Annotated in this window: 53 protein-coding genes and 3 tRNA genes (1 of these 56 running past the window's edge); 33 read left to right on the top strand and 23 right to left on the bottom strand. The window is 39.7% G+C overall.

Going from position 1 to position 57,671, the window contains the following annotated elements:
- Positions 1 to 2 precede the first annotated feature (2 nt).
- Positions 3 to 76: transfer RNA gene (locus AAEY55_RS10290), tRNA-Asn, on the bottom strand.
- A gap of 1,049 nt (positions 77 to 1,125) precedes the next feature.
- On the opposite strand from AAEY55_RS10290, the gene AAEY55_RS10295 reads away from it, so the two are divergent.
- From AAEY55_RS10295 to AAEY55_RS10310, 4 genes are all read left to right on the top strand, one after another.
- Positions 1,126 to 2,502, top strand: coding sequence for an MATE family efflux transporter (locus tag AAEY55_RS10295; RefSeq protein ID WP_350551184.1), 1,377 nt, complete (start codon positions 1,126 to 1,128; stop codon positions 2,500 to 2,502).
- Positions 2,499 to 4,493, top strand: a complete 1,995-nt coding sequence (gene uvrB, locus AAEY55_RS10300) for an excinuclease ABC subunit UvrB (protein ID WP_011327796.1) — start codon at positions 2,499 to 2,501, stop codon at positions 4,491 to 4,493. The genes AAEY55_RS10295 and uvrB overlap by 4 nt, the downstream gene beginning before the upstream one ends.
- 2 nt (positions 4,494 to 4,495) lie before the next feature.
- Positions 4,496 to 5,434: a class I SAM-dependent methyltransferase gene (locus tag AAEY55_RS10305; protein WP_086998148.1), complete on the top strand. Its 939-nt coding sequence runs from the start codon at positions 4,496 to 4,498 to the stop codon at positions 5,432 to 5,434.
- A gap of 308 nt (positions 5,435 to 5,742) precedes the next feature.
- Positions 5,743 to 6,789, top strand: coding sequence for a hypothetical protein (locus tag AAEY55_RS10310; protein WP_350551187.1), 1,047 nt, complete (start codon positions 5,743 to 5,745; stop codon positions 6,787 to 6,789).
- On the opposite strand, the gene AAEY55_RS10315 is transcribed toward AAEY55_RS10310, so the two are convergent.
- Complete coding sequence (locus tag AAEY55_RS10315; RefSeq protein ID WP_089368003.1) at positions 6,784 to 7,026, bottom strand: hypothetical protein; 243 nt, start codon at positions 7,024 to 7,026, stop codon at positions 6,784 to 6,786. The genes AAEY55_RS10310 and AAEY55_RS10315 overlap by 6 nt on opposite strands.
- A gap of 185 nt (positions 7,027 to 7,211) precedes the next feature.
- Here AAEY55_RS10315 and AAEY55_RS10320 point away from each other — a divergent pair, with 185 nt between their 5' ends.
- On the top strand, positions 7,212 to 7,661 hold the full coding sequence (locus tag AAEY55_RS10320; RefSeq protein ID WP_089368004.1) for an isoprenylcysteine carboxylmethyltransferase family protein: 450 nt from the start codon (positions 7,212 to 7,214) through the stop codon (positions 7,659 to 7,661).
- Positions 7,662 to 7,708: 47 nt separating this feature from the next.
- On the opposite strand, the gene queC is transcribed toward AAEY55_RS10320, so the two are convergent.
- A complete protein-coding gene (gene queC, locus AAEY55_RS10325) occupies positions 7,709 to 8,365 on the bottom strand; it encodes a 7-cyano-7-deazaguanine synthase QueC (RefSeq protein ID WP_011327802.1) in 657 nt (218 codons plus the stop codon).
- A 146-nt stretch (positions 8,366 to 8,511) separates the two neighbouring features.
- On the opposite strand from queC, the gene queE reads away from it, so the two are divergent.
- From queE to AAEY55_RS10345, 4 genes are all read left to right on the top strand, one after another.
- Entirely contained in the window at positions 8,512 to 9,177 is a 666-nt protein-coding gene (gene queE / locus AAEY55_RS10330; RefSeq protein ID WP_350551191.1) for a 7-carboxy-7-deazaguanine synthase QueE, read from the top strand.
- A gap of 194 nt (positions 9,178 to 9,371) precedes the next feature.
- Complete coding sequence (locus AAEY55_RS10335) at positions 9,372 to 10,115, top strand: class I SAM-dependent methyltransferase (RefSeq protein ID WP_089368006.1); 744 nt, start codon at positions 9,372 to 9,374, stop codon at positions 10,113 to 10,115.
- Positions 10,116 to 10,528: 413 nt separating this feature from the next.
- Complete coding sequence (locus AAEY55_RS10340) at positions 10,529 to 10,990, top strand: flavodoxin family protein (protein ID WP_089368007.1); 462 nt, start codon at positions 10,529 to 10,531, stop codon at positions 10,988 to 10,990.
- 103 nt (positions 10,991 to 11,093) lie between these two features.
- Complete coding sequence (locus AAEY55_RS10345) at positions 11,094 to 11,336, top strand: DUF2789 domain-containing protein (RefSeq protein WP_011327807.1); 243 nt, start codon at positions 11,094 to 11,096, stop codon at positions 11,334 to 11,336.
- Between the two features lie 251 nt (positions 11,337 to 11,587).
- Here the strand turns inward: AAEY55_RS10345 and bcp are convergent, their stop codons facing one another.
- Both bcp and AAEY55_RS10355 read right to left on the bottom strand, forming a co-directional pair.
- Positions 11,588 to 12,067: a thioredoxin-dependent thiol peroxidase gene (gene bcp / locus AAEY55_RS10350; protein WP_011327808.1), complete on the bottom strand. Its 480-nt coding sequence runs from the start codon at positions 12,065 to 12,067 to the stop codon at positions 11,588 to 11,590.
- 14 nt (positions 12,068 to 12,081) lie between these two features.
- Positions 12,082 to 12,618: a glycine cleavage system protein R gene (locus tag AAEY55_RS10355; RefSeq protein ID WP_011327809.1), complete on the bottom strand. Its 537-nt coding sequence runs from the start codon at positions 12,616 to 12,618 to the stop codon at positions 12,082 to 12,084.
- Between the two features lie 353 nt (positions 12,619 to 12,971).
- On the opposite strand from AAEY55_RS10355, the gene bamC reads away from it, so the two are divergent.
- Both bamC and AAEY55_RS10365 read left to right on the top strand, forming a co-directional pair.
- Positions 12,972 to 14,030 (top strand): outer membrane protein assembly factor BamC, encoded by a 1,059-nt coding sequence (gene bamC / locus AAEY55_RS10360; RefSeq protein ID WP_350551195.1) that lies wholly within the window; start codon positions 12,972 to 12,974, stop codon positions 14,028 to 14,030.
- A 65-nt stretch (positions 14,031 to 14,095) separates the two neighbouring features.
- Positions 14,096 to 15,511, top strand: coding sequence for a YjiH family protein (locus tag AAEY55_RS10365; RefSeq protein WP_350551198.1), 1,416 nt, complete (start codon positions 14,096 to 14,098; stop codon positions 15,509 to 15,511).
- 37 nt (positions 15,512 to 15,548) lie between these two features.
- Here the strand turns inward: AAEY55_RS10365 and AAEY55_RS10370 are convergent, their stop codons facing one another.
- Both AAEY55_RS10370 and AAEY55_RS10375 read right to left on the bottom strand, forming a co-directional pair.
- Positions 15,549 to 15,695 (bottom strand): DUF2897 family protein, encoded by a 147-nt coding sequence (locus AAEY55_RS10370; RefSeq protein WP_011327813.1) that lies wholly within the window; start codon positions 15,693 to 15,695, stop codon positions 15,549 to 15,551.
- A gap of 94 nt (positions 15,696 to 15,789) precedes the next feature.
- Positions 15,790 to 16,317 carry an acyloxyacyl hydrolase gene (locus AAEY55_RS10375; RefSeq protein WP_011327814.1) on the bottom strand — a complete coding sequence of 176 codons (528 nt, stop codon included), beginning with the start codon at positions 16,315 to 16,317 and terminating at the stop codon, positions 15,790 to 15,792.
- A 245-nt stretch (positions 16,318 to 16,562) separates the two neighbouring features.
- On the opposite strand from AAEY55_RS10375, the gene AAEY55_RS10380 reads away from it, so the two are divergent.
- Both AAEY55_RS10380 and AAEY55_RS10385 read left to right on the top strand, forming a co-directional pair.
- Positions 16,563 to 17,156, top strand: coding sequence for a phospholipid-binding protein MlaC (locus AAEY55_RS10380; RefSeq protein WP_011327815.1), 594 nt, complete (start codon positions 16,563 to 16,565; stop codon positions 17,154 to 17,156).
- 221 nt (positions 17,157 to 17,377) lie between these two features.
- A complete protein-coding gene (locus tag AAEY55_RS10385) occupies positions 17,378 to 18,715 on the top strand; it encodes an ankyrin repeat domain-containing protein (protein ID WP_089368009.1) in 1,338 nt (445 codons plus the stop codon).
- Between the two features lie 161 nt (positions 18,716 to 18,876).
- Here AAEY55_RS10385 and AAEY55_RS10390 read toward each other — a convergent pair whose 3' ends face one another.
- From AAEY55_RS10390 to AAEY55_RS10410, 5 genes are read right to left on the bottom strand one after another with little or no spacing between them, the layout of a single operon-like run.
- Positions 18,877 to 19,326: a DUF2069 domain-containing protein gene (locus tag AAEY55_RS10390; protein WP_182683231.1), complete on the bottom strand. Its 450-nt coding sequence runs from the start codon at positions 19,324 to 19,326 to the stop codon at positions 18,877 to 18,879.
- Complete coding sequence (gene wrbA, locus AAEY55_RS10395; protein ID WP_011327818.1) at positions 19,323 to 19,877, bottom strand: NAD(P)H:quinone oxidoreductase; 555 nt, start codon at positions 19,875 to 19,877, stop codon at positions 19,323 to 19,325. Before wrbA ends, AAEY55_RS10390 begins: the two co-directional genes overlap by 4 nt.
- Positions 19,877 to 20,224 (bottom strand): arsenate reductase (glutaredoxin), encoded by a 348-nt coding sequence (gene arsC / locus AAEY55_RS10400; protein ID WP_011327819.1) that lies wholly within the window; start codon positions 20,222 to 20,224, stop codon positions 19,877 to 19,879. The genes wrbA and arsC overlap by 1 nt, the downstream gene beginning before the upstream one ends.
- Before the next feature lie 53 nt (positions 20,225 to 20,277).
- The gene (locus AAEY55_RS10405; RefSeq protein ID WP_011327820.1) at positions 20,278 to 21,735 is read right to left on the bottom strand and encodes a M48 family metalloprotease; all 1,458 of its coding nucleotides are present in this window, start codon (positions 21,733 to 21,735) and stop codon (positions 20,278 to 20,280) included.
- Between the two features lies 1 nt (position 21,736).
- Positions 21,737 to 22,402 carry a hypothetical protein gene (locus AAEY55_RS10410; RefSeq protein ID WP_089368010.1) on the bottom strand — a complete coding sequence of 222 codons (666 nt, stop codon included), beginning with the start codon at positions 22,400 to 22,402 and terminating at the stop codon, positions 21,737 to 21,739.
- 146 nt (positions 22,403 to 22,548) lie between these two features.
- Between AAEY55_RS10410 and AAEY55_RS10415 the strand changes: the two genes are divergently transcribed.
- From AAEY55_RS10415 to AAEY55_RS10465, 11 genes are all read left to right on the top strand, one after another.
- Positions 22,549 to 22,767: a hypothetical protein gene (locus AAEY55_RS10415; protein ID WP_011327822.1), complete on the top strand. Its 219-nt coding sequence runs from the start codon at positions 22,549 to 22,551 to the stop codon at positions 22,765 to 22,767.
- Positions 22,760 to 23,833: an AI-2E family transporter gene (locus AAEY55_RS10420; protein WP_011327823.1), complete on the top strand. Its 1,074-nt coding sequence runs from the start codon at positions 22,760 to 22,762 to the stop codon at positions 23,831 to 23,833. Before AAEY55_RS10415 ends, AAEY55_RS10420 begins: the two co-directional genes overlap by 8 nt.
- A gap of 133 nt (positions 23,834 to 23,966) precedes the next feature.
- Entirely contained in the window at positions 23,967 to 26,225 is a 2,259-nt protein-coding gene (locus AAEY55_RS10425) for an aminotransferase class V-fold PLP-dependent enzyme (RefSeq protein WP_197182860.1), read from the top strand.
- A gap of 272 nt (positions 26,226 to 26,497) precedes the next feature.
- Positions 26,498 to 28,144 (top strand): glucose-6-phosphate isomerase, encoded by a 1,647-nt coding sequence (pgi, locus tag AAEY55_RS10430; RefSeq protein WP_011327825.1) that lies wholly within the window; start codon positions 26,498 to 26,500, stop codon positions 28,142 to 28,144.
- A gap of 299 nt (positions 28,145 to 28,443) precedes the next feature.
- Positions 28,444 to 29,919, top strand: a complete 1,476-nt coding sequence (gene zwf, locus AAEY55_RS10435; RefSeq protein WP_011327826.1) for a glucose-6-phosphate dehydrogenase — start codon at positions 28,444 to 28,446, stop codon at positions 29,917 to 29,919.
- Complete coding sequence (gene pgl / locus AAEY55_RS10440; protein ID WP_350551204.1) at positions 29,919 to 30,629, top strand: 6-phosphogluconolactonase; 711 nt, start codon at positions 29,919 to 29,921, stop codon at positions 30,627 to 30,629. Before zwf ends, pgl begins: the two co-directional genes overlap by 1 nt.
- 341 nt (positions 30,630 to 30,970) lie before the next feature.
- Complete coding sequence (locus tag AAEY55_RS10445) at positions 30,971 to 31,675, top strand: SapC family protein (protein WP_011327828.1); 705 nt, start codon at positions 30,971 to 30,973, stop codon at positions 31,673 to 31,675.
- Between the two features lie 122 nt (positions 31,676 to 31,797).
- The gene (locus AAEY55_RS10450; RefSeq protein WP_089368012.1) at positions 31,798 to 32,832 is read left to right on the top strand and encodes an isoaspartyl peptidase/L-asparaginase family protein; all 1,035 of its coding nucleotides are present in this window, start codon (positions 31,798 to 31,800) and stop codon (positions 32,830 to 32,832) included.
- Between the two features lie 127 nt (positions 32,833 to 32,959).
- Positions 32,960 to 36,847 (top strand): ATP-dependent RNA helicase HrpA, encoded by a 3,888-nt coding sequence (gene hrpA / locus AAEY55_RS10455; RefSeq protein ID WP_350551207.1) that lies wholly within the window; start codon positions 32,960 to 32,962, stop codon positions 36,845 to 36,847.
- 76 nt (positions 36,848 to 36,923) lie between these two features.
- Positions 36,924 to 37,304, top strand: coding sequence for a two-component system response regulator (locus AAEY55_RS10460; RefSeq protein WP_058373030.1), 381 nt, complete (start codon positions 36,924 to 36,926; stop codon positions 37,302 to 37,304).
- Between the two features lie 8 nt (positions 37,305 to 37,312).
- Positions 37,313 to 37,609: a PilZ domain-containing protein gene (locus AAEY55_RS10465; RefSeq protein ID WP_086998101.1), complete on the top strand. Its 297-nt coding sequence runs from the start codon at positions 37,313 to 37,315 to the stop codon at positions 37,607 to 37,609.
- Positions 37,610 to 37,679: 70 nt separating this feature from the next.
- Here the strand turns inward: AAEY55_RS10465 and AAEY55_RS10470 are convergent, their stop codons facing one another.
- Entirely contained in the window at positions 37,680 to 38,870 is a 1,191-nt protein-coding gene (locus tag AAEY55_RS10470; RefSeq protein ID WP_011327833.1) for a class I SAM-dependent methyltransferase, read from the bottom strand.
- A gap of 152 nt (positions 38,871 to 39,022) precedes the next feature.
- Between AAEY55_RS10470 and AAEY55_RS10475 the strand changes: the two genes are divergently transcribed.
- Entirely contained in the window at positions 39,023 to 39,682 is a 660-nt protein-coding gene (locus tag AAEY55_RS10475; protein ID WP_011327834.1) for an HD domain-containing protein, read from the top strand.
- Complete coding sequence (locus AAEY55_RS10480) at positions 39,669 to 40,100, top strand: VOC family protein (protein ID WP_350551211.1); 432 nt, start codon at positions 39,669 to 39,671, stop codon at positions 40,098 to 40,100. Before AAEY55_RS10475 ends, AAEY55_RS10480 begins: the two co-directional genes overlap by 14 nt.
- Before the next feature lies 1 nt (position 40,101).
- Here AAEY55_RS10480 and AAEY55_RS10485 read toward each other — a convergent pair whose 3' ends face one another.
- Positions 40,102 to 41,097, bottom strand: a complete 996-nt coding sequence (locus tag AAEY55_RS10485) for a two-component system response regulator (protein WP_179806739.1) — start codon at positions 41,095 to 41,097, stop codon at positions 40,102 to 40,104.
- A 3-nt stretch (positions 41,098 to 41,100) separates the two neighbouring features.
- Entirely contained in the window at positions 41,101 to 44,424 is a 3,324-nt protein-coding gene (locus AAEY55_RS10490) for an MHYT domain-containing protein (RefSeq protein ID WP_350551214.1), read from the bottom strand.
- A 162-nt stretch (positions 44,425 to 44,586) separates the two neighbouring features.
- Between AAEY55_RS10490 and AAEY55_RS10495 the strand changes: the two genes are divergently transcribed.
- Positions 44,587 to 45,273, top strand: coding sequence for a SprT family zinc-dependent metalloprotease (locus AAEY55_RS10495; RefSeq protein ID WP_350551217.1), 687 nt, complete (start codon positions 44,587 to 44,589; stop codon positions 45,271 to 45,273).
- 76 nt (positions 45,274 to 45,349) lie between these two features.
- On the opposite strand, the gene AAEY55_RS10500 is transcribed toward AAEY55_RS10495, so the two are convergent.
- Positions 45,350 to 45,434, bottom strand: a tRNA-Tyr gene (locus tag AAEY55_RS10500).
- Between the two features lie 49 nt (positions 45,435 to 45,483).
- Positions 45,484 to 45,568 (bottom strand) — tRNA-Tyr (locus AAEY55_RS10505).
- A gap of 112 nt (positions 45,569 to 45,680) precedes the next feature.
- Between AAEY55_RS10505 and AAEY55_RS10510 the strand changes: the two genes are divergently transcribed.
- From AAEY55_RS10510 to AAEY55_RS10520, 3 genes are all read left to right on the top strand, one after another.
- Positions 45,681 to 46,208 (top strand): VC2046/SO_2500 family protein, encoded by a 528-nt coding sequence (locus AAEY55_RS10510; RefSeq protein ID WP_011327839.1) that lies wholly within the window; start codon positions 45,681 to 45,683, stop codon positions 46,206 to 46,208.
- Between the two features lie 288 nt (positions 46,209 to 46,496).
- Positions 46,497 to 46,799 carry a DUF6172 family protein gene (locus AAEY55_RS10515; protein ID WP_011327840.1) on the top strand — a complete coding sequence of 101 codons (303 nt, stop codon included), beginning with the start codon at positions 46,497 to 46,499 and terminating at the stop codon, positions 46,797 to 46,799.
- Between the two features lie 306 nt (positions 46,800 to 47,105).
- A complete protein-coding gene (locus tag AAEY55_RS10520) occupies positions 47,106 to 48,026 on the top strand; it encodes a diguanylate cyclase (protein WP_350551220.1) in 921 nt (306 codons plus the stop codon).
- A 222-nt stretch (positions 48,027 to 48,248) separates the two neighbouring features.
- Here the strand turns inward: AAEY55_RS10520 and AAEY55_RS10525 are convergent, their stop codons facing one another.
- Positions 48,249 to 48,728: a YchJ family protein gene (locus AAEY55_RS10525; RefSeq protein ID WP_350551223.1), complete on the bottom strand. Its 480-nt coding sequence runs from the start codon at positions 48,726 to 48,728 to the stop codon at positions 48,249 to 48,251.
- 40 nt (positions 48,729 to 48,768) lie between these two features.
- Positions 48,769 to 49,203 carry a SulA-like leucine-rich domain-containing protein gene (locus tag AAEY55_RS10530; protein ID WP_011327844.1) on the bottom strand — a complete coding sequence of 145 codons (435 nt, stop codon included), beginning with the start codon at positions 49,201 to 49,203 and terminating at the stop codon, positions 48,769 to 48,771.
- Positions 49,204 to 49,640: 437 nt separating this feature from the next.
- Here AAEY55_RS10530 and AAEY55_RS10535 point away from each other — a divergent pair, with 437 nt between their 5' ends.
- Entirely contained in the window at positions 49,641 to 50,933 is a 1,293-nt protein-coding gene (locus AAEY55_RS10535) for an NCS2 family permease (protein WP_050754470.1), read from the top strand.
- Between the two features lie 75 nt (positions 50,934 to 51,008).
- On the opposite strand, the gene AAEY55_RS10540 is transcribed toward AAEY55_RS10535, so the two are convergent.
- The gene (locus AAEY55_RS10540; RefSeq protein WP_011327846.1) at positions 51,009 to 51,767 is read right to left on the bottom strand and encodes a hypothetical protein; all 759 of its coding nucleotides are present in this window, start codon (positions 51,765 to 51,767) and stop codon (positions 51,009 to 51,011) included.
- Positions 51,768 to 52,053: 286 nt separating this feature from the next.
- Here AAEY55_RS10540 and cysB point away from each other — a divergent pair, with 286 nt between their 5' ends.
- Positions 52,054 to 53,031 (top strand): HTH-type transcriptional regulator CysB, encoded by a 978-nt coding sequence (gene cysB, locus AAEY55_RS10545; RefSeq protein ID WP_011327847.1) that lies wholly within the window; start codon positions 52,054 to 52,056, stop codon positions 53,029 to 53,031.
- Positions 53,032 to 53,125: 94 nt separating this feature from the next.
- Here the strand turns inward: cysB and AAEY55_RS10550 are convergent, their stop codons facing one another.
- The 3 genes from AAEY55_RS10550 to pabB all read right to left on the bottom strand — a co-directional run bounded on the left by AAEY55_RS10550 (position 53,126) and on the right by pabB (position 56,535).
- Positions 53,126 to 54,502 carry an L-serine ammonia-lyase gene (locus AAEY55_RS10550; protein WP_011327848.1) on the bottom strand — a complete coding sequence of 459 codons (1,377 nt, stop codon included), beginning with the start codon at positions 54,500 to 54,502 and terminating at the stop codon, positions 53,126 to 53,128.
- Between the two features lie 100 nt (positions 54,503 to 54,602).
- A complete protein-coding gene (locus AAEY55_RS10555) occupies positions 54,603 to 55,178 on the bottom strand; it encodes a CoA pyrophosphatase (protein WP_011327849.1) in 576 nt (191 codons plus the stop codon).
- Between the two features lie 16 nt (positions 55,179 to 55,194).
- Positions 55,195 to 56,535: an aminodeoxychorismate synthase component I gene (gene pabB / locus AAEY55_RS10560; protein WP_089368018.1), complete on the bottom strand. Its 1,341-nt coding sequence runs from the start codon at positions 56,533 to 56,535 to the stop codon at positions 55,195 to 55,197.
- A 165-nt stretch (positions 56,536 to 56,700) separates the two neighbouring features.
- Here pabB and AAEY55_RS10565 point away from each other — a divergent pair, with 165 nt between their 5' ends.
- Positions 56,701 to 57,671, top strand: the 5' portion of a protein-coding gene (locus AAEY55_RS10565) for a fumarate hydratase (RefSeq protein WP_011327851.1). Its footprint extends 556 nt past the window's final position; 971 of the gene's 1,527 nt are visible here — the first part of the coding sequence; it begins with the start codon at positions 56,701 to 56,703; its stop codon lies beyond the right edge, outside the window.

The following is a 57,671-nucleotide window of genomic DNA, read 5'->3' on the forward strand; positions in this document are numbered from 1 at the left end:
GGCTCCCCCTCCCCGACTCGAACGGGGGACCTGCGGATTAACAGTCCGTCGCTCTAACCAACTGAGCTAAGGGGGAAGCGTCTTGCCTTTCAACGGGGCGAAATATTAATGATCCAGCCGCAAAGTGTCAACACATAAAAGATCATAAATACAAAAAAGAACTCTATTCGTTGTTTTTGTGTTCGATCTGCACGTTTTATAGCACAAATGCCAAAATTAAAGCGCGTCATTTTTATGAAAAAGTACTTTTGTTTTTAAAAATTATTAAATTAAAGGGCGTATTTACTTAATTTAAAATATAAAAAACAGCCATTACACCTAAAAATAGCGCTCAATATTACAAAAACATTACCGTAAAGAGCTTACACAGGCAGAGTGGTTTTTAAAATTTAACGCTTAAAATCGATTTAATACTTAAATTCCATAAAAAACGAATACGGCAAAAACTAAAAATATCTTTATTTAATTACTTATTAGTTAATAATTAGCCAATCGCAAAGGTTTGTACAAAAACAACACAATCAATAGCTTAAATAATTTTATTTACACCTTTAGGTTGCTCAATAAGGTGGTGATTGCAGCTAACAGCAAGCTTTACATTAAAGCCCAAGAAAGTTTTCATATTGGTAACGTGGATAAGTTTAATACGGCATTTTATTTGATCCGCTGTAACCCCTTTATAAATGCGGCTTTGAATGAGTTATCCACGGTTTCTGTGGATAACTCTGTTTATTAAACTTTATGAACTTCAGTACCCCCAGTATTTTAGGGGGCTGCAACGATTTCAAGTCTTTAAGAATGTTTTTTTAAATCATTAAAAAACAGTGTGTTACGAATTGATGCTGAAAGCGACTCTAACGATAAGTAAAACTTTTCGTGACGATAAAGTAAAAAAATATGTTGTGTGATAATGCACCATTTATGAAGCGTTAAATGTTATAAAAGTAATTTAAATGATCTATATTTGTTTTTTGGCGCTCTCAAGGTGAATTTATACGCTAAGGCTTGAAAACAAAGCTTTACTCCTTAGTTAGGTATTTAGCCCTCTATACTCAATAAAGCATGGCTTGAATTGCCCAGATGCTTTAAAATGTTTAGCTCAGTAAAAAGAGGCCAACTTATTCTATGCGCGTAATTTCAGAAAAACATACTCGCCCTGATTTACTCAATGATCCTATCTCGCCAACATTAAAAAAAATGACCATTCCAATGATATTTGGCCTGGTGTCGTTGATGATGTTTAACATTGTTGATACGTTTTTTATTAGCTTATTAGGAACAGAGCCATTAGCAGCCGTGAGCTTTACATTTCCGGTTACTTTTATGGTAATAAGCTTAGCCATTGGTTTGGGCATAGGCACTTCTGCGGTTATTGCAAAAGCCTTGGGCAGCCACAAAGTAAATGAAGCGCGTTTTGATGCCAGTATTTCTTTATTGGTGGCTGTGATTTTGGTACTTATATTATCTTTTTTTGGTTATGTGTTTATTGACCCCATATTTACTTTACTAGGGGCTGGTGAAAACGTATTACCGCTAATACATCAGTATATGAATGTATGGTTTTTAGGCAGCGTGTGTTTAATAACACCTATGATTGGCAACTCGGTATTACGTGCCAGCGGCGACACCAAAACGCCTAGCTTTGTGATGGGCGGGGCAGGGCTAATAAATGCCATTTGCGATCCTATACTTATTTTTGGCTTTGGACCTATTCCGGCATTAGGTATTGAAGGCGCTGCTATTTCCAGTGTTATTGCCTGGTCAGTAGCGGTAGTGGTTATTTTATATATATTACTAAAAAAACGTTTATTGAGTTTAAAAGCAGGTAAACAAACGGTTATTGGCTCTATTAGTAAAATATTAAAAATTGGTTTGCCTGCGGCAGGGGCAAATATGCTTACACCAGTTGCAATGGCAGTAATGACCGCATTAGTGGCTCACCATGGACCCGAAGCGGTTGCTGCATTTGGGGTAGGGAGTAAAATAGAATCTATTGCCAGCTTGTTAGTATTGGCGCTTTCGATGACATTACCGCCATTTATAAGCCAAAACTTTGGTGCTAGTAAATTATCAAGAGTGAAAGACGCCTACACCGGCACCTTAAAATTTGTAATGGCTTGGCAGTTTATTATTTATATATTACTAATTGCTAGTGCAGGCGTGTTAAGCCAGTTATTTGGCAAAGAACAAGCCGTTATTGATGTTATAAAACTATTTATTTATACCATTCCATTAAGTTACGGCTTGCAAGGGGTGATCATATTATCAAACTCATCGTTTAATGCTTTACATAAACCGATGAACGCATTGTTTTTAAGTATTATTCGTTTATTTATTTTTTATTTACCCTTTGCGTATATAGGCAACGAACTTGCTGGCTTATTGGGGTTATTTATTGGCGCTGCTGTGGGTAACTTGTTTACCGCTTTGGTGGCCTATAAATGGTTTATGAAAGAGCTTGAAACATTAAGTAACCAATCGTTACAGGAGTGCAGTCATTGAGCGATCATTTTCAACTAAAGTCACACTTTAAGCCTGCGGGAGATCAGCCCACCGCGATTGCGCAGTTATGCGAAGGACTTGAGGCCGGGCTTGCTCATCAAACCTTGCTAGGTGCTACCGGCACAGGTAAAACCTTTACCATGGCTAACATTATTAACGACTTAAACCGTCCAACGATAATAATGGCACATAACAAAACCTTAGCCGCGCAACTTTACGGGGAAATGAAAGAGTTTTTTCCTAAAAACGCAGTTGAATATTTTGTTTCTTATTACGATTATTACCAGCCAGAAGCCTATGTGGTTTCTAGTGATACGTTTATAGAAAAAGACGCATCTATTAACGAACACATTGAGCAAATGCGCTTAAGTGCTACAAAGGCACTGCTTGAGCGCCGCGATACTATAATTGTAGCCTCAGTGTCGGCCATTTATGGTTTGGGCGATCCAAAATCATACATGAAAATGATGCTACTTTTAAAAGTGGGCGAAAAAGTGGATCAGCGCGATATGCTACGCCGCTTAGCCGAAATACAATATACCCGTAATGATGTAGACTTTAGCCGCGGCACGTACCGAGTACGTGGCGAAGTGGTTGATATATTTCCTGCAGAATCAAGCACATTTGCGATACGTGTAGAAATGTTTGATGACGAAATAGAACGCTTAAGTATTTTTGACCCCCTCACAGGCGCAATTGAAAAACACATAGTGCGCACCACTATTTACCCTAAAACACACTATGTAACCCCGCGTGAAAAAATTCTTGGTGCTATCGAAAAAATACAAGAAGAGCTAAAAGATCGCCGAGCACAGCTATTAAGTGCCAATAAATTGGTAGAAGAGCAGCGCGTAACACAGCGTACGCAGTACGACATTGAAATGATGCGCGAGCTTGGTTATTGCTCAGGCATAGAAAACTACAGCCGTTACTTATCGGGGCGTACACCGGGCGATCCGCCGCCAACTTTACTTGACTATTTACCCGACGATGCATTAATGATTATTGATGAATCGCATGTAACAGTGTCGCAAATTGGCGCGATGTACAAAGGCGACAGAAGCCGCAAAGAAAACCTGGTTGAATATGGTTTTAGAATGCCATCGGCTATGGATAACCGCCCACTGCGCTTTGAAGAATTTGAAGCTATTTCGCCACAAACAATTTATGTATCGGCAACCCCAGGCGATTTTGAATTAGATCGCTGCGTAGGCGCAATTGCAGAGCAAGTAATTCGACCAACAGGACTGCTTGATCCACTTATTGAAGTGCGCCCAGTGGGGGACCAGGTTGACGACTTGCTTTCAGAAATTTATAAAAGTGTTGAGAAAGGTGAGCGGGTACTGGTTACCACGCTAACCAAACGTATGTCGGAGGATTTAACCGACTACTTAAGTGAGCACAATGTAAAAGTGCGCTACCTTCACTCAGATATAGATACCGTAGAGCGAGTCGAAATTATTCGCGATTTACGCGCTGGAGTATTTGATGTGTTAGTAGGCATTAACTTACTGCGTGAAGGCCTCGATATGCCAGAAGTAGCACTGGTGGCAATTCTTGATGCCGATAAAGAAGGCTTTTTACGCTCAGCGCGCTCTATTATTCAAACCGTAGGCCGCGCCGCACGTCATTTAGAAGGGCGCGCAATTTTATACGGTGACCGAATTACAAAATCGATGGCTAAGGCGATGGACGAAACCGCACGTAGGCGCGAAATTCAGCATGCTTATAATATTGAACACGGTATTGAACCACATTCGTTAGCCAAAAAGATTCTAGATTCGATGGACGTAGGCGAAGAAGCAGGGCCAAAAGATAACCTTAGACTCATTCGTAAAGAGTCTAAAAAAGTCCTTAGTGCTAAAGAAATCACAGTGCAAATTAAGCAACTCGACAGTAAAATGCACGCTTACGCCAGTGATCTAGAATTTGAAAAAGCAGCCTCAGTGCGTGATGAAATACACGAACTCCAACAACAGTTGATAAATTAACTATGACCCCTAATTTTACTCCACTTATTGACGCATTAGCCGATGCCCCTTTATTAAAAAATGAGCTGTGCCGCGTGTTTCATGGCCGCGGCCATAGCGTAGAAGCGCTAAGCCATATTAACTTAGACTTTTACCCACCTAGTTTGTTTTTAGTGTCTTATGATGAAATAGATGAGCCAACGCTGAGCGAACTAACCAGTGTGCTGTGGCAATGGGCGCAGCAACATCACCCTGAGCTTATTACTGCGCTTGTGTATCAGCAGCGCGCGGGTGTACAAAGCCAAAATACTCTGGTTTATGGGCAATTGCCTAGCCAACATGTGGTAAAAGAAAACGGTATTGGCTTTTTAGTTGATTTAACCAGCCGCCAAAATACTGGAATATTTCCTGATATGCGCAGCGGCCGTGAGTTTGTGCAAGCAAACAGTAAACAGGCAAAAGTACTTAACTTATTTTCGTATACCTGTGGGTTTTCGCTGGCGGCAATGCAAGGCGGAGCCGATCATGTAATGAACATGGATATGAGCAAAGGCGTGCTTAGGGTGGGTAAACAAAATCATCAGCTCAATGGCTTTAATAAAGGGGTGAGCTTTTTACCGCATGATATTTTAAAGTCGTTTGGTAAATTAAAAAAAGCAGCGCCGTTTGCTCTCATTATTGTTGATCCGCCAAGCTTTCAAAAAGGCAGCTTTATTTTAACGAAAGACTATCAAAAAGTACTGCGCAGATTACCTGAGCTATTAAGCGATACAACCCAGCTATTACTTTGCGCTAACAGCCCAGAGCTTAGTGAAGAGGCTTTTAAAGCCTTAATTACAGAGCACACAGAGGGCGCTATTGAGTTTGTTGAACGGTTAGCTGCTACAGAGCGTTTTATTGAAGTAGATCGTGACAGAAGCTTAAAAGCGCTTGTTTATAAAACATCGCAAACAGTAGCCTAATTTAAATTATGACTCTTAATTAATAACCAGTTTTTAGTTATTAGTTACCAGTAAAAAATGAGCCGTGGCGCAATGTTATAATACATGCGCCATTTTTATTACTAAGGCACTATTTACCTAAAGTAGTGTTTATGAGGGTAATGGGTAATTTTATTTTTACGACAGGCATTCCTGCACCCGATCATCACAAACGCAGAGCTTAATTAATTAAATATTAGCCACTTAGAATTGCACATAAATGTGATCTAATATTGCCGCTAATAACGTAAATAGCTACAGACAATATATTGCCATGTGCGAACTAATTTATGCCAAATAAAAACAGCCACCGTATACCTCTCGTCAATAATAAAAAATGGCAATACAGTTACGAGCAGCCAATTTCGTATGCCCCTTTGGTGCAATTAAAGAATAATAATTGGGTTGTTCCACAGCATTTTTTACGCTACCAACACACACTTGAAAGTGTTAATACAGTGCTTGAAAATATCGACTTTTCGGCGCACTTTAGAGTGGTTGCTGCCCAGCAAAATGAACAGCTTTACTTACAAGTGGCAGTGCTTAGCCCAGACAACTATTCAAATAATTCAAACTGCGAGAAAAATAGCGCAGCTAACAAAAATCACACTCGCGCAAAAAAATTATTATTTGGCAGGCGCTGGCTAGTAGAAAAAAACCTACCAACCTCAGAGCTTATTCAAACTGCGTTTTTAGCACTTAAAATAGCACGAGAGCACGAAGTGCGAGAGCTGCTGCAATTAACGCATAAAGGGGCAACAAGTACGCCATTTAATAACCATCACGACTTGTCATTAATGGCGCAAAACCCTGAGTTGGTAAGTAATAGCACTGATCAAGCGAGCGCTCAATCGATAGCTAAACGGCTGATATTTGCCGGTATGAGCATAGTGATTAAAAACCATCAAGTAATAACCAGTAAGCAGCACTTATATACGCTTGAGCTTAATTGTAGTGATTGCCAATTAAATGAGTTTAATAATAAAACCATGGCATTTTTAACAACCGATACATCGGCAAATAGCTTTTTACATGGCTTTATTACAGCGCTTGTAGCCATTAGTAACGAGTATGTAAGCGAGCACTTTAAATATAAAAATTTTGCACGCTTTAGCAAACAGGTAATGGCCGAGCAAATAGGGGAGTTAAGTGTAGCTATACGTTCGCCAGACGCGCTAGGCTTGTGCTCTATGGGCAAGCAGCACGCTAATCAATTAAACTTTGAAATAGACAGCACCCGAGCACCACAGGGCTGTGGTCAGGTTATTGGTGGTTTTTTAGCTGCCCACGGTATTGAGCAGCCAGAAAACGCCCATTTATATGAAAATTATTTATAGTTTATTTATTTCTTGTTTTACGTCAAAGCTTGAATCGGTAACTATGGTTTCAAGGGTTTGCACACGCTCTTTTAATGCTTGAACTTGCGCATTTACTTCAGCAAGGTGCTTATTAGCATCGCTATTATTATTTTGCATACGGTGTTTAAATTCTAAATGTTTTTTGTACATATCGTATATAACTCCAGAGCCAACAGATATAAGTACAATTAATACAATCATGGTAGTGCCCGACATAACCGCTTCCTGTTAATTACTTTGGTTAAAGTATAACCGTAATACATTTACGATAAAGCGCCTAATTGTAACTTTATTTTTCTAAATGTTGATTGCCGGTGTGCTGGTAGTTTATACATTGGCTATATTGTGTAATGATTAAGCAAAGAGTTTGCCCCTTTTATTAACTAATTAAGTGAGCTGCTATGTTAAATAATAAAATTCCTCCACTTGTTGTTGTGCTTTTTTTTGCATTAATAATGGCCTTAATTGCACATTATAGTGTGATTGATTTTAGTGCCTTTATTTTATATTTAACGGTGAGTTTAGTAACTATAGGCTGCGTATTTTGTATTGCCGGATTGGTTAGTTTTCGTTTGGCTAACACCACAGTAAACCCAAGTAAACCAGAGCAAGCGACAAGTTTAGTTACCAGTGGCGTTTATAGGTTTTCTCGTAACCCTATGTATGTGGGTTTTGTATTTATACTACTAGGGTGGGGTATTTGGTTAAGCTCGTTATGGGCACTTTTGTGTGTGGCGGGTTTTATTGCCTACTTAACACTGTTTCAAATTATTCCTGAAGAGCGGGCGCTTACTCAGCTCTTTGGTGAGGATTACATCCAATACAAAAACAAAGTAAAACGCTGGCTATAAACAAGCACCCATAAAAAAGGCTATCGATGATAGCCTTAATAAATTGTTTATTCGTATTCTAGCGGGTCGGTTAAGTTATTGACCTCAAATGCTTCTAAGCGCTCTTGGCATGCTCCACATTTACCACAGGCTTTTTCACGGCCGTTATAACAGGTCCATGTTTGGCTGTAATCTAAGCCCATTGCAATACCATCGGTTAAAATATCAATTTTTGTATTGTTTAAATACGGGCTAAAAATTTCTACGGCATCGTAGTTGGCAATGCGGCACACATCATCCATTTTTTGCACAAATTCAGGACGACAATCAGGGTAAATCGCATGATCCCCAGAGTGGGCACCATAATAAACCTGGCTCGCTTTAAGCGACACTGCATAACCTACCGCTAAAGACAGTAAAATCATATTACGGTTTGGCACTATTGTGCTTTTCATGCTGTCTTCTTCGTAATGGCCTTCTGGCACGTCAATATCATCAGTTAAAGATGAGCCGCCAATAATTTGATTAATAGCCGAAATATCAACAATTTTGTGTGGCACATTTAATTGCTTACATACCTGGGCTGCCACCTTAAGTTCTTTTACATGACGCTGACCATAGTCAAACGATAAGGCATAAACATCATGTCCTTGTTGCAGGGCCTTATTTAATACGGTAAATGAATCCATACCGCCGGAATAAATAACTACTACTTTTTGCGTCATATCTGGTTTTGCTCTTTAGTTTTAATAGAGGTTTATATCAGGGCACGATATACTACATGCCCACGGCATAAATAACAATTTTTGCGCTGCGCTATTTAGTCCTTAATGGTAGCAATTTTGCTGCTTGATCGTAAGTGAGTTCTCTTTTGTACAAAATAAATGAAGTGTTTGAAACCATCCAAGGTGAAGCTAGTTATACTGGTACACCGTCTATATTTTTGCGTTTGCAAGGTTGCCCAGTAGGGTGCTCTTGGTGCGATACAAAACAAACATGGGATGTTGATAATGCGTACAAAGTGTCGCTTGACGAAACAGTAGAAAAAAAAGCCGATTCAGATCATTGGGCACAAGCCAGCGCAGCAAACATATTAGCGTTATTTCAATCACGTGGTTATACCGCAAAGCATGTGGTGATCACAGGTGGCGAGCCTTGCATGTACGACTTAAACCCAGTGTGTAATTTATTGCACGAAAACGGCTTCAGTACGCAAATAGAAACCAGCGGCACCTTTGAAATACTTGCCCCAGCGCAAACTTGGGTTACTGTATCGCCAAAAATTAATATGCGCGGCGGTTTTGAGGTACTTACAACCGCCATGCAGCGCGCCAACGAAATTAAACACCCCGTTGCCATGCAAAAGCATGTAGAGGAGCTAGAAGAGCTGTTTGTTAAAACGGGTGTTAACCCTAAATTGGTTTATTTACAGCCTATTAGCCAAAAAGAGTCAGCAACTAAACTGGCTATTAAAACCTGTATTGCTAAAAACTGGCGCTTATCAATTCAAGTGCATAAGTATTTAGGGATTAACTAATAATTAAGCCGGGTTTTAAGTGATTAGCTTTGAGCTAATACCAGCTCGGCGTTAATTTATATTACGTAGGTCGGATAAGCGAAGCGCCATCCGACACCCTTAATTACATCTACCCTAAAGCTTACTTCGCTAATACTAATAACTAGTTTACTATGCGCCACCCAAATTACTTACCCTTTAATAACTAGGCCAATATGTCCGCAAATGCTTTATACACAGATCTCTCTGGTTACTATGACTTAATGTGCGCTGATATAGATTATCAAGCTCAAAGCCATTTTATTAAACGGTTACACCAAATTTTTGGTAATGGCGCAAATACACACCTAGATTTAGCGTGTGGCACAGGCCCGCATGTACGGCATTTTATTAATTTTGGCTATACAAGCAGTGGCCTCGACATTAATCAACCTATGCTAGATAGAGCCGCTATTCGCTGCCCAGAAGCACAATTTACATTGCAAAATATGAGCGAGTTTACCGTAGCGCAGCAGCAAAATTTAATTACCTGTTTTTTGTATTCAATTCACTACTGTGATGGCATTGAAAAATTAAAAGCATGTATCATCAGCGTACATAACGCACTAAAAGCCGGTGGCATGTTGTGTTTTAACGCAGTTGATAAAAATACTATAAATAACGATTCATTTGTAAAACATACAGCAACTAGTGAAAATAGTTTATTTACCTTCAGCTCTGGCTGGCATTACAGTGGCACGGGCGAAAAACAGTCGCTAAAACTGCGTATTGAAAAAACCACAAGCGATGAAACATTCATCTGGAATGATGAACACCCCATGGTGGCGCTTAGCTTCACCGAGCTAAAAGCAGTTTTGCAGCCTTATTTCGAAATCCATATATTTGAGCATAACTATGAGCAAATAACCCCGTGGAATGGTAATTCGGGCAATGCTATTTTTGCTTGCGTAAAAATTTAAGACAAACGACGTAGGTTGGGTAGAGCGTAGCGAAACCCAACGAATACCCACCCCCTAATAAACCCGCATTATATATTTGAAAACGTAGGTCGGATAAGCGAAGCGCCATCCGACACAGCAAAATATCTTGCCAATTATTATCAGCATTTAGCGTTGTCGTACGACTGGAGATCAGTCGTTAATTAATCGTGATGTCTGAAGTCAAGATTTGACCCCTTTGTCTCTTTGTCTCCACAGGCGGCATTTTTTCACATGGCCCTTGCCGAGCAGTGGCAATTTGCGCCGGTATTTTATCTAATGACATAGTATTAACTTATCAATGGCTTTATCTTATAGTATAAAAATTCTACTCTACCGGCAGTAACACAGCTGGCGAAAAACAGTTGCCGCTAAAACACAAAAGCAGGAAAACTATGAAAACACTGTTAATTGTTGCCCATGCGCCCTCTAAAAATACCCAGTTAATGGTTAATGCTGTTTTGACAGGGGCACAGCATCCAGAAATTGAGCAAGTACAAGCACGCTGGGTATCACCATTAAACGCCACACCTGAAGATGTATTAGCTTGCGATGCGATAATTATGGGCACGACGGAAAACCTCGGTTATATGAGTGGCGCATTGAAAGATTTTTTTGACCGTTGTTATTACCCTTGCCTAGATGTAAAACAGGGTTTGCCTTGTGCATTATTTGTTCGTGCTGGTAACGATGGTACTGGTACTTGCCGAGCAGTTGAATCAATTTGTAGTGGCTTGCGTTGGCACTGGGCTCATCCACCATTAGTGTGTCGTGGCGACTGGCAACCAGCGTTTCTTGAGCAATGCGAAGCGTTAGGTATGACCATAGCAGCTGGGCTTGATGTGGGGATTTATTAACGAACCAAAACACAGGGTAAGCCGCGTGCTCTACCCAGGCTGAGTATACTTACCCGGGCCAATATGCTAAGGTTTAAATTAAAATAATTGTAGGAGAAACAAAATGTTAGCAGAATCAGAATATACGATGAATAACTTGTTTGCGCAATTAGGATTAGACAGTTCGGATGACGCCATTAATGAGTTTATCGAAAAAAATCAATTAGCAGCAGGCGAATCATTAAAAGAATCTAAGATTTGGAATGATAGCCAACGCACGTTTCTCCAAGAGGAATGGGATAAAAACAGCATGTGGACTCAAGTCATCGATGATTTAAATTTACTTTTGTCAAACGTCGCTGAGTAAATAAATTTGCAGTAATTATCAGATAATAGATATGTCGATCTTGGGCGTAGCGAATGTAGAACAAAAACCAAGAGCCGTAGGGGTCAAATCTTGACTTCAGACATTATCATCATTGAGCGTTTGATAGTCGCTGTGAGTTTACCTTTCGATGAAAAGTATAATTTAATCAACACCCACAAAAAAGCGTTGCCCTTGAGCAACGCTTTTTTATGTCTAATTTCTAACAGCGAGTAACTTACTCTGCCGCTAACTTATTCTGCTGCGAGATAATCCAACACTACCTGATGGTGATCTTTGGTTTTAAACTTATCGAACAGGTGTTTAATTTTGCCGTCTTGACCGATTAAGAACGTCAGGCGGTGTATGCCGTCGTATTCTTTGCCCATAAATTTTTTGTAGCCCCAAATTCCAAATGCATCTGCAATGGCGTGATCTTCATCTGAGAGTAAATCGAAGTTAAGTTCTTTTTTAGTTTCGAAATTTTTAAGGCGTTTAATTGGATCTGGGCTTATGCCTACTACGCGGGTGTTAAATTTTGCCAGTTCTGCTTGCTGGTCGCGTAGGTTTTCGGCTTGTACGGTACAGCCTGGTGTTGACGCTCTAGGGTAAAAATAAACCAGTACTTGTTGCTGTTTTAACAACTCGCTTAAGGTGATTGTTTCGTCGTTTTGGTTTTGTAAGCTAAAAGCGGGGGCGTTGTCGCCGGCTTGTAATGGGCTGATTTTGTTCATGCTTGCTCCTTAATTTAACGAATACGTCTAAATATATAGTCTACGTTGAGAAGGTGAGAAAGTTTTTCAAAACTAATTTTAAATTGGTCTACATCTACTTCAACAGGAATATTAAACTCTAGTTCACAGCGCATTCTCATTACTGCTTCTTCGTCATCATAAGTGTCTGACTTTAGTGAGCAAATAATAATATTGTTGTCTGCAAAAAAGCGCGTAACTTTACTCAAAGTGCCGGGTGTGTCGGTGCCTGTGTACTCTAGTGTGTAACCAGCGCGAAACGCTCCTTGGTTATGACTTGCTGTGCGCTTCATCATAGTGAGCAAACCCAGTTCCATCGCTTTGGTAGGCAGGGTATGTTCTATGCGGCTAATGGCCGACATGTCACCGCTAAGTAGCATGATAAATGTAAATTCGTTACCTAAAATAGCAATGCGGCTATCTATTATATTACAGTGGCAATCGCTTACTAGCTGAGTTAACTCACTAACTATGCCAGACCTGTCTTCGCCAATAGCTGTTAAAACAATTTGATGATTTGAGTGTGCAGTCATGGGTTTAAATACCTAAGTTACTTGAATTACAACAGCGCAGTTGGCAACACAAAAAGTAAACACATAAAGTTGCGTGGCGGCGAAGTTTAACACAAAAACGTGTTTAAACTACACAGGCTGCTAATTTAGCAGTTTAAAAGTACAGTGTTTCTTGTTTTTACAAGCATGGGAAAGTACCATAGCCCAAATGTGTCTATTTGTTGCTTACTTTTGTTAACAGAGGTGAGTATTAAGCAACCAGGCAACCAAATTATAACTGTAAAGTTAATATTGATTTTACACTGAACCAAATCGGCATTACCCACTCATATACTTGTTAAAACAATTAAAGGGTATGCTAAGGAGAAATATCTGTGCAGTATTGGATCCCAAAAGCACTAACAGTAAGTGTATTGGTAAGTTTATCAGGATGTAGTGTATTTACTAATGATGCACATGACGAGCGTAATTATCGCGCTCATGAAGCAGTAAAAGTGCCTGCATCGTTATCACAACCCGCTCAAGATCCAACATATAAAATGGATGTAGGCCAATATAGTAATAATCCAGATGCTACAAATTACCGTCCGCCTGCTCAAGTACTTACAGTAGCAAAGGGTAGTTGGGTTGAAGAAACAGATAAAAACGCCCGTGTTTATTTTGATAAAAACGATGGTATTGATGACCTAGATGAGTTTATTTGGGAGTCTATTAATGCGGTTTTAGCCGACAATAACACGCAAGCGACTAAAGCAGACAAGCTACTAGGCATTATAGAAACAGATTGGTACGCTATTATTAAGCCAGAAGAAAGCTGGTTATGGAATAGCGACGAAAGTGTTGATTTAGAACGCTTTAAATTTACAATTGAAGAAAAGTCGCATCAGCGTACGGCTTCATTAAGTGCTGAACTTATTGACTTTAAAGGTGATGAGCCTTTAAGTGATTTATTTAAGCAACAGTTAGAAGTGCGTGCACTTAACCAAGTTATTAGCGAGTTTGATTATCGTTATCGTCAACTTGAAGTTGATATGCGCAAACGCCAAGGTATTATTTCTTTAGAAATGGGCTTTGATAACAAAGGTAATGCAGCACTTGTAACTGAGCAGTCGTATGAAACTGTATTTGACCGTTTTTCAGGGTTTTTAGAGCGCTTGTCGTTCACTATTGTTGAAATTAACCCAGATACAGGCTTAATTACGGCAGATTATAAAAAACCAGAGTCAAGTGTATGGGATTCTATTTGGGGTGACGAAGTAACCCAATTACCTATTGATGAAGGTCAATATCAAATATTAGTAAGTAAAACCAAACAAGGCGGCACTAGTCTGACCTGGATGGATGAACAAGGCGATACGCTTGAGCCAGGTACTATGAATGGTTTACAGCAAGCATTAGTGGCTGCACTCATTCAGCGCGGTATTAATATTTAATAATAATAAGTTTTTACCACAAAAAGAGCACTTTGCTCTTTTTGTGGTTTTTATAGGTTAAAAATATGTCTCAGTTCCCCACTTCGTCGCAATATAATATGCGCACTTGGCTTACCTTTTTAGTTCCTTCGCTAATTGGTTTGTTTTTATTTATGACACCAATCCCTATTGCTGATGGTATGACCATTCCCATTGCATTAATGGCTAAAGCAATTAAAGAGGGAATTAGCTCTGTTATGATTGAGCTGCTTACATTCATTATTTGTGTAACGGGTGTGCTTTCGCTATTAGCTAAAGTTGTTAAGCCTAGCTTTATTAAAAAGTCTTTTATACTAAAACACTTATTTGATGTTAACTGGCTTTGGCTAGGTATTCGCTTACTGGGTATGCTGTTTATTGTTTTGACCTTTATTAGTCAAACCGGCGCAGACGTGAGCTCGGCGCTTCCTGCGTTTTTATTACCGGTATTTAATGCTATTACCTCGGCAGATACGGGCGGCTTGGTTTTAAACGATTTATTGCCTATTTTGTTTTCGGTATTTGTTTTAGCGGGGTTATTACTGCCGCTGTTATTAAATTTTGGTTTGTTAGAGCTAGTGGGCACCTTGTTTACTAAACTTATGCGTCCGTTATTTGGTGTGCCGGGGCGCAGTGCTGTTGACTGTGCGGCGTCGTGGTTAGGTGATGGCAGCGTAGGTATTTTAATGACTGCGCGTCAGTACGAAGAAAAACATTACACTGAGCGTGAAGCGGCCATAATTGGTACTACGTTTTCGGCAGTTTCGATTACCTTTAGCTTAGTGGTTATTGAACAAGTGGGCTTAGAGAGTCACTTTGCACCGTTTTATTTAACTGTGTGTTTAGCCGGTGTGGTTGCTGCGATTATTGTGCCGCGCTTACCGCCGTTACGCTTCAAAAAAGATAGCTTTATAGATGGCAGTAAACGCGATGAGCATGCTGAGTCTGTACCAAGTGGTAAAACCTTGTTTGGGCATTCTTTAGATGTTGCGTTAGCTAAAGCGCATAGATCGCCAGGGTTTAAAGGCACGTTAAAAGAAGGCTTACACAATGCATTTGATATGGTGTTTGCTGTATTACCTGTCGTAATGGCGGTAGGTACATTTGCGTTAATTATTGCCACATATACCCCTGTTTTTCAGTATTTAGGTATGCCGTTTATTCCATTTTTAGAGCTGCTACGAATACCAGAAGCTGAGCTTGCTTCACAAACGATTATGGTTGGTTTTGCTGATATGTTTATTCCTTCAATATTAGCAGCGGGCACAATTGAGAGCGACGTAACCCGTTTTATTATTGCGGCAATGAGTGTAACGCAACTTATTTATATGTCGGAAGTGGGTGCACTTTTACTAGGCAGTAAAATACCGGTTAATATTTTTGAATTGTTTATTATTTTTATTCTTAGAACCTTAATCACTTTACCAGTTATTGCCTTAATGGCGCACTGGTTAGTTGGTTAGTTGGTTATAAAGATTAAGCAGTAAAAAGCCCTGATATTCAGGGCTTTTTTGTATCTGTAGAGTTAGTTTTATCGGGCTTTGTTTTTTTAAAGGGTAAATTTGCCGAGTGCTTTAGCAGTGCAAGATTACCAATAATAATAGCAAATACAATGATAACAATAACAACCATGTGCCAAGTTTGCATAGCAACGTCCGTTAATTATAAGCAAAGTATAAGTGTGAGCGTTTTAGTTTAAAACAGCAATAAAGTGACTTAAAAAATGGTGCTAATGCTGTATTTAAAAGCGTTTTGCTACCGATAGAGTTAAAAAATTTAGCCCGGGGTTGGGATCTTTAAAGCCCGCATTAGAGTAATGAATAATTCTTAGCGCCACGTTGGTTTCGCCAAAATCAGCAACTAAGCCAATTCTGTCTTCAAACTGATAGTGAGTGCTAATGTTTTTACCCGCAAAATAGGTTTCATCAACCAATGAAATACCAATACCCGCTTCTACATATATGGGGGTATTGTTAATGCTAAATGCTGGGAACAACAGCACAGGCGACATGGCAAGCACTACATTAGACTGTGTTTTATCGCCATGGTTATATTGCCAAAGGTTTACACTGGTTTCGAAATAAAAGCGCGTATCGCCAAGTAAAGACTGCAACCCTGTAGGATAATATTGATGGGCTAGTTTAAAGCCATTTACGCCACCTTCTCCCTTGAGCAGATCAATTGCGTAGCCGTGCTGCGATTGTGCGAATGCGTGTTGACTCGTGAATAATAAAACAAATATAAATAATGATAAAAATGACGTTTTCATAGGTGTCAGTGCTGTGCCTGAGTTAAATAGTGACTAAATAGTAAGGGCGCAACATGGGTGTTTTCAATGGGACAAAAATACGCTTGTATATAGGGTGTTAACCGAGGTTGATTAACTAATTGAATTTATTTACTTTGTTTTATTGGTGCTAAATGGGCATTAATAAGTTGCTTATTTAAGTCTATTTAAAGGTGTAATTATCGCGTAAATTAGCGTCATCTTAATCACACAGACAATAATTTATTATGAAGTTTTTAAAACTGTTTCTCGTTGTAGCTGTATTCTTTAGCGGCTCACTTTTTGCTCAAACGCAACAATCTCCACAACAACTCCTTAAAAGCGTAGCCGATACTTTATTTGCCGATATAGCCCAAGTTAATGCCAAAGGCGATGCAAGTAAAGAAGACATGTTTAACATTGTTGAGCAGCGCTTAATGCCGCATATTGATATAAAATTTGTAGCATTTAAATTATTAGGCAAACATATAAAGGGCATTGAGCGCGAGCAAGCAGTTAATTTTATTGATGCAGTAGAGCATTATTTAACAGGCACTTATGCCGGTGCTTTAATGAAGTACACTGGTCAAAAAGTAGTTTTTGAGCAAGATAACGCTTTGAGCGACTCACAGTACGCTACGGTTAAAACCCAGATAATACAAGCAAATGCGCCTACTATAGATTTACATTTTAAATTGCGCTTAGGGAAAGATGAACAATGGAAAGTATACGACATAGTTGCAGAAGGCATTTCATTGCTCAGCGCCAAGCAAAAAGAAATTATACAACGTATTTCTGATGTAGGTATAGAGAGCGTTATTAGCGAATTAAAAAGCAACTAATAGTAGATTATGTGACCCTGATTAAGTCCAGCTCCAACCAAATAAGCAGCCAACTAGTTATGTAGTTGGCTGCTTTTTTATTTTATAAGTATTGCGTTACTTTGCGCTAGCGTGGCGATCAAGGTGTGCTAGAATATCGGCTCGTCGATTAAGCGTGGTGTCAGCTAAAAGCTGCTATAACTGACCACTGTCCCAAGCTACACTGGAGTTGTGTTGTTTTAATGGAAAATGTACTGATTTGGCCAAAGGAATACCCATTACTTATCAAAGGACTTGTAGAACAAAATGGTGCCTTTATTTTAGATGCTTTAGAAGCTTGGCCTGCCTGTCGTTCTACCCATGAAGATGATGGAGTATGTACTACTGTTTTACCGCCCATATTTTATTTAGCGTGGTTTACTCCGCTGGAGCCTTTTGAAGAGTGTTATTTTCAACATATTTGCGAGTATGACGAAAGTGCACAAACGTATATAAGCGCGGTAAAAGAACATTATTTTGATAACGAATATACCCCCGAAAGCTTAGTACTTATGCTTTGCCAACGGCTCGAAAAATACGCGAATGTATCGGCGCAAAATGAGATTGATACACCGCAGTCGTTATTTAGTTTATTTTTTGCTAAACGCTATTTTACTCTAATTGAGCATGCGTTAAATAATCGCAGTAAATTATCGGCGGTTGACACGCTAGCTCTGTGGCAAGAAGTTGATTTTAGAGAGCGTTTGAGTGCTTATATTCCAGGTTCAATTGCCGATCTTGAGCATTTAACTGAACTGGCAAGTGAAAAGGTGGCTAAAGGCAAAGACTACTTTACTTTACTCACTCAAGTATCGCCGGATGTAGATTCTGTGGTACTACTTGAAAAAGCTTTGCTTGCTCATTTAAATAAAAAAACCGCTAAGCAAATGATGGCCATGCGCTTTATTGAGCAAGGCGCAACAGGTACGCTTGCCGATGAGCACAATAAAACAGCCTTTATGTGGGCTGCTGAAAAAGGCTACGTAAATGTAGTTGAAACCCTGCTGAGCCAACAAGATAAAAAAGCAGTTGATGATAAGGGGAATACTGCCTTGCATTATGCTGTGCTCTCTAAAAACGAATCGCTTATGGTATTGCTGCTAAAGGCGGGGTATGACTTTAGAGTGCGTAATAACGAAGGGCTTAGCTGTTATCGCTTAGCGGTGAGCATAAAAGCGAGTAACTTAGTAAAGTGCCTTGAGCGCGACTTTGGTATTAAAGAGTTGTCGCCTGAAGGGCAGTTTGATCGCATTAAAAAAGTGCATGCGCTGCATGCTCTGGTTACTTTATTATTGCCGGTGCAATTGTTTTTCTTTTTTGATGAAACAATAACCATAAAAAGCGAATTAACATTAACTCTAACTATGATTGCGGCGGTGTGTTTCTTTTTTGCGGCTACTTTAAAGCGCTGCGCGCTGTACCCGCACATTAAACACCCGTGGGGATTATTTGTATTAAGAGGCTTTTCTTTAGTTAGCCTAGTAGGGCAGTTAGGTTTAGCCGCTATTGTAACCCTTGCCGCATTAAGTTCTTTAGTTTAAATATTTACAAGTTTATCTTTCGAGGTTAAATTTGCAGCAATGTGTTTGGCCGTTAGGCAAGGCAGAGCCTATGTAGTGTAGCTGTTCCCCATAAATAGGCGATAACGATGCATAAATAAAAAACGCGCTAATTAGCGCGTTTTTTGTGTTTAAATTATAATTTAATCTGTTTTTTCGTGCTCGTGCGCTGCTTTTTCTTCGGCGAGATCGTCTTTCAATTTACGAATTTTTAAGCCAAGTTCTTGCCCACGATGCCTAGCATAGTAGGTACAGCCAATAAACATAGCAGAGGCAAATAATAGCTCTAACAATACCCATACCAGCTCATCTTGCGCTACCCAAAGCAATGTAAGGCCATGAATAAAGTAAAGCATAACAATAAAGTTTGCCCATGCATACGTATACGCTTTGTCTTGAATTATGCCTTTAAGAGGAAATAATAATGGCAGTATGTACACGGCAAAAATAAAGCCATTGCTGTGGCCTTCTCTCGGTGCAAATACAAACATCCATAAAGGCATTAAAATTAATAAACCGACATAACCAAAAATCGCGGTACGTTGAAATTTAACAGTAATTGGCTTTTTAGCTGGAATTTCAGCTGTTTTCATTGAAGTTTTCTCGCAATTTGAGTGAGGCGTTTGCCAACACTTTGGCATATTTTAATTTCGTCTTTACTTAATTCAGTACTATTACTACTACCAGCAACATGTGTTGCACCATAGGGCGTGCCACCGGTTTGTGTTGCCAGCAATTCGGGTACATCGTAAGGTACACCGAGTAACATCATGCCATGGTGCAGTAACGGTAGCGATAAGTTCAGTAATGTGGCTTCGTTGCCGCCATGCATACTGCTTGACGACGAAAAAACACAGGCTGGCTTGTCAATTAATTGCCCTTTTAACCATAATTCGCTGGTGGTTTCCCAAAACATTTTTGCTTGAGAGGCCATCATACCAAAGCGAGTAGGTGTGCCAAAGGCAAGGCCATCACAGTTTATTAAATCGTCTTTAGTGATAATAATGTCGTGTGGGTTTTTAGCAACAAAAGTGCGCAGCAAAGCGCTGGCCCCTTGTTGCTCTATAGACTCGGCAATTTCATGGGCCATAGCTTCAACTGAGCCATGGCTTGAATGGTAAAGTACCACTATGGTCGTGCTCATTATAAAACGCTTAATACGTTTTCTGGAGGGCGACCAACAGCAGCTTTATCATTGTTAACCACAATAGGGCGCTCAATTAGTTTTGGATTTTGTACCATAGCATTAATAAGTGCAGCTTCACTGGTTTCATCTTTTAAGTTTAGCGTTTTGTAAATGTCTTCTTTGGTGCGCATTAACTCGCGTGCAGATGTAAAACCCAGCTGCTTAACTAATGTAGTTAGCTGCTCGCTACTTAAAGGCGTATTTAAGTATTCAACTATACTTGGCTCAATAGCTTTGCTTTGTAATAAAGCTAGGGTCTCGCGCGATTTAGAGCAGCGCGGATTATGATAAATAGTTACAGACATAAAATGCTTCCAATAAATGAGTTGCGGCCATTTTAGGCCAAGCGCTTGTAGACTTAAAGCCTAGCAAGCTCTTTTTGTAAAAGTCGGTATTGTGTAAGTAGCGCTTTTAACCTTTGTTGTTTAACTAGCTCGTTTGGCTCAATAAAGTTGAGTGCTTTTTGTATTTCGTCGGCAGCTTTTAAATAAGCGCCGTATTGCGATAATACATCGGCATTGGCTTCGTGATAGGCGGCGAGTTTTTCTTGCTTTTTATAGGCGTCGGTTAATAGTTGCTTACCTAAACTGTGATCTGGTTTTTCTAGTAAAAAGCTTTTTAAGATGTTTTCGGCAAGCTCGTATTGCTTTGCTTCTAGGGCTGCATTGGCATAGTTTAGCGTAATTACCTGATTGTTAGGGCGGTAATTGTTTAATTCTGCTAAATAGGTAACGGCTTCAGCGGCCTTTTTTTGCGCTATTAATAAATCGGTATAGGTATCTATATAAAATAAGTTTTTAGGATCGCTTTTTAGTAGTTCATCTAAAATAGGCTGCGCTTCATCAAGCTTTTTTTGATCCAGCAAACTAATGCCTAAGCCATATTTTAGGGCGGCATTATTGTAGCTATTTTCGCGAATTAATTTTCTAAACAGCGATTCTGCTGCTTCTGGTTTATTGTCGTATCTTGCCAGCACGCGACTCTTTGCTAAGTTAAACTCAAGGCTCGGGTTTACTTGGCGTTTAGGGTATTGCTGCGCACGCAATCTTACATCAGACACACGGCTCTCAGGAAGCGGGTGAGTAAGTAAAAACGCAGGTGGCTTATATTTATAACGAATTTGCGCAGCGAGTTTAGTTAAAAATTCACTTGATGCACGAGGATCAAAGCCTGCATTATTAAGCGTTTGCATACCAATACGGTCGGCTTCTTGCTCTGCTGAGCGGCTATGCGTTAGTTGGCTAAATGCCGATTGTGTTTGGCTTGCTGAAATAATAGCAATACCAGCATCGGGCACGACGACAGCGGCTAAAATACCGGCAATCATTCCGGCTATAGTCATTGCGCTGTTGTCTTGTTGCTGCTGTAGGCGCCGTGCTAAATGGCGCTGGGTAACGTGGGCAATTTCATGGCCAAGTACCGATGCAAATTGACTTTCATCATCAGCTTGCGCAATTAATCCTGTGTGTACGCCAACATGGCCGCCATAAAATGCAAAGGCGTTTATTTCAGAGTTATTTAACCAAAAAAATGAAAACGGAAACCGCACATCATTGGCGCTAGCCACAAGTTTACGGCCCACTGTGGTTAAGTACTCATCAAGCACAGGGTCGTTAATTATTGGCGACGAGCCTCTAATTTGCATCATCATTACTTCGCCAATCGCTTGTTCTTTTTCGAGCGGCAGCACTTGTAAGGCTGAGGTACCTAAATCTGGCAATTTAAAGTTTGTTTGCGCCTTTAAAGGCTCACTTACTAATAGGCTAAATGTAAGCGCGGCACTACATAAAGTGATAAAGGCTGATTTTAGCTGCATTTTATTCCCTGTTAATTGGTTCACCAAGAGCAATTTTGGCAATGTTTATTTCGTCACTGCATGCACGGCTGTCTTTTTCACATAATTGATAAAGCGCTTTTATTGTGACCCCATCTAGCTTTACTACGTTCAATTGTATTTGTAAAAAAGTAATAATTTTATGCACTACCTTGTGTGCGTGTAAAATAATAGCTTTATCGGCTTTGTCTCCACGTTCAAAATAAAAGCCAATAAATGTATGTAATTGATTTATTCTAATTAAGCACTTCATGGAAAGTGGATCCCATACTTTAAATTCCATAAAACGATTATTTTTAACGTATTGATCAATAATAACATCTTTAGCGTACGGTTGAGCCCAAAGCTCAAAACCACGATCGGTAAATACTTGATGCAGTGCAATGCGTGGCTTTTTATTACATTGAATTTCGCCTAGTTCGGTTTCGTAGCCGTCAAGTAGATCAAGGTTCCAATTACGTTTGTCTAAAAGGCTTTTTACTGCATTATCAAACCCATGTTCTAAAATACCTTCAGCTTCGCTGACTGATGAGGCAACAAGGTGATAAAAAGGTGGTAATTCGCCCCAATTTATTTGTTTTTTATACCAATTAATCTCTTTGAGTGTTGGATTACTGGGTAATTGCGCTTTATTATGCGTGCCAGGCATTAACCTATCCTTACTGCTAATTATGCCCTAAGGATAAACTATTGCCGAGGTTGTTTTAAGGAAAAGTTATGCATGTTCACACTTAATACATTTTTAGGTGGTGACTATGGGACTTATTATTGATGTGAACTCAAGGTGAAACGAGTATGCTAGAGCAAAATTTATCAGCTTATAAATGCCCACAGCAGTTTATTCAATTTAAACTTGGGCTGCGTAAAGCCGTGTCGTTACAACAAAGTATTACTTTTAGTTTCAATAATGCAGAAAATATAAACGACATTGAACGATTTTTACAAAAGCATGCATATTGTTATACCTTAAATAAGCGCCAAGGAATGTTATTAGTGGAGCCATTACGTGTTTGAATATATAAAAGCGTGGTACGAAAAAAAGTTTTCTGATCCTCATTCAGTTACTTTATTATTTTTATTATTGGCGTTAGTAGCCTTATTATATTTTATTGGATCTTTGATAGTGCCGGTATTGGTGGCACTTATTATTGCCTATTTACTCGATTGGCCGGTACTGCACTTAGAGCGTTTTGGGTTAAGGCGTTTTACCGCTACAGTAATTGTTATGCTTATATTTACAGGTATTATGCTGACACTTATTTTAGTTATTGGCCCTGTGCTGTGGCAGCAAACCAGTAATTTATTTCAAGAAACACCGCATATGGTAGAGCAAGGAAAATCGTTTTTATTGGCCTTGCCTGCGCAGTACCCTAGTTTAATTACTGCAGAACAAGTACAAACAATTGTATTAACAGTAGAGACTAAAGTAATTGAATTTGGTCAAGTAGTGCTGTCGGTGTCGCTCACGTCTTTAAAAGATGCGGTTGCGTGGTTAATTTACTTAATTTTAGTGCCCTTGTTAGTGTTTTTTATGCTTAAAGACAAACTAGAGCTTAGCCACAGTATTGCTAAACTTATTCCGCAACAACGACGCTTAATAATGCAGGTGTGGAATGAAATGAATCAGCAAATAATGAACTACATTCGCGGTAAAGTGTTTGAAATACTGATTGTTGGCTCGGTGTCGTTTATTGCCTTTACGGTACTTGATTTACGCTATGCTGCGTTATTGGGAGTATTAGTGGGCTTTTCGGTGTTGATCCCTTTTGTGGGTGCGGCATTGGTAACCATTCCGGTGGCGGCAGTGGCGTTGTTTCAGTTTGGAATTGAAACCCAATTTTGGACCATTTTAATTATTTACGGTATTATTCAAGCGCTTGATGGCAATGTACTAGTGCCTTTATTGTTCTCTGAAGCGGTTGATTTAAATCCGGTATTTATTATTGTAGCGGTATTGTTTTTTGGTGGCTTGTGGGGTTTTTGGGGCGTATTTTTTGCCATTCCACTGGCGTCATTAGTCAAAGCGCTGATCAATGCGTGGTCATCTACTCAAGAAGAAATCATTAAAGAGCTGAGCTAAAAGTTAACACCGCTTTAAGTATAAAAAAGCATAGAAAACGCATCTTTAAAACTAATTGATTATTATCTATTGCAGCCAAAACTATGTAATATTGGTATAAGATATATTTATTAGTAATAAGGTGCGTTTTTTAATGTCTGAGTATTTATTACCCGATGAGCCAGTAAAACAAGTTTACCTTGATGCAAATGCAACGACCCCTGTGTTGCCATGCATAGTTGATGTGGTGTGCCATGCAATGCAAACCTGTTTTGGTAATCCTTCTAGCCCGCACATAACGGGTATTCAAGCTAAGCACTTATTGGAGCAAACTCGACAAAAAGCACGCGCGGTAATTGGCGCTAATAATGGTGATATTTTATTTACCTCTGGGGCAACCGAAGGTATTCAAACGGCTGTAGTGTCTACGCTGATAAATGCTAAAACCCATAATAAAAAAAATCCGGTGTTACTTTATGGCGCTACAGAGCACAAAGCAGTACCAAATACCCTAAAACATTGGAATCAAGTGCTAGAGATTAACGCTCAAGTACTTGCTATTCCGGTTGATAGTAACGGTATTTTAGACTTAGATTTTATTGCTCAGCATATTGATGATGCGCTGATGATTTGCACTATGGCGGTTAATAATGAAACCGGTGTATACCAAGATCTAGCGGCAATAGAGCAGGTTATTCGTAATCGCAATAGCAGCGTGTCTTGGATGGTCGATTGCGTTCAAGCATTAGGTAAGCAGCAGCTTATGTTGAGCGAAACAACAATAGATTACGCACCGTTTTCGGGCCATAAACTCTACGCTCCCAAAGGCATTGGCTTATTATATATTCGTCAAGGCAGTGCTTATACGGCATTTATAGCCGGTGGTGGGCAAGAAAGTGGTATGCGCTCAGGTACTGAAAATCTCCCTGGTATTGCAGGACTTAATAAGTTATTTAGTTTGTTATTAGATAAAACCGATGACACGTTTAAATCAAGTGCTGTGCTTGCGCAATATCGCAGCCAATTACACAATGCAATAAGCGATACATTTGGTGCCATTACCTTTAACCATGATTTTGCATACTCAGTGCCCACCACGCTTAATTTTGCGGTTAACGACTTAACCAGTAAAGAAGTTATTGATTTATTTGATGCTGCCGGCATACGCGTGAGCGGCGGCTCTGCGTGTAGTACTGGTGCTTCACAAAGTTTTGTACTAGATGCAATGGGTGCAAGCCAGTGGCAAAGTGAAAACGCCATACGTTTATCGTTTGGACCTGCCGCCACGCAACAAGATATTGACCATGCCTGTGAGCGAATTCGCGCCCTTAAACAAGTATTACAAGCAAATTGCCTGGTAGTATCTGACAGCGCTACACCTACGCAGGAATTATGTGCACTAGGCTTAACCCAATTTAGGCACCAAGGCGCGTGCAGCTGGTTATATGTTAATAGCAACAACCAAGCGGTGATCATCGACCCTATTATAGAGTTAATACCGCGCTTTGAAAAAATAGCCAATACGCAAAATTTAACCATAACCGCTATTTTAGACACCCATGCTCACCAAGAGCGTAATAGTGCAATTACCCTATTACGCAGTGTGTTAGCAGCACGTTTAGTAGCAGGAGAGGTTGATCAATTGGGTTGGCCAGTTAACCAAACGGTGATTAATTTAAATGGGCAACGCCTAGAAAAACTTGCCACACCTGGGCATAGCCAAGACAGTGTGAGTTACTTATTAAAAGAAGCCTCGGGTGAGGTTCGCTATTGTTTTTGTGGTGATCTCATTTTACCAGCGGGGCTGGGTAATACTCATTTGCTTGGTGGTAGTGCAGAGCAAATGGCTGACTCGTTAATATTATTAGCGCAGCAGTTAACCCCAGAGGCGGTTATTTGCTCAGGACACGATTACCAACAGTGTTTTGCTATGAACTGGGCGGTGCAACAACAGCAAACTCCTTTATTGAGCGCATTATTATCTAAGCAAATAACGAAAGATGAATTTGCTGCTAAAAAGCAGCAGCACGATGAGCAAAAACAAACAGATAATAACAACCAACTTTGTGGTTATGTAAATGCGCAACCAGATACAAATACACAGCAATTGAGTTATTCACAGGCAAAAGAAATGCTCAGCCACGGCAATGTATATTTAATTGATACGCGCGAACCCTATGAGCATGGCGCTAATAACATTTCATCGCTGTTAAATGTTGCTACAGCTAAAACCTTAAATATTCCGCTTAGTCGTATGGCAAACGCAATAGTAGAGCAGCAGCTAGATAAAAATAATCAATATATTTTAGTGTGCCGCAGTGGTAACCGCTCAAAGTTGGCAGCAGCTAATTTAATTGAGCTAGGTTATACCTCGGTTTATAATTTAAATGGCGGTTTGGCACTGGGAAGTTAAAATTAGTTAGCAAATAAATATAATTAAGGCCGGCATTTGTCGGCCTTTTTATTTATTTGCCAAATTAAGCTAACTGAGTCGCCTCTGAATGGGTTGTTAAATTAATATATTAATTTTATGATACCGGTGTCAAAAGCAAAAAATTACGTTATCATTCACAGCATAAAATATAAAAACAGCTCATTTTTAACTTAGCTATATATGTTAATTAACTAAGTTTTATATAATAAATACATTTAAATCAATAGATTAATATTTTAGGGGATGTTTACATGACTAACCGTTCGCAATTAGCAAGTTGGCAAGCGCTTGAAAAAAGTGCAACCAAGATGAAACAAAGCCATCTTAGGGATTTATTTGCTAAAGATGACGCGCGTTTTTCTCAATTTTCTACGCAAATCCCTGGATTATTATTTGATTACTCAAAACAACGTATTGATAAAGATGTTTTTACGCAGTTAATTGCATTAGCTAAAGAGTGTGACATTAGCGCTTGGCGTGAAAAAATGTTTAATGGTGAAAAAATTAATATCACCGAAAACCGAGCAGTGTTACACACAGCATTACGTAACCGCGCTCATACGCCACTTATTGTTGATGGTGAAAATGTAACTGAGTTGGTTGATAACGAACTTGCTAAAATTAAACTGTTTGTTGAAAAAGTACGCAGTGGTAAGTGGTTAGGCTACAGTGGTAAGCCAGTAAAAGATGTAGTAAGTATAGGTGTAGGTGGTTCAAACCTTGGCCCGCAAATGGCAACCGAAGCATTAAAAGCATTAAGTGACGATACCTTAAATGTACATTATGTGTCGAATGCTGACGGAGTACAAATTGCCTCGGTATTAAAAAATATTGATGCTGAAACAACCTTGTTTGTTATTGCATCAAAAACGTTTACCACGTCAGAGACAATGACCAACGCTAAAACAGCGGTTGATTGGTTTTTACAAACAGCTAAAGATAACGCCGCTATTGCTAAGCATTTTGTTGCGGTGAGCACTAATTTAGAAAAAACAGCCGAGTTTGGCATTAGTAACGACAACGTATTTACGATGTGGGATTGGGTTGGTGGTCGCTTTTCATTATGGAGCGCTATTGGTTTACCGATTGCATTATATGCAGGATATGACGCTTTTGAAGCAATTTTAGAGGGTGCGTACGAAGTTGATGAGCACTTTAAAAACGCACCACTAGAGCAAAATATTCCGCTTATTATGGCATTATTAAGTGTGTGGAATACCAGCTTTTTAGGTTATACCTCGCAAGCTATTTTACCTTATGACCAAGCGCTGCACATGTTGCCTGCGTACTTACAACAAGGCGAAATGGAAAGTAACGGCAAGCATGTTAACTTTGCGGGTGAAACTGTGCCTTATACAACAGTGCCAATTATTTGGGGTATGACCGGGATTAACGGGCAACACGCATTTTACCAATGTTTGCATCAAGGTAATGTTATTGTACCGGCTGATTTTATTGCCTCAATTAAGCCGCAAGTAAACGTTGATAAACATCACGATATTTTATTATCGAACTTTTTTGCGCAAACAGAAGCACTAATGAATGGCGTAGATGAGCAAGAGATCACCGCAGATTTAACCGCTAAGGGTAAATCTCAGGCACAAATAGATGAGTTACTTAAGCACAAAATTCATCAAGGCAACCGCCCAACTACCTCTATGTTACTAGATAGCGTAGACGCTAAAACGGTAGGGCGCTTAATTGCGTTGTATGAGCATAAGATTTTTTGCCAAGGCATTATTTTAGAAATTTGCTCATTTGATCAATGGGGTGTTGAGCTAGGTAAAGGATTAGCATCAAAAATAGAAGCAGAGTTAGTTGATGAGCGCGTTAAATATGCTCATGATAGTTCAACTAATGGTTTAATGGCGTATTATAAGCAACATCGTACGCAGTAAAAATTTAGCTTAGTAACATAAGCAACCAAATACCTTTGAACGGGTAGCGCTGGTGTACTTAGGGACTGTATTTTTGTGAGAGGAATTACAGTTCCCTAAGGCCCATTTTTAAGCGCAGATGATAAAATTAATAATAAATAGCCAGCAGTGTGGTTAAATAAAAAACATCATCATCACAGCATAACAAAGCAGGTTTTTGTGCAAATATATTTATAAAAACCGACATCATTCAAGCAATAAACCGCTATATCTGATTACCTAACGGGTAGTGCCAGGTAGCACAAACGTAGAGAGTAACTATGCTTAATCCTTTTGATATTATAATTTTTGGGGGCGGTGGTGACCTTGCGTTACGCAAATTACTACCTGCAATGTATCGAGCATATCAAGAAGGTAATTTACCTGAAGGCTCACGTATTTTGCCAACGGTACGCGAAGAAACCCAACGTGCTGAGTACATAGAAACAGCACACAAAGCCTTAAAAGAGTTTTTAGCAAAGGATGAGTTTAATGCTAAAGATTGGAAAGCCTTTGCTACTTTTTTAGTACCTGTTGTTAGCAATGTAACAGCCCCTGACGATAACTGGGATGTGCTAAAAGGTATTTTAGATGAGCACGACAGCACTAAATCTCGCGTATTTTATTTATCACTACCACCTGCTGTGTACGGCACTTGCTGTGAAATATTATCTGTTAAAAACTTAATAACGCCTACTTCACGTGTAGTGGTTGAAAAGCCTATTGGTTATTGTGGTGAATCTGCTGAGGCTATCAATGGAAAAATCGCAGAGTATTTTAGCGAAGAGCAAATTTTCCGAATTGATCATTACTTAGGTAAAGAAACTGTTCAAAACTTAATGGCACTGCGTTTTTCAAACTCGTTGTTTGAAAACATGTGGGATGCTAAATCAATCGATAATATTCAAATTAGCATTTCAGAAACTGTGGGCCTTGAAACCCGTGCAGGCTTTTACGACAAAGCCGGTGCGCTGCGTGATATGGTTCAAAACCACTTGTTACAACTGTTATGTTTAGTAGCAATGGAATCACCCCATAAACTTAATGCCAATAGTATTCGCAACGAAAAGCTCAAAGTATTAGAAGCGCTGCGTCCACTTATTGGCAGCGACGTAGATAAAAATATTATTCGTGGCCAATATGTACCAGGTGATCTAAACGGTAAAATTGTACCAGGTTACTTAGAAGAGCTTAATGAGGGTTCAAGTAAAACCGAAACCTTTGTAGGTATTCGAGCGCATATTGATAACTGGCGTTGGGCAGGTGTGCCATTTTATTTGCGCACTGGTAAACGCATGGCTAAACGCTGTGCTGAAATTGTAGTGCAATATAAAAAAGTATCACACAATGTATACGAAGACAGCGTAGGCGAAATAGAGCCAAACCGCTTGGTGATTCGCCTACAACCAGAGGAAACTATTCAGCTAACATTGATGTCTAAACGCTTAGATAACCTTGAAATGCAGCTTGAGCCAGTAACGATGAATATTGAGCTTTCACAAGCCTATAGCAATGGTTTTCACTCAGATGCCTACAAGCGCTTAATGCTAGATGCAGCCGCTAATAATCCTTCGTTATTTATCCATCGTGATGAAGTACGCCAAGCATGGAAGTGGATTGATCCAATCATCGACCGCTGGCAAGAAAAAGGCAAACCGGCGCTTTATCGTGCAGGTAGCTGGGGCCCAGAAGATGCAGACGAATTATTAGCAGAGAACAACCATGTATGGTTTAACACCGGTGATAAGGGAGCATAATGGCAACAATAATTGAAAAATTTTTTGATAGTAAAGAGGCGCTTACAGCGGAGCTGTCAGCAACACTTGAACAATCATTACGTGATGGTATAAGCAATGATGGCCGTGCAGTATTAATGGTATCGGGCGGCTCATCCCCTGCTGCGGCGTATAAGCATTTATCAACCCTTGATTTAAATTGGCAACATGTTGATGTTGCTATGGTTGACGAGCGTTGGGTAGATGCGAGCCACGAAAAAAGTAACGAAGCATTTATTAACAGCACGTTATTACAAAACTATGGTGCTGCGGCTAACTTTGTCACGATGAAAAATAGCGCTGATACAGCGCAGCAAGGCACTGCAGTGTGTGAAGCTGCTTATGCTGCGTTAAAACGCCCGTATGATGTGACTATTTTAGGTATGGGGCCAGATGGTCATACTGCGTCATTATTCCCACATGCAGAGGGTTTAGACGTGGGCCTAAACTCGGATCAACTGGTGTGTGCAATTAATGCCATTGAAAGTGATGTAACTGGCAGTATAACTGAGCGTATGACACTTACATTAAACGCGATAGCGCAATCTAAAGTGGTTAAGCTACTTATTAGCGGTGATGAAAAACTCGCTGTGTATAAGCAAGCCAAAGCGGGCGGAGATGTAAACGACATGCCACTACGCGCAGTGCTAAATCACCCAAGTATTAATATTGAGGTTTATTGGGCGCCGTAATTTAAAATGAGTGCGAATGAACAAATAAAAAGGCAGCTATAACTAGCTGCCTTTTTATTTGTGTAATTATTATCCAAAATAACGTGGTTAGTAACGTGATTTTGTTAAAACAGGTTAACATTAAAAACAAGCCTGTATGTTAAATAGCCTTTCAGCGTATTCTTTTTAAGCAGATTTAACCCTTGTTATGTGTACGTTTTTTGGCAAGGTGCAGATTTATTTAAATTTTATTTTATCAAAACGGTTGTCATAAAAGTTTCCCTTCCTTTTTTTGCTCAAAAGCATTAGCCTAAAGGTATTAACAAAGAAACATACAAATTAAAAATAAACGGAGCAGTAACATGGCGGAGCAACAAGTACAGCCTTTACACAACGAAAAACATGCCAATACTAAAATTAAAAACGGCATCAATGTAGAATTTATGAAAACGCAACATTTAGTGCCAGTAGTTGCACATGAATTTGCGCGTATAGCGAATGAATTTCCAATGTCTTTCGTTAAAAATAACGAAACAGGCACTTTTCAAGCAGTTGCTATGTTTGGCCTTGAGCCAGGCGAAAACTTGTTTGTTGAAGGCGATAAGTGGACGGCAGCATTTGCACCAATGGCTACGACGCGCTACCCACTAGGTTTAGTAAAACACCCAGATCAAGATCAATACGGTATTGTTATTGACGAAGCGAGCCCATTAGTTGGCGAAGAAGAAGGTAATGCGTTGTTTGAAAACGGCGAAGAAACTGACTACTTAAAGCGTCGTAAAGAAGCATTAGTATCGTTTATTGAGTTTTCTCAGATCACAGATGCTTTTACGAAGTTTTTAGCCGATAAAGAGCTTTTAGTAGCGCAAACGCTAACAGTTGATATTAAAGGCGAGAAAAAAGACATTAACGGTATTTACCTTATCGATGAGAAAAAACTTAATGAATTAAGTGATGCTGACTTTTTAGAGCTACGTAAACGTGGTTATTTAGCACCAATTTATTCTTTTTTAACGTCTACGCATCAAGTAGCACGTTTAGCTCGTTTAAAAGCGCAACAAGCGTAATAATTTAAACCAGCAAAAAAAAGCGCCTTTGGGCGCTTTTTTTATGTGTTTAAACTTACTTTACTTGATAAATAGTTAGCGACCATCCACATTGGTTTCACTGAAGTTTATAAGAGCTCATTATGAAAAAATCACTTTTAATGGCGCTTATCGCCACTAGTTTTATTAGCGTAAGCAATAACGCCTTAAGCGCAGAAGTACCTTTTGCTATTGCCATTCATGGCGGTGCGGGCACGATTGAAAAAAGTAAATTTACGCCCAAAGAAGAGCAAGCTTATCGTGCTAAATTAACCCAAGCGGTAGAGGCCGGTTATAAAGTACTTGAGCAAGGCGGCGAAAGCTTAGATGCCATAACGGCAGCGATTCAAGTGATGGAGCAGTCTACTTATTTTAATGCAGGGCGTGGCGCGGTTTATACTTACGATGGCAGCCATGAGCTCGATGCATCAATTATGGATGGTCGTAATCGTCAGGCGGGCGCAGTTGCAGGTGTTAAGCATGTAGAGAGCCCAATTAATTTAGCACGTTTGGTTATGGATAATTCAGTACACGTCATGCTCAGTGGCCAAGGCGCTGAAGAGTTTGCTAAAGAGCAAGGTATTCCCTTAATCGAAAATAACTTATTTGATACCGAGCACCGCTATAAAGCATTATTAAAAGCAAAGCAAAAATTAGATAAAGCCAAAGCAACCAGTAAAGACTATCAAGCGGCGCATAAAGCCTTGCCAAATAACTATAAAATGGGCACGGTTGGTGCGGTAGCACTGGATAAAAATGGCAATTTAGCAGCTGGTACATCAACCGGCGGTATGACCGCCAAACGCTATGGCCGTATTGGTGATGCGCCGGTAATTGGTGCAGGAACGTTTGCGGAAAATGAATCGTGTGCGGTATCGGCTACCGGCCATGGTGAGTATTTTATTCGTTACAATGTAGCCAGCGATATTTGTGCGCGCGTTAAATACCAAGGTAAAACCATAACGCAAGCAGGGGACGAAGTGATTAATGGGGTACTTGCACCAATAGGCGGTACGGGCGGTGTTATTATAGTGGATACTAAAGGTAATATTAGTTTGCCGTTTAATACCTCAGGTATGTACAGAGCCAGTAAATCAAATACCCAAGCCACTTATGTAGGCATTTTTAAAGGCGAATAAGCGCTTTATTTGTTTGGCTGGTGGCTTATATAACAAACTACTAAGCGTTATGCACTTTGTAGGATTAACCCCAGCCATTTAATTTGCTACAATTGCGGCTCTTTTACTAATTTTATAAGGTATGCGGGTGGTAAACCTAGGTCAGTTGTTTGGCGAGCTAAAGACGTGCTTGAAAAAAGATCAATTCATTTTTAAAAAACGCTTACATGGCGTAAAAAAAATAACCGATGAGAATAAGCATGCCAACGCGCTTGAAAAAATAGCGGCCGACATTACCCTTAGCCAAGCACTGCGCGCGCAGCGTTTAGCGGCTCTGCCTAAAGTGACTTACCCAGAGCAATTACCGGTGAGTCAAAAAAAGGATGTGATTAAAAACGCCATTGCTAATAACCAAGTGGTTATTATTGCAGGTGAAACCGGTTCAGGTAAAACCACGCAAATTCCTAAAATGTGTTTAGAGCTAGGGCGTGGGGTTGATGGCTTAATTGGCCACACCCAACCAAGGCGACTAGCAGCACGAACGGTGGCTAATCGTATTGCAGAAGAAATGCAGTGTGAACTTGGCCAACAAGTTGGTTTTAAAATACGCTTTAGTGATCAGGTCTCGAATAATACCTATATTAAACTAATGACCGACGGGATTTTACTTGCCGAAATTCAACAAGATCGATTTTTAAATCAATACGACACCATTATTATTGATGAAGCGCACGAACGTAGCTTAAACATTGACTTTATTTTAGGTTATTTAAAAAACTTACTCCCTAAGCGCCCCGATTTAAAAATAATAATTACCTCAGCAACGATCGATCCAGAGCGTTTTTCAAAGCACTTTGATGATGCGCCAATTATAGAAGTATCAGGGCGAACCTTCCCGGTTGATGTACGTTACAACCCAGTTACTGAGATAAATAAAGAGGATATGGAAGCCGAAGGCGACCAACTGCAAGGTATTTTTGATGCTGTAGATGAACTGTGTGCAGAAGGCCCTGGCGACATTTTAATATTTTTAAATGGTGAGCGTGAAATACGCGATACCGCCGATGCTCTCAGTAAACGTAATTTAAAACACACTGATATATTACCGCTTTATTCGCGACTATCAAACGCCGAGCAAAACCGCATATTTGCACCGCACTCGCGCCGCCATATTATTTTATCGACCAACGTGGCCGAAACATCGTTAACCGTACCGGGGATTCGTTATGTAATTGATCCGGGTACGGCGCGTATTAGCCGTTATAGTTACCGCACCAAGGTACAGCGCCTGCCTATAGAGCCAATATCGCAAGCCAGTGCAAATCAGCGAATGGGACGTTGTGGCCGCGTAGAGGCGGGTATTTGTATTCGTTTATACGCTGAGGATGACTTTTTATCACGCCCAGAGTTTACCGATCCTGAAATACTACGTACTAACTTAGCTTCGGTTATTTTACAAATGCTAGCGCTGGGTTTAGGCGACATGGCGCAGTTTCCGTTTGTGCAAGCCCCAGATAGTCGTAATATTAGCGATGGTTTAACCTTGCTTGAGGAACTCCAAGCAGTACATCCCACTAAACGTAACGACAAAACAGCGCTTACCCAGTCAGGCCGAGAATTAAGCCGTTTACCGGTCGATCCGCGTTTAGCTAAAATGGTGTTAACCGCACATAAGCTCGGTGCGCTACGTGAAGTAATTATTATAGTGGCGGCACTGTCTATTCAAGACCCCCGTGAGCGCCCGCAAGAAAAACGTGCTGCGGCAAACGAAAAACACGGCCGTTTTGATGATCCTGATTCAGACTTTATTGCATTTTTAAACTTGTGGAATTATTTAGAAGAGCAACAAAGCGAGCTGACTAATAGCCAGTTTAGAAAACTCTGCCAAAAAGACTTCCTCGCTTATATGCGCCTTCGTGAATGGCAAGATATTGTTTATCAAATAAGTACCGTATGCAACGAAATGGGTATGAAAGCCACATCGAATGCTGCCGACGGTGAGCAAGTTCACAAAGCATTACTGAGCGGTATGCTTAGCCATATTGGCTTTAAAGATGAAAAACAAATTTATAAAGGCGCGCGTAATAGCCAGTTTCATATTTTTCCGGGGTCGGGGTTATTTAAAAAGAGCCCAAAATGGCTAATGTCGGCAGAGCTAGTAGAAACCAGTAAATTATATGCCCGCACTAACGCCAAAATAGACATTAACTGGGTTGAGCCACTGGCGCAGCATTTGGTTAAGCGCAGTTATACAGAGCCACATTGGGAGAAAAAACCCGGTGCGGTAATCGCCTTTGAGCAACAAACCTTATATGGCCTGCTAATCGTCAATAAGCGCCGCTGCGTGTATAGCAATATTGATCCTAAAGTGAGCCGTGAGCTGTTTATTCGCACCGCATTAGTTGAGCAAGAACTGGGTTTAAACGAAAGCTTTTTAGAGTTTAACCGCGAGCTGATTGAAGATATTCAAGTGCTTGAAAACAAGTCACGCAGGCGCGATATTTTAGTTGATGAGCAAACTTTATTTGAGTTTTACGATAAAAAAATTCCAAAAGAAATTAATAATCGTGCAGCATTTTTAAAATGGTATAAAACGCAAAAACAACAAAATAAACACTATTTGCAAATGAGCCGCGATGACTTAATGCAGCATGGTGCAAGCAGTATTACCGAGTTTGACTACCCAGATACTTGGCAGCAAGATAATTTAATTTTACCTTTAGCGTATCATTTCGATCCCGGTCAAGCGGTTGATGGTGTGGCGGTACAAATACCGGTTGCGCTATTAAACCAAGTGCAAGAAAGCGGCTTTGACTGGCATATACCTGCGTTTCGACATGAGTTAATAAGTGGTTTAATTAAATCATTGCCTAAGTCACTGCGCCGTAATTTTGTACCTGCGCCTAACTATGCCGATGCTGTTTTGGCGGCTATTGAGCCATTGCAGGGGAGTTTAATTGACGCACTTAGTAATCGACTATTAAAAATGACAGGGGTGCGAGTTGACCCTGATGCCTGGGATTTAAGTGCCTTGGCAGCGCATTTACGTTTGCAGTTTGAAGTACGTGGCGATAACGATAAGTTACTCGCGCGTGGCCTAGATTTAGCCAAACTTAAAGCGCAGCTACAAGGCGAAGTAACGCAAACATTATCCAAAGTAGCCGATAAAGGCATAGAAAAAGCAGACTTAACGCAGTGGGATTTTGGCGAGCTACCTAATTCATATGTAAAAAAACAAGGGCAATACGAAATTAAAGCGTATCCGGCGCTGGTGGATAAAAAATCAACTGCTGCTATTGAGCTTTTCGATAACGAAGTAAAAGCACAGGTTGCCCATCAACAAGGGCTGCGCCGATTAGTATTATTAAATGTGCCTTCACCAATAAAGTATTTGCAGCAAAACTTACCAAATAAGGCTAAGCTTGGATTGTATTTTAATCCTTTTGGTAAAATAGCCGATTTAATTGATGACTGCATTGCCGCCGGTGTTGATAGCTTATTATTAAAGTACGGTGACATTCGCACCAGCGACGCGTTTGAAAATGTAAAAGAGCATATACGTGGTGAGCTTGGTGACGCTGTAGTTGAAATTGCCACGCAAGTAGAGCAAGTGTTAAGTATAGCCCATGCCTTACATAAAAAAATGAAAGGACGGGTAGATTTAACCATGATCACTGCGCATGGAGATATTAAATCGCAATTAGAGTCTCTTGTTTTTAAAGGCTTTGTAAGCCAACATGGGGCAACTAAGCTAAGTGACTTAATCCGTTATTTAAAAGCGATTCAAAAACGTTTAGAAAAGTTACCCATAGATCCAAATCGCGATAGATTATGTGTACTTGAGCTTGATAAAGTGGCTCAAGAGTATAAAAAGCAAGCAAACAAAACCCCTAAAGGGATGCCAATTCCAAAAGAGGTAGAAGCTATCTTTTGGATGCAGCAAGAGCTGAGAGTGTCTTTATTTGCACAGACCTTGGGTACTCCGTATCCAATTTCGGCGAAACGTGTGTTAAATGCAATAAAAGAAATAGAGTAAAAGGTGTATCTACTATTAAGCTTAAGTACTTAATAGTAGAACTTATTTTTTGTTTTGAGAAGGAAACGACATAGCCATGTCCTCATCAATAGAACATAAAGTACAACAACTACTAGTGGTAGATGACGAGTATTTTAATTATGAAATACTCAAAGCAGCACTTAGCGCAAAGTTTGATGTTAATTATGCCGATTCTGGAACAAGCTGTTTAGCCTCTGCTATTGCTAATCCGCCCGATATTATTTTACTTGATGTATGTATGCCAGGGCTGGATGGTTACGATACGTGTAGAATGCTTAAACATACACCTGAGACAAAAAACATCCCTATTGTTATGGTGTCAGGGCTGGAGTCACCGCTTGAAAAGCAAGCTGGGTTTGACGCGGGCTGTGATGCTTATGTGGTTAAGCCGTTTTCTGTACCACTGTTGTTAGAGCAAATTAATAAAATAGTATAGGAAAAATTATGTTTACAGATGATAAGCGAAATTTTCGACGTATGCAGATCAATACACCAGCAAAGCTAACCACAATAGAGCCGATTGCTGGCTTAAATTATAATGCAGAATGTGTAGATTTGAGTGCAACTGGGTTGTCGTTGCATTTAGATGAGTTACTTGAGCCAAACACTATTTTATTGGTACATATAGACTCAACTCATCCGAGTATTGCGCCTTTAGACGCAACGGCTAAGGTGATACGCGCCAGCAAAGAAGATGATGGTACAATAACTGCCGGACTTGAGATAATACAGTTTAATTAGCTTAGGTAGCGTGGTTATTGCCCATATAAATAGGTAATAACCACGTATAAATGCTAATCAAGCCTAGGCGTTAGTAAACCTTACAAATTAAGCCTTTTAAGTAAAAACCTTCAGGGTAACTACCCGCAATAGGGTGATCGGCGGCTTGGTTTAAACGCTCCATAATAAGTAAGTCTTTACCAGCATCAAGGGCTGCATCAGCCACCACTTTTTGAAACAAGTTTTGCTCCATTAAGCCCGAACACGAGAAGGTTAATAAGGTGCCACCTGGTTTTAATATTTGCATAGCAATCATGTTTATATCTTTATAGCCACGACACGCACCAGTAAGTTGTGCTTTGTTGTCGGCAAACTTTGGCGGATCCATTACTATAGTGTCAAACAATACACCGTCTTCGCGGTATTGACGCAGTAACTTAAATACATCTTGTTTGACAAAATCAACCTTATCTAAATCAAGATTGTTATGCTCAACATTGCGCTTAGCTGTATCGAGGGCTGGCTGCGATACATCCACGTTAGTTACGTGTTTACAGCCGCCACGTAGGGCATACAACGAAAATGTACCCGTGTAGCTAAAGCAGTTTAATACGGTTTTGTCTTTAGAAAAGCGTTCAAGTGCAGCGCGGCTATCGCGTTGATCTAAATAAAAACCGGTTTTATGGCCATCAATAATATCAACTTCAATTTTAAAGCCATTTTCTGCAATGAGTACTGGGGCAGTTGGTTCATTGCCCCATAATGCCCCTTTAATTGGCTCAAGGCCTTCTTTGGTACGCACTTCTACATCTGAGCGCTCGTAAATGCTCATACCAGGGAATATAGCCATTAACGCGCCAACAATTTCACCTTTATGACGCTCAGCACCCGCGCTAAGTAATTGACACACTAATACGTTGTCAAACTTATCTATGGTAACGCCGGGTAAAAAATCTGATTCTGCGGCGCAGAGTCTAAAGCCAGTTAAACCACCTTCTTCGATTACTTGGCTACGGGCTTCTAGTGCACGACGTAGGCGGCGTTCAAAAAAGTGTTGATCAATAACTTCTTTTTCGTCAAAGCTCCAAACACGGGCACGAATTTGTGAATGTGGGCTATAAGCTGCTGTTGCTAAAAATTTACCTTCACTATCGTGAATAGTAACTGTGTCACCTAGACCTGGTTTACCTTTAATTTTTTTGATGGCTTTGGAAAATAACCAAGGGTGTTTTCTTTTTAATGATTTATCGCGGCCAGCTTGCAGGTAAACGGCAGATGTCATAAAGCTTCTCAGTAGTAATAAATAAGCGCTGTATTTTAGTCAAGGCAAGGGCAACATACAATGAATGTTTTGCATGGAGCCCATAAATCGCGGTAAAGTATGGCTAATTCAATATGTTAATTAGGTATTTGGAACACGTTGTGACAGACATAATGTTAAGCCCTGAGCTGCAGCAGCTCAATTTACAGTGCAGAGCCTTTATTACCACACTAATTCATGCCGATGTGGCGCATGATATAACCCATATTGAACGCGTAGTTCGGGTTGCTATTAAATTGTGCGATGCAGAGCAAGCTAATATGAAGGTAGTGCTCCCGGCTGCATGGTTACACGACTGTGTAGCCGTGGCTAAAAACCACCCAGATAGGGCTAAAGCCTCTACTATGGCCGCCGATAAAGCGATTGCTTTTTTAGCTTCTATTAATTACGACGCGCAATTATTTACTCAAATTCATCATGCAATAGCGGCGCATAGCTTTAGCGCCAATATTAAAGTGAACTCAGTAGAAGCACAAATAGTGCAAGACGCAGACAGAATGGACGCACTAGGCGCGATTGGTATAAGCCGCTGCATGAAAGTAGGTGGCTCAATAAGTCGATTACTATATAACCCGGATGACCCATTTTGCCTACAACGCGAAGCAGATGATAAAAAATACACGCTTGATCATTTTTTTATTAAGTTATTACACATAGCTCAAAGCATGAATACTCCCTCGGCTAAGGCCGAAGCACTAAGACGTACTGAGTATATGCATGACTTTTTAGAGCAACTAAAGTCTGAAATAGGAGAGCAGCGTGAGTATACCTAAGCTAGCTGGGATTGATCATTGTCATTTAAATGTGGATGATTTAGCGCAAGCGGTTAAATGGTATGAGCGTGTTTTAGGTTTTAGTGTGGTTGAAGCGCTCGCCTTTTGGAATGAAGATTGCAAAGGGCCATTAACCCTTGAAGATGCAAATGCTACCACGCGTTTAGCGTTATTTACTGCACAGGGACGTAGTAAAGGCATTGCTTTTTTAGCCACTGGGGAGCAATTTATTGCATGGCTTGAGCATTTTGAACACCTAAATATTAAAACAGTATTAGCTGATCACGGCGTTACGTTTTCAATTTATTTTAAAGATAACAGCGGAAATAGCCATGAAATTACCTCTCATGACTATACGCAGATTAAAACTGTGTATCCGCAGGTATTATTAGGCTCGCATACAGCCAAAAAGAGCTAAATTAAAATCGCTCCTGATGAGCATTTTTTATGGCAATAATATCGTCAATTTTGCCAATAAATAGCTCAACCAATTGCGGGTCGAAGTGTTTACCGGCTTGTTGTTGCATATGTTCTATAGTTTGCTCTATGCTCCATGGCTCTTTATAGGGGCGTTTTGAGGTAAGTGCATCAAATACATCGGCAATGGCAACAATACGGCCTTCCAGCGATATGGCTTCTCCTTTTAGGCCATTGGGGTAGCCAGTACCATCCCACTTTTCATGATGTTCAATTGCCAGCACATGCGCCAGTTGTAATAGTGGCGATGATGAATTTGCTAAAATTTGTGCACCAATTAAAGCGTGCTCTTTCATGTGGGTAAACTCATCGGCAGTTAACTTTCCGGGTTTTAGCAAAATGGCATCCGGAATACCTATTTTACCTACATCGTGCATAGGGGCTGCTTGGCGTAATAATTCGGCGTGTTGCTCATCCATACCCAGCGCCAATGCAAGTACTTTGCTGTATTGACTCATACGTATAATATGCTCACCGGTATCGGTGTCTTTATATTCTGCAGCACGACCTAAACGCTGTACTAAATCGACATGAGCTTGTTTTAGCTGCTCAGCTTGCACTAACGACAGGTGAGTTTTAACACGTGCCCGTACAATAGCAGGGCTAATGGGTTTGGTTATATAGTCTACAGCGCCTAGTTCAAAACCTTTAAATTCATCACTTTCATCACTTAGCGCAGTAACAAAAATAATAGGAATATGCGATGTTGCAGGGTTAGCTTTAACAATTTGGCATACTTCAAAGCCATTCATATCAGGCATCATAATATCGAGTAAAATTAGCTTTGGTAGTTCTTTTTCAAGTAATGCTATAGCGGCAGCGCCCGATTTAGCAAACGACATTCTATATTGATTACCAAGCACCTCGCGCATTACTTTTAAGTTTGCAGGCTCGTCGTCAACAATTAATATGCGCGGCTTATCTAGAATAAAATCCATTAATTAATTCTCCTTTAGGGTTAACTTTTTAAGTAAATTTGCTAATTTAACTTGCGCGTTATCAAAGTCGAATTCATCAAAGGCACTGGCTATTTCATCTATATCTACTTGTACTGATGCTATACATTTACGTTGTAACTGATCGAGAAGATCATCATTAAGTTCGGCATTTTGTGCATCAGCATAGAGTTCTTGGCAAATTTCTATTAGCTCAGCTGTTGATAACGGCTCAGCATTGTCGATAAGTTTGGCGGGCTCTTTACATATAGTGCTTGCTAATAATTGGCCGATAAGCGCCAATTCAGTTTTTATATCTGCCAAAACGCTGGTTAGCACAGCTTCATCGTCTGCGTTCTCTAAACGCGTTAACAGTGTCATTAAGGTTAATAACCCTAAATTACCAGCCACGCCTTTTAACGTGTGAATAAGCGTATAAACACTTTTAATATCGCTTAGTTGCAGCTTAAATAAGCTTATAAATTGCTTTTCGTTGGTATTAACAAATTTAGTAATTTCGGTAAGCTGTTTACATTTAGAGCCCCACAAAGCTAACCCTTTTTCAAAATCTATGTGCTTGGCATCGGGGTCGGTTTGCGCAATTAATGTTTCTTTTGCTAAGCCAAGTCCAAGCACCAGTGCTATTTCTTGATTCAGTTGGTTGATATCAACCGGCTTATTAGCAAACCCATTCATGCCTGCATTTTTAGCGGTTAGTTTATCTTGCTGTAACACGCTGGCTGTTAAGGCAATAATAGGCGTAAATTTTATTTGTTTTAGTTGCTCCAATGCACGAATTTTAATGGTGGCCTCAATACCGTCACATTCAGGCATGTGAATGTCCATTAAAATGACATCAAAGTCTTGCTGATTAAACGCCTCAATGGCTTCTAAACCATTACTTGCAGTGGTTACTGTGTGTTGATCTCGCGAAAGTAATATAGAAAGCAGCTCTGTATTTTGTTCTATATCATCAACCACTAATATTCTAAGCGGAGGTAGTTCGGTATGTAGGCCTTCAAAATAATCTATTTTATTTTCATCACCAACAGTAAAAGGTAATGAGAAGTAAAAGCAGCTGCCTTTATCAACTTCACTCACTAAATCAATTGAGCCATGCATAAGCTCTACTAATTGTTTACTTATTGTTGTGCCTAAACCTGTGCCACCAAATCGACGTGTGGTCGTGCCATCGGCTTGCACAAAAGGCTGAAAAACCGCTTTAATACGATCTTTAGCAATACCAATGCCTGTATCTTGTACTTCAAAAAATAGGTGATTATTTTGTGTGGTACTTACGGTAACAGTAACAGCGCCTTGCTCAGTAAATTTAATAGCGTTACCAATAAGGTTTGTAAGTATTTGCCTAAGGCGGTCGGGATCACCGTAGTATGCGGTGCTAACTGATTTATTAATATTAAGCGTTAAATTAAGGTTTTTCTTTTTAGCTTCTAACCAAAAAGTTGAAATAATACTGTCGATAACGGGCTTTAAATTAAAATGCACAGGCTCAATGGTTAGCTTTCCTCGTTCTAACTTTGCAGAGTCGAGAATCTCATTAAGTAGCCGCAGCAAAGAGCGTGCTGCGCTATTAACCGTAACAAGGTGCTTTTGCTGCTCTTTACTTAGCGGTGTATCCATAAGCAGATCGCTAAAGCCAATAATTGCATTCATAGGGGTGCGTATTTCATGGCTCATATTTGCCATAAAAGATTGCTTAGCATTGGCAGCTTCTTCTGCTTGCAGTTTAGCGTGCTCTAATTTTGCTTCATACTCTTTGCGCTCAGTAATATCAACAAGTACACCATCAATCCACTGTGCAACATCGGTATTATTAAAGTCAAAACTACCTTTCTCTAATACCCATACCGTTGCGCCGTTGCGATGGCGAATTCTATATTCAACAGAGTATTGACGCTTTTCGGTAACGGCATTAGTGAGCGTGGTAATAATCATTTGTTGGTCAGACTTTAAAATCAGGTCCGTAAACTCAATGTGTTGCTCAATAAATTCATCTGGTGTATAGCCAGTTAAATCCAATATACTTGGGCTAACAAATAGCATGGTGTAGTTAGTATCAAATTTACATCTAAAGGCAACGCCTGGCATATTTTGCATTAATGAGCGATATTTTTGCTCATTTTCAACAACCGTTTTTTGTAGAGCTCGTTGCTGCGTTAAGTCAGTAATAAAGCCAACATACAAAGGCGGTTGCCCAGTTTGCGTCACTTGTCCAATACCAAGGCGCACAGGGATCAAATGGTTATCTTTATGTTTAGCAAAAGTATCGCGGTTTATGCCTATAATAGCGCTTAGATCAAGAGTCATATCACCAGATGATGACGCATTGTTTAAGGCGTTATTATCATTTAAAAGAATCTGTACACTTTTACCTTGTAACTCATGTTCGTGCCAACCTAAAATCTTACTTGCTGCTTCATTAAAGCTTAAAATAATACCTTGATGATCAATAGTCACAATGCCATCTATTGCTGTTTCTAATATGGCGTTTAACCGCGACTCGTCGGCTGACTTTTCTTCAAGTAGCAGTTTATAGCGTACCATGCCATTAATTACAGCAACCACGCTGGTTATTGCAACAGTTGCAGTGGCAACCGCAATTGCAACAAATGTAAGCCCAGCAGACGCATTTTCGTCTGCGTAAATAAGAGGAGAAGTTGCTACAAAACGGGTTGCTGCCATACCCATATAATGCATACCAGTAACAGCAAAGCCTAATATAACGGCGCTGGTTGAACGAATTTGTAACTGTGATAACCGAGGGAAAATTATTTCAAGATTAAAGCGGCTATATAAAGCTATAAACGATAGGGCAACGGCCACTAAAATAGACAACCCAAACATAACTGGGTCATACCGTAGCATAGGCGCAAGCTCCATCGCTGCCATACCACTGTAATGCATAGTGCCAATACCCGAGCCTAATAATACTGAGCAAATAGCTAATACTTTAAAGTTACCATTACTTTTTACCAGTATAGATACAGCATATTGGCATGCCAAAAATGCCGGTATAAAAGAGAGTAAGGTAATAGTTGGGTTATATTTAATGTTAGTACACAAAGAAAAAGCTAACATACCAATAAAATGCATGCTCCAAATACCCGCAGAAAAAACAGCTGCAGCGGTTACAGTAGCTAAACGTTGATAGCTTGGGAAAGTAGTTTTTTTAGCTAAATCAATGAGTTTTGTAGTAAAAAAAGCGGCAAATATCACTATTAAAACTGAAAGAGAAACCAAGAGAGGATCGTAAACCCCGTTTATAATTAAACTAGGATCTTGGTCAGTAATAAAGAAAGCTGATAACATGGCGGCTCTAAATAGGCATTTTAATCGTGTAGTTTAATAGAATTAATTAATTAATAAACCGTTAATTTTATGATTGCTTATTAAGCTATAAATAAACAACACGGCATTAACTAACCATTAGACGAAAAGTAGCCCCTAGCTAGTATAGTGTGAGAGATTAATTTGTTTGCCTACCAACTAAAAAAAAGTACCCGACGAAAGACCGTTGCTATTAAAGTGCATAATCAAAATGTGACGGTATATGCCCCCCATCACGTACAAAAAAAAGTGCTCGATAACTGGTTATTAGAAAAAAAATCATGGGTTGAGGCGCAGCTGCAAAAACAGCTTACTTTGGTTGATACAAAACAGTATCCACTTAAGGACAAAAAGATCTGGGTTTTTTCAGAAGCAATTAATTTAACGTTTCAGCAAGGCAATACCTCTACAGTGGAGCGCCAACAAGATGGCCTGCTTATTACCGTTTCTGCTCGTGTTAAGCATCAGCAGCAAAAGTACCAATTACTTTTAGAGGCGTATTTAAAAGAGCAGTTAACCGCATACATTGAAATGCGACTTAATGACTTTTGCACGCTGATGCAAGAAGCGCTGCCTAACGATTTAAATATTGCAGTTTATAAACGCAAATGGGGAAGTTGTAATAGTAAAAGGGCGTTAACATTTAACTTATTATTGATTGGTGCACCGCATAGCATTATTGATTATGTAATAGTGCATGAGCTGGCGCATTTACGACATTTAAATCATAGCAAAGCATTTTGGCACCGCGTAGCACAATTTTGTCCCGACTATAAAGCAAGTACGTTATGGCTAAAACAATATGGTATGAGTTTACAATGGGTATTTTAATGTTTAACTAAGAAAAAACACGGAGATTACTAACAAGGAATGTAGTAACTATATAAGTAGAAAATAAGTAGAAAAGTGGTGGAGGGAGCTGGATTCGAACCAGCGAAGGCTGAGCCGTCAGATTTACAGTCTGATCCCTTTGGCCGCTCGGGAACCCCTCCACACTAATTTTGTTACATTTGGCCCCACTTAACTTAGCGGTAAGAAAAGTGGTGGAGGGAGCTGGATTCGAACCAGCGAAGGCTGAGCCGTCAGATTTACAGTCTGATCCCTTTGGCCGCTCGGGAACCCCTCCAATGCAACGGCGCTGATAATAGCAAACATCGTATTTAAGTAAAGAAAAAAGCTAAAGAAAAATGAAATAAAGCCGATAAATAGGTATTACTTACTTCAATCGGCTAAAGTCTATGCAAATCGGTGATTTGTTAATCACAGAGAGTCAGCTCAACACTCGACTTAATAAAAGTGTGCATGAAAAGCGCCGAGGAGAGTTTGCGCTTTTACTCGCTATGCTATCTCATGATGCACTCGATTTTAGCCAATTCCATTTACCAAAAACAGAAATTGAAGATTCAACTGTTGGCGAAGATACCCTTCGCAAACAAATAGGAGCAGGTCCAAAGCAACTTTTAGCGCCAGATAAGTTTGATATCTTGATAGGGCAGTTTAACGCCTCACTATTAATGCAAGCAGGGGAACGCGCTGGAATGAGCGATATTAAATTAAATCACTGTTTAAACCCTGAACCATTGTTTATAAGAGATGATGTAAGCCATATTCCGCTTCAGGTGCGTGATAATTGTGAATTAGCAGTGCGCAGGCGTATAAATAACACACAAACGCAACTATCTAACCCGCAACTCGATGCTGCTGCCTTTTACGAAAGCCTAAATAATGATGCGCTTCACCACCCATTGCATTTAGTAAGCGCTTAATTATAAAGCGTACGCTGTAACTGCTTTGATATTGCAATAACCAATCATATTAATAGAACTTGGCAAACGATTGCGCCATCACTCTAACTATTAAGTTACTTGTCTGTAATATAAAGCCGCTAACTCTCTACACTTAAGCGCATTTTAGCGATACTTTATTTTATTAATGGATTAATAATTGATTTAATATAAAAAAAGCATCCAAAAATTAAATGCAATTGCTATAATAGGCTCAAATGGTATGACATTAAATGCCGTTATAATTAAACCAAGGTAATTAGGAACGTAATGAAGAAAATATTCACGCTAAATCACGAGAAAATCAAATATCCTCGTATGGTTGACGCCGCAAAGCATGAAGTGAAAAAATATTTGAAAAGAGAGCGTAACAAAACTCTACCACTCGATGCTGATTACTGGGCGTTTGATTGTAAGTTTGGTAATACCGCTGAAGATGCACAAGTAGTGCACGTTGCAGAGCTTAGTAATCATATAAGCGAAATAGAAAAGCAAAGCTTAACTTCTTTTTATGTAGAAATATTAGCGCGCCCAGCTCAACGTCAACAACCAGATTTGGATGACGACGAATAAGACGCTTATAAAGTAATTTGCGTAATTTTTAAAATGGGCCTAGTGGCCCATTTTTTGTTTGTACGTTTATACAAACGCGATTTAAACCTTGAGCATTCAAGTACAAGCAGCTTATAAGCAGTGCTTACTTTCAGTATTACCCTGGAAATTATGGCCGTGATTTTCTAAAACAATTAACAACAACTCTGTATCGCCATTTTTATATTTGGTTGTAAGTTTGATTAAAAACCCAACTTTAATACATTTGCATAACATAAGACTGTATTATACTGTGTTAGTTGATAATTATAGAAAACAGTAGTATTTATGCCATTAAATTATGCCGATAGCGATTTAAAACTTAGCCTTAAAGCCTCAAAAGTCCTCATTGTTGATGATCAGTTACTTAGCTTAATTGTACTGAAAAAAATATTATCAAAGCACTTTATTGTTAACACCGCCAACAGCGGTGAAGAAGCAGTTGAAATATGTAAATCTAATACTCCCGATATCGTACTGCTGGATATTTCAATGGATGGCATATGCGGTATAGAAACCTGTTTAAAATTTAAAACGACGACACAAACCCAAGACATTCCCGTTATATTTGTTACCTCCTTTGAAAAGCAAGAAGAGGACTGCTGGGAAGCGGGCGCGGTAGACTTTATTCAAAAACCGATTAACCCAGAAACCTTATACAGAAGAGTAAGGGCGCACTTAACTATTAAGCTGCAACATGACTTATTAAGTCAAAAAGTGTTTCTGGATGACTTAACTAAAGTGTTTAACCGTCGTTATTTTGATACTCATATAAATAAAATACAATTGAGTGCATTAAGAGAGAATACACAATACGCTTTATTACTTATGGATATTGATTACTTTAAGCAATACAACGATATTTATGGACACGTAGAAGGCGACGTTGTTTTACATTTAGTTGCTCAAACAATTGCTAACAGCCTGCAAAGGCCAAGCGATTTTGTTGCCCGCTATGGCGGCGAAGAATTTGTGGTTGTGCTACCCCATACCAACGAGGAAGGCGCTCGCTGTGTTGCTGAAAAAATTAAAAATAACATATCCGGCTTAGGTGTTTTACATAAGTACTCAGAGTTTGAATTTGTCACTATAAGTATAGGTGGGGCTACGTTATTGCAATCAGACGAAGGCAATATAGATATTTTGCAACGCGCAGATAAAAAAATGTACGCCGCTAAAGCACAAGGGCGAAATACAGTGTGCTTTTAAAGCGCAGCGAGCCCAGTATCAAAATATACGGTAGAGCAGTTATTAACGCAGCAGGCCTATAGGTATGTAAGTAAATAGCCAATAGTTGCTCGAAAGTAAAATTTTATTTTAGCCATACACATCGCCTGTAACAGCCAACCCTAGGCATGGCTATTGGATGTATTTAAGGTTCAGTTGCCTGTAATTACCTACTTTACTCACCGCACGGTTAGTTGCAGTTTGTTATACGCTATGACACTTTTTATATTTTTTGCCACTTTGGCAAGGGCAGTTGTCATTTCTGCTTATTTTAATATCGGCTACCGGAAATAGTGTGCCTTCAAGGTAGCGCCACTGCCCATCTTGTTTAATAAACAACGACTTTTCGTGCAACTCGCAATATAGGTTTTGGTAAAAGTAATTTACTTTAAATGTTATAAAGCCTTCGCTTGCATCGTGCTCAGTGTCGATGACGGTTAGCTTTATAAAGCGGCAGCTATCAGCAAAGTCTTTAATCTCTTTTACAGGGTTTTCTGCCTGTTTTTCATTTGCATAAGTTTGATAAACATAAGTTGCATTTTTAAGTACATATGCGCTGTAGCGAGCACGCATAAGTTGCTCAGGTGTTTCAGCTATTTTTGATGCTAAATGAAGTGGCTCACAGCAGTCAGCATAATTTTGCTGGCTGCCACAAAAGCAAGGAGAAGTCGTTAATGAGGTCATAATATTAATATAAAGTGTTTAAAACACGAGTTTAACAAGCTTATTGAGTTAGTGGTATCTCAAGGTTGTGAGTATTTTTAGTAAAACAGTAAAGCTTAGTATTTGTAGTGCTTAAATTTAATGATAGCTGTGTCAGCTGTTGATCATTAATAATATCAGTCCAGGTAATAACCGCAGCAAAGTTTCCGTTGTGCAGCGCCGAGCTAAGTACATACTCTAAGTTTACTAAATGTTTTTGCCTGATCACCAGTAATTTGCTTGTGTCAATGGAGCATGAATCAAGCAAGGCTTTACTCGGTACATGGTCGGGGGCAATCAGCAGTGTCCATGCATTTAAGCTGTTGTATTGGTGTAATACTTTAAGCAATTCAAAGGTTGCTGAAATTTCATCTTCAATTTGAATTAAATTTACACAATCACTTTTATCGTCTTGCTGATAACTTTTAACGGTTCTTACGGTAATAGGCTGTAACATTAATCTCTCACTCACTGGGTTTTTATACAGTACCCATATACAGTAGTTTATACAGTGTTGTGGTGCAAGTGTTTTTTTGCTAATTATTTGTACAGTCATTCAGTTTTAAATTTTTACACGGATAAAAAAACAAAAATAACTATTAAAAACAGGGCGTTAATATTTTAGGTATATGTTTTATATTTTTTATTAAAGCTATGCGGCGAATAGCACCTATACAGTACTTTATGCTCTATTATTTACGTTAAAGTAAAGCTGATTGCTCAGCATATAAGCACGGTAATTATTATTTTTAAAACCTGAAGTACATACGTATTACCGTGTCATATTTATTATTTCAGCTACTTCAATAACTTAATGCATAACAAGGTAAAATGTCCGGTATTTCGCTATTTTTATGCTAAAATCTCGCCACTTTTTACTACCTTAAGTTTGTTATGCTCGAAGCCTTATTTAAAATCCGCGCAAATGATTCCTCAGTACAACGTGAATGTGTTGCCGGTATGACTACTTTTATTACTATGGTTTATATTGTTTTTGTTAATCCAGCAATGCTTGCCCAAGCAGGAATGGATCAAGGCGCTGCGTTTGTAGCTACATGTATTGCAGCTGCAATAGGCTGTTTTATTATGGGCCTATGGGCCAATTATCCGTTAGCGTTAGCGCCGGGTATGGGATTAAATGCTTTTTTTACCTATGGCGTTGTTTTAGGAATGGGCTATACCTGGGAAGCGGCATTAGGTGCTGTGTTTATGTCGGGTTGTATATTTTTATTTTTAAGTTTATTTAAAGTACGAGAGTGGATTATTAATGCCATTCCACTGGTGCTAAAACAAGCAATAGCGACCGGTATTGGTGCTTTTTTGGCGCTAATTGCGCTTAAAAGTGCAGGGATCATAGTATCTAGCCCTGCAACCTTAGTGCAGCTAGGTGATATTACTGCACCTGGGCCATTACTTGCTATTTTAAGTTTTTTTGTGATTGCGGCATTGTTATATCGCGACTTTAAAAGTGGTGTGTTAATTAGTATTTTACTGGTAACAGGTATTGCTTTGGCTTTTGGTTTGGTTGAATATCAGGGGGTTATGTCTATGCCGCCGTCAATTTTACCAACCTTTATGCAACTTGATTTTAGTGCGGCATTTGAGCTTTCAATGTTGAGTGTTATTTTTGCATTTTTATTTGTAGATTTATTTGATACCTCAGGCACCTTGGTTGCGGTCACGCAAAAAGCAGGGCTTGCAGATGAAAAAGGCAATATGCCACGTTTAGGGCGCGCTCTTAGCGCTGATAGCACTGCCACTATTGCTGGTGCAATGCTTGGTACATCTACTACTACATCTTACATAGAGTCGGTGGCTGGCGTTTCTGTAGGCGGACGCACAGGCTTAACAGCCGTTGTTGTGGGTATTTGTTTTTTATTGATGATGTTTTTTGCGCCACTAGCGCAAATGGTGCCAGCGTATGCCACTGCCGGTGCTATTTTATATGTTTCGGTACTTATGCTACAAAACTTAAAGTTTGTAAACTGGGACGACATGACAGATGCCATTCCTGTTAGTGTGGTGTTATTAATGACCCCGCTGACATTTTCTATTGCTCATGGTATAGCGCTTGGGTTTATTTCTTACACCGCGGTTAAGGTGTTATGCGGTAAAAAGGATCAAGTAAGTATTAGTGTGTGGATTTTAACGGCATTGTTTATTGTTAAGTTTGCATTTTTATCTTAAAAAACTTATTTATCTATCAATAAAAAAAGCCCATACAAAATTGTATGGGCTTTTTTTATAAGTTTTAGTACTAATTTACCATTTCTTTTTCGGAGCAAATAAAACATCTAGGTCATCTTGCTCTTGCTCAGTTTTCTTTTTAAGTGCATTGGCATTCGATGCTCTTAACTCAACACTAATAGCTTCTAAGTAGCCTTCTACTTCTTGGTATTTAGCAGTTACATATGGATCGCTATACGATACCGCACTGAGTGAGGCATGGGCTTTTTCAAAATATTGTCTAGCTGAACCTACCATACCTGCAGAGCGCGCCGATAAACCACGTTTAATTTGGCTTTCAATATTTATTTGTAACTGCAGTTTTTCCATTCGTTTGTCTTCGATTACAAATAGTTGGCTATCGAGGTTACCTTTATTGTGCTCAGAGCGTAGAATAATACGTAATTTTTTTATGCCCTGTATTAGCGATACCAGTTGTTTATCGTTACTTGGCAGTGAAAGCGATTCGCTATTGCTTCCTTGAACTGGGTTATTCAAACGCTCTTTCGCTTCATTTAAACGGTTTTTTAATATTTTAGAACCAGGTGAAAGCGATACCATGGTACTAAGCGCATCATGATTACGACGCTGTAAAACACGTAGTGTGTTATCTGAAAACGGGATATTAGCGTTATTCATTAACGCTTCCTCGGTTTCCTCAATGATAGCTTTTTGTTTGGTTAGTTCTTTACGGCGATCAGCTTCTTGTTTTTCTTTATGCTGTTGCACCGCACTTACCCAAAGCGCAATCACAATAAGAGCAACAATGAGTATAATTATAATAGAGACGATCATGTTACAGTTCTCGGGTTCTAAACCTAATTGCTCAATCTTACATTAAATATATAAGAACAGGAAAACTTTGCGCTAATTAACTATAAAAGCAGGCTAAGAAAGCGTTTAAATCTTAATGCTTTATATGATAATCATTGCTATCTGAAGTATATTTATTGTGCTAGCCTAAGCCTATATTTATTAAATACGATATTATCAATTAAAACCTACCATTTGTCGGGTGGTCAGTTTTTAAAGATAAAGTATTTACCCCCTCAAAAACGAATAATAACGAAAATACATAGCTATGAAATTACAACAACTTAGATATATTGTAGAAGTTCAAAATCATAAATTAAATGTCTCAGCAACAGCTGAAAGTTTATTTACCTCACAACCAGGTATTTCTAAGCAAGTGCGCATGCTTGAAGATGAGTTAGGTATTCAAATTTTTGGTCGCAGTGGTAAACATTTAACGCATGTAACGAGTGCCGGTGAAGAAGTCATTAATATATCGCGCGAAATCCTCTCAAAAGTGGAAGGTATTAAAGCGGTTGCTCATGAGCATACTTTACCTGATCAAGGTAAGCTTAATATTGCCACTACTCATACCCAAGCACGTTACGCATTGCCGAATGTTATTAAAGGGTTTATGAAAAAATACCCCGCAGTGTCACTTCATATGCACCAAGGTACACCGCAGCAAATATCAGATGCAGCTGCACGTGGCGATGCCGACTTTGCTATTGCAACAGAAGCACTACACTTATATTCAGACCTTGTTATGCTACCTTGTTATCATTGGAACCGTAGTATTGTGGTGGCAAAAGACCATCCATTAGCTAAAAAAGCCAATAGTATAACCGTGGCTGATATTGCAAAATATCCGCTTATTACTTATGTATTTGGCTTTACTGGCCGCTCAGAACTAGATAAAGCATTTAGTGCTCATGGGCTTGAGCCGCACATAGTATTTACCGCCACCGATGCCGACGTTATTAAAACGTATGTACGCTTAGGATTAGGCGTTGGAGTGGTTGCGTCAATGGCGATTGACCAGGTCAGTGATACTGATTTAGTGTGTATTGATGCCAGCCATTTATTTGAAGCGAGTACCACTAAAATTGGTTTTAGAAAAGGCAGTTTTTTACGCACTTATATGTATGACTTTATTGAACGCTTTGCACCACACTTAACTAAAGAGCGAGTAGAGCGTGCTAACTTATTACGCAACCAAGAAGATGTTGATAAGTTATTTGCTGATATAGAATTGCCAGTTAAATAATTGTTTCGGTATCTAATACTTAACTGTTAAAAGTAGCTAATAAAAAAGGCGCCTGTTTTTAAACAGGCGCCTTTTTTAATTATAATTAAGTGTGTTAACACTCAATTATATTAACGGCTAAACCACCACGAGCGGTTTCTTTATATTTAGTTTTCATATCGTTACCGGTTTCGAGCATAGTTTTAATCACTTTATCGAGTGATACTTTTTGCTCACCACTACCACGAATTGCAAGGCGTGACGCATTAATTGCTTTTATCGCGCCCATGGCGTTGCGTTCAATACACGGTACTTGCACTAAGCCACCAACTGGGTCACACGTAAGCCCTAAGTTATGCTCCATGCCAATTTCGGCGGCATTTTCTACTTGCACTACATTACCACCTACAATTTCGGTAAGTGCGCCTGCAGCCATTGAGCAAGCCACGCCCACTTCACCTTGGCAGCCTACTTCGGCACCCGAAATAGAGGCGTTCTTTTTATATAAAATACCGATAGCGGCGGCGGTTAATAAATAACGCGTAACTATGTCGCGATCAACTTCTTTTATAAAAGTATGATAATACATAAGTACTGCTGGTAAAATACCCGCTGCGCCATTGGTAGGCGCGGTTACAACACGCCCGCCTGCGGCGTTCTCTTCATTTACAGCTAAAGCAAATAAGTCGACCCAATCCATAGCACGTAGGGGGTCGTTACTTACTTCAACATTAAGTTTTAAATGTAAATTAGGAGCACGACGTTTTACTTTTAAACCGCCTGGTAAAATCCCTTCGGTACGCATACCACGCTCAATACAGGCTTTCATTACCTGCCAAATATTAAATAACTCGTCTTTAATGTCGTTTTCGCTGCGTAGTGTTTTTTCGTTATGCATCATTAAAGTAGATACACTGAAACCCGACTCTTTACACATTTCCAGTAATTCTTGTGCGCTACCAAACGGAAAAGGTGCAGGGTTTTCTTCACGAATATCAAGCGCTGCTTGTTTTTCGTTTTCAAAATCTTGGTCAGTAACAATAAAGCCACCGCCAATTGAGTAATAAATTTGGCTATAAACCTTCTCGCCATTATTAGAGGCAATAATTTCCATTGCATTAGAGTGCTTAGGTAGCGTTTTACGACGGTGAAAAACAATAGCCCCTTGCTTTGGGAATTTAGCCTTATGCGTTTGATTTAAATAAATAACTTGTTCTTTTTCAATTGTGGCTAAAATAGTATCAACCAAATCGGCGTCGATGGTTTCAGGATCATACCCAGCAAGGCCAAGTATTACTGCTTTACCCGAGCCGTGGCCAATACCAGTTTGGCCTAACGATCCATATAGCTCTACTTTAATGTCGGTAACGTTTGCTAATAATTGTTTTTCTTGTAGGTCATTAACAAATAAACGAGATGCGCGCATTGGGCCAACGGTATGTGACGAAGAAGGGCCAATACCAATACTAAACATATCAAATGCACTTATCATAATGTGTCTCTTCTGTGTTTACTCAGCACTAGGCTGCTTTTTTGAACGGTCGTGTATAGTAACGCTAAATTGTGACTATGTAACCATTAATCAAGAACATTTAAACTGGTAAGGCGAGTTGTTTTGTAAAGTTTTTAATGATGCTTGCAGTTGCACCCCAAAGTAAACCATGTGGGGTATTGTAACCATATAAAATAATGGTTTTACCAAAACGCTGAAAAGGCAGGGGCTGCCAATTAGCCTCGTTAGTTAAATCACGCAGTGGTAATAAAAAACTAGCTTGTACCTCATTATGATCGTTCTCCCAAATAGTGTGTTTATTAAGCATGCCAACAAAAGGGCTAATGTTAAAGCCGGTGAGTGTTGAGTACAAAGGTAATTGGCCAAATACTTTAACATTACTGGGCGTAATATTTAGCTCTTCATGTAGTTCACGCAGGGCAGTAGTGCGAAGCGTAATATCACTTGCTTCAAACTTACCACCGGGCAAGCAAATTTCACCGGGATGATGGTGCAAATAAATAGGGCGCTTACACAGTAAAATATGCGCATGATCATCTACATCAATAAGCGGCAACATGACTGCGCTGGCACGCTTTTTAGGGGTATCTATTCCTTGATCTGGCGCTGCCGTAGGGCTTAACTGAAACCGCGCTATAATGTGTTCACTATTCAAAGCGACCTACTGTTATTTATAATAATGGAAGTATTTTATTTACTTTATCGTATGTTTCTTGATATTCCAATGCAACTTTAGAATCAGCTACTATGCCACCACCGGCCCAGCAGTGTATTTGTTGAGCGTGGCATACTAAAGTGCGAATAGTAATGCTGGTATCCATGTTACCACAAGCACTTAAATAGCCTATTGAACCACAATAAATACTGCGACGATGCGGTTCAAGTTCTTCAATAATCTCCATTGCTCTCACTTTAGGCGCGCCAGTAATCGAGCCCCCAGGAAATGCTGCAGCGAGTTGATCAACCGCCGTTTTACCCTCTGCCAATGTGGCAGTAACTGTACTAACTAAATGATGCACCGCCGGAAAGCTCTCAATAGCAAATAATGAGGGCACCTGTACCGATCCTGGTTTGGCTACTTTACCTAAATCGTTTCGTAATAAATCAACAATCATTACATTTTCGGCGCGATCTTTGGCAGAGTTTGCCAATAATTGTGCTTGCTGGGCGTCTTGCTGCGGATCCGCTTTTCGCGGTAACGTGCCTTTAATCGGCTTAGTTTGCACTTGATTATCGCTTACTAATATAAAACGCTCCGGAGAAATAGACAAAATTGCGCCTTGCGGATGGTTTATAAAGCTAGAAAACGGCGCTTTATTCGCTGCTGTTAATTTAACGTAGGCAGCCCAAGGCGAGCCTTCATATTGGGCACTAAAACGTTGTGCTAAATTTATTTGATAGCAATCGCCTGTTTTTAAATAATCTTCAATTACGGCAAATTTTTGCGCATAATCAGCGCGGCTCATATTAGATTGCCACGCAGTTTTAAGTGCAAAGCTAGGCATAATGGCAGGTTGTGCTAAATACTGCTGATAAAGTGCTAAGCGATTAACCTTAGGCTGGGCAATATAAAACCAACTGTTTTGTTGTTTATCGTATATGAGTGCATCTAAGTACAAGCCAACGGCCATTTGTGGCAAGTCTATATCGTTTATAGCGCTACTTGGGAGGTTTTCAAGTGTGCGGCCTAAGTCATAACCCAAATAACCCAGCCAGCCACCACTAAAGGGTAGGTTGTTGGCCGCTTTGTTGTTATTAAGTTTTAGCAGTTCGCTGTTCATTATTTCAAAGCAGCTTCTTGCATCGGGTTGGTTATTTAAAATACTGAGGTTGTTTTGTACTTCCAGTGTGCTTTTGGGCTCGATGGCAATAATATCAAAACGACTGTCTACATGCTCACTATTGGCCGAATCGAGTAAAATGGCATAAGGCAAGTGGGCAAAATGCGCAAATACATCAATACAGCTTTGTGTTATGGCTAATTTTATACAATTATTTTTATTGTTTAGCATTTACTACCCCTTTAAGAACTGGCTCGAAACGGGCGAGGAGGGTATCATAAGTCAAATTTTTTTGGCAGCGTTTAGTTGCTTCCCAAATTAAAAACAGTGCAAACCACCGTCACCGGTTTGATATAGCTTACGCGACACCGCGTAACGGTAACTTAAGGAACCACTATGAGTACAATCCGTCAGCAAGACTTTATAGATAGCATTGAAGATGCTTTGCAGTATATTTCCTTCTATCATCCCCTTGATTTTGTTCAAGCGCTTGAAAAAGCCTATAACAAAGAACAAAGTAAAGCAGCAAAAGATGCCATCGCACAAATTCTAATTAACTCGCGTATGTCGGCTGAGGGCAAGCGTCCGCTTTGCCAAGACACAGGTATTATTACCTGTTTTGTTAAAGTAGGTATGGATGTTAACTGGGATAAAACCGATTTAACCGTTCAACAAATGGTTGATGAAGGCACACGCCGTGCATACTTAAATCCAGACAACCCGCTGCGCGCCTCTATTGTTGCAGACCCTGCAGGTACTCGTAAAAACACCAAAGACAATACCCCTTCAGTTGTACATATAGATTTAGTAGCGGGCGGTAAGGTTGAAGTAATGGTAGCGGCTAAAGGCGGCGGCTCTGAAAACAAAAGTAAAATGGTTATGTTAAACCCATCTGACGATGTGGCAGAATGGGTAGAAAAAACGCTACCTACAATGGGCGCAGGCTGGTGTCCGCCTGGCATGCTAGGTATAGGTATTGGTGGTACGGCTGAAAAAGCGGCAGTAATGGCTAAAGAGTCGTTAATGGATCCGGTAGATATTCATGAATTAATGGAACGCGGTGCAGAAACCACAGAAGAAAAGCTACGTTTAGAAATATTTGAACGTGCTAATAAATTAGGTATTGGCGCACAAGGCTTAGGCGGTTTAACAACGGTTGTTGATGTTAAAATTAAAACAGCACCAACGCATGCAGCGTCAAAACCGGTCGTGATGATCCCTAACTGTGCGGCTACTCGCCACGTACACTTTACCCTTGATGGTTCAGGCCCAGCAAACCTAAAAGCACCTAAGTTAGAAGATTGGCCACAAGTAACCTTTGAAGTGGGCGAAGGCACACGTCGTGTTGATTTAAATACCTTGACCAA

It is taken from the genome of Pseudoalteromonas sp. 120-MNA-CIBAN-0494 (assembly GCF_040308885.1).
GTDB classification, from domain to species: Bacteria; Pseudomonadota; Gammaproteobacteria; order Enterobacterales; family Alteromonadaceae; genus Pseudoalteromonas; species Pseudoalteromonas nigrifaciens.

Excerpts from the sequence above, each read along its gene's own strand:
- AAEY55_RS10295 (WP_350551184.1), top strand. The coding sequence starts at position 1,126 with ATGCGCGTAATTTCAGAAAAACATACTCGCCCTGATTTACTCAATGAT.
- AAEY55_RS10305 (WP_086998148.1), top strand. The coding sequence starts at position 4,496 with ATGACCCCTAATTTTACTCCACTTATTGACGCATTAGCCGATGCCCCT.
- AAEY55_RS10310 (WP_350551187.1), top strand. The coding sequence starts at position 5,743 with ATGCCAAATAAAAACAGCCACCGTATACCTCTCGTCAATAATAAAAAA.
- AAEY55_RS10315 (WP_089368003.1), bottom strand. The coding sequence starts at position 7,026 with ATGTCGGGCACTACCATGATTGTATTAATTGTACTTATATCTGTTGGC.
- AAEY55_RS10320 (WP_089368004.1), top strand. The coding sequence starts at position 7,212 with ATGTTAAATAATAAAATTCCTCCACTTGTTGTTGTGCTTTTTTTTGCA.
- queC (WP_011327802.1), bottom strand. The coding sequence starts at position 8,365 with ATGACGCAAAAAGTAGTAGTTATTTATTCCGGCGGTATGGATTCATTT.
- AAEY55_RS10335 (WP_089368006.1), top strand. The coding sequence starts at position 9,372 with ATGTCCGCAAATGCTTTATACACAGATCTCTCTGGTTACTATGACTTA.
- AAEY55_RS10340 (WP_089368007.1), top strand. The coding sequence starts at position 10,529 with ATGAAAACACTGTTAATTGTTGCCCATGCGCCCTCTAAAAATACCCAG.
- AAEY55_RS10345 (WP_011327807.1), top strand. The coding sequence starts at position 11,094 with ATGTTAGCAGAATCAGAATATACGATGAATAACTTGTTTGCGCAATTA.
- bcp (WP_011327808.1), bottom strand. The coding sequence starts at position 12,067 with ATGAACAAAATCAGCCCATTACAAGCCGGCGACAACGCCCCCGCTTTT.
- AAEY55_RS10355 (WP_011327809.1), bottom strand. The coding sequence starts at position 12,618 with ATGACTGCACACTCAAATCATCAAATTGTTTTAACAGCTATTGGCGAA.
- AAEY55_RS10365 (WP_350551198.1), top strand. The coding sequence starts at position 14,096 with ATGTCTCAGTTCCCCACTTCGTCGCAATATAATATGCGCACTTGGCTT.
- AAEY55_RS10370 (WP_011327813.1), bottom strand. The coding sequence starts at position 15,695 with ATGCAAACTTGGCACATGGTTGTTATTGTTATCATTGTATTTGCTATT.
- AAEY55_RS10375 (WP_011327814.1), bottom strand. The coding sequence starts at position 16,317 with ATGAAAACGTCATTTTTATCATTATTTATATTTGTTTTATTATTCACG.
- AAEY55_RS10380 (WP_011327815.1), top strand. The coding sequence starts at position 16,563 with ATGAAGTTTTTAAAACTGTTTCTCGTTGTAGCTGTATTCTTTAGCGGC.
- AAEY55_RS10385 (WP_089368009.1), top strand. The coding sequence starts at position 17,378 with ATGGAAAATGTACTGATTTGGCCAAAGGAATACCCATTACTTATCAAA.
- AAEY55_RS10390 (WP_182683231.1), bottom strand. The coding sequence starts at position 19,326 with ATGAAAACAGCTGAAATTCCAGCTAAAAAGCCAATTACTGTTAAATTT.
- wrbA (WP_011327818.1), bottom strand. The coding sequence starts at position 19,877 with ATGAGCACGACCATAGTGGTACTTTACCATTCAAGCCATGGCTCAGTT.
- arsC (WP_011327819.1), bottom strand. The coding sequence starts at position 20,224 with ATGTCTGTAACTATTTATCATAATCCGCGCTGCTCTAAATCGCGCGAG.
- AAEY55_RS10405 (WP_011327820.1), bottom strand. The coding sequence starts at position 21,735 with ATGCAGCTAAAATCAGCCTTTATCACTTTATGTAGTGCCGCGCTTACA.
- AAEY55_RS10410 (WP_089368010.1), bottom strand. The coding sequence starts at position 22,402 with ATGCCTGGCACGCATAATAAAGCGCAATTACCCAGTAATCCAACACTC.
- AAEY55_RS10415 (WP_011327822.1), top strand. The coding sequence starts at position 22,549 with ATGCTAGAGCAAAATTTATCAGCTTATAAATGCCCACAGCAGTTTATT.
- AAEY55_RS10425 (WP_197182860.1), top strand. The coding sequence starts at position 23,967 with ATGTCTGAGTATTTATTACCCGATGAGCCAGTAAAACAAGTTTACCTT.
- pgi (WP_011327825.1), top strand. The coding sequence starts at position 26,498 with ATGACTAACCGTTCGCAATTAGCAAGTTGGCAAGCGCTTGAAAAAAGT.
- zwf (WP_011327826.1), top strand. The coding sequence starts at position 28,444 with ATGCTTAATCCTTTTGATATTATAATTTTTGGGGGCGGTGGTGACCTT.
- pgl (WP_350551204.1), top strand. The coding sequence starts at position 29,919 with ATGGCAACAATAATTGAAAAATTTTTTGATAGTAAAGAGGCGCTTACA.
- AAEY55_RS10445 (WP_011327828.1), top strand. The coding sequence starts at position 30,971 with ATGGCGGAGCAACAAGTACAGCCTTTACACAACGAAAAACATGCCAAT.
- AAEY55_RS10450 (WP_089368012.1), top strand. The coding sequence starts at position 31,798 with ATGAAAAAATCACTTTTAATGGCGCTTATCGCCACTAGTTTTATTAGC.
- AAEY55_RS10460 (WP_058373030.1), top strand. The coding sequence starts at position 36,924 with ATGTCCTCATCAATAGAACATAAAGTACAACAACTACTAGTGGTAGAT.
- AAEY55_RS10465 (WP_086998101.1), top strand. The coding sequence starts at position 37,313 with ATGTTTACAGATGATAAGCGAAATTTTCGACGTATGCAGATCAATACA.
- AAEY55_RS10470 (WP_011327833.1), bottom strand. The coding sequence starts at position 38,870 with ATGACATCTGCCGTTTACCTGCAAGCTGGCCGCGATAAATCATTAAAA.
- AAEY55_RS10475 (WP_011327834.1), top strand. The coding sequence starts at position 39,023 with ATGTTAAGCCCTGAGCTGCAGCAGCTCAATTTACAGTGCAGAGCCTTT.
- AAEY55_RS10485 (WP_179806739.1), bottom strand. The coding sequence starts at position 41,097 with ATGGATTTTATTCTAGATAAGCCGCGCATATTAATTGTTGACGACGAG.
- AAEY55_RS10490 (WP_350551214.1), bottom strand. The coding sequence starts at position 44,424 with ATGTTATCAGCTTTCTTTATTACTGACCAAGATCCTAGTTTAATTATA.
- AAEY55_RS10510 (WP_011327839.1), top strand. The coding sequence starts at position 45,681 with ATGCAAATCGGTGATTTGTTAATCACAGAGAGTCAGCTCAACACTCGA.
- AAEY55_RS10515 (WP_011327840.1), top strand. The coding sequence starts at position 46,497 with ATGAAGAAAATATTCACGCTAAATCACGAGAAAATCAAATATCCTCGT.
- AAEY55_RS10520 (WP_350551220.1), top strand. The coding sequence starts at position 47,106 with ATGCCATTAAATTATGCCGATAGCGATTTAAAACTTAGCCTTAAAGCC.
- AAEY55_RS10525 (WP_350551223.1), bottom strand. The coding sequence starts at position 48,728 with ATGACCTCATTAACGACTTCTCCTTGCTTTTGTGGCAGCCAGCAAAAT.
- AAEY55_RS10530 (WP_011327844.1), bottom strand. The coding sequence starts at position 49,203 with ATGTTACAGCCTATTACCGTAAGAACCGTTAAAAGTTATCAGCAAGAC.
- AAEY55_RS10535 (WP_050754470.1), top strand. The coding sequence starts at position 49,641 with ATGCTCGAAGCCTTATTTAAAATCCGCGCAAATGATTCCTCAGTACAA.
- AAEY55_RS10540 (WP_011327846.1), bottom strand. The coding sequence starts at position 51,767 with ATGATCGTCTCTATTATAATTATACTCATTGTTGCTCTTATTGTGATT.
- cysB (WP_011327847.1), top strand. The coding sequence starts at position 52,054 with ATGAAATTACAACAACTTAGATATATTGTAGAAGTTCAAAATCATAAA.
- AAEY55_RS10550 (WP_011327848.1), bottom strand. The coding sequence starts at position 54,502 with ATGATAAGTGCATTTGATATGTTTAGTATTGGTATTGGCCCTTCTTCG.
- pabB (WP_089368018.1), bottom strand. The coding sequence starts at position 56,535 with ATGCTAAACAATAAAAATAATTGTATAAAATTAGCCATAACACAAAGC.